This is a genomic window from Streptosporangium sp. OZ121 (assembly GCF_051918885.1).
In the GTDB taxonomy this organism is placed as follows: domain Bacteria; phylum Actinomycetota; class Actinomycetes; order Streptosporangiales; family Streptosporangiaceae; genus Streptosporangium.
Genome location: NZ_JBPXMC010000041.1, coordinates 1 through 57,671 on the forward strand (window position 1 = coordinate 1; position 57,671 = coordinate 57,671).

The following is a 57,671-nucleotide window of genomic DNA, read 5'->3' on the forward strand; positions in this document are numbered from 1 at the left end:
CCCGACTTCGAGACCAGGCCGATGCGGCCCGCGCTGGTGATGTCGGCCGGGATGATCCCCGCGTTGGAGGCGCCGGGCGAGGCGATGCCGGGGCAGTTGGGCCCGATGATCCGGGTCTTGCCGCCCTTGGCGACCGCGTACGCCCAGAACTCGGTGGTGTCGTGGATCGGGACGCCCTCGGTGATGACCACGCAGAGCGGGATCTCGGCGTCGATGGCCTCCTTGACGGCGTCCTTGGTGAACGCCGGGGGCACGAAGACGACCGACACGTCGGCGCCGGTCTCCTTGACGGCCTCGGCGACGGTGCCGAAGACGGGCAGGCCCTCGTGGACGGTGCCCGCCTTGCGGGCGTTGACGCCGCCGACGACGCGGGCGCCGGAGGCGAGCATCCGGCGGGTGTGCTTGGTGCCCTCACCGCCGGTCATGCCCTGGACGATGATCTTGCTGTTCTCGTTCAGCCAGATGGCCATTACGCACCTACCGCGGCGAGCTCGGCGGCGCGCTTGGCCGCATCGTCCATGGTGTCCACCAGTTCGACGCCGGAGAGCTTGGCGTCGGAGAGAATCTGACGCCCGAGTTCGGCGTTGTTGCCGTCCAGGCGGACGACCAGCGGGCGGCTCACGCTCTCACCGCGGGCGTCCAGCAGCTGGAAGGCCGAGACGATGCCGTTGGCGACCGCGTCGCAGGCGGTGATGCCGCCGAAGACGTTGACGAAGATCGACTTCACCGCGGGGTCGGAGATGATGATCTCCAGGCCTGCCGCCATCACCTCGGCCGAGGCGCCGCCGCCGATGTCGAGGAAGTTGGCGGGCTTGGGCTGACCGGGGAACGCCTCGCCCGCGTAGGCGACGACGTCCAGGGTCGACATGACCAGGCCGGCGCCGTTGCCGATGATGCCGACGGAACCGTCGAGCTTGACGTAGTTGAGGTCCTTGGCCTTGGCCGCGGCCTCCAGCGGGTCCTCGGCGGCCTTGTCCTCGAAGGCCGCGTGGTCCGCCTGGCGGAAGGACGCGTTGTCGTCGAGGGTGACCTTGCCGTCGAGGGCCTTCACCTGGCCGTCGGCGGACAGGATCATCGGGTTGACCTCGACGAGGGAGGCGTCCTCGTCGACGAAGGCGCACCAGAGCTTCTCGATGAGCTCGGCGGCGCCGTCGAGCGCGGCCTCCGGCAGCCCCCCGGCCTGGGCGATCTCGCGGGCCTTGGCCCGGTCGACGCCGTCCAGGGGAGAGACCGGGACCTTGGCGACCTTCTCGGGGGTGCTGTGCGCGACCTCTTCGATGTCCATGCCGCCCGCCGCGGAGCAGATGGCGAGGAACGTACGGTTGGCGCGGTCGAGCAGGAAGGAGAAGTAGTACTCCTCCGCGATCGCGCTGGCTTCCTCGATCAGGACCTTGTGGACCGTGTGGCCCTTGATGTCCATGCCGAGGATGTCGGTGGCCTTCCGCTCGGCGTCGGCGGCGTCGTCGGCGACCTTCACGCCTCCGGCCTTGCCTCGACCACCGGTCTTGACCTGGGCCTTGACAACGACACGGCCGGTCAGCTGCTCGGCTGCCGCCCGTGCCTCCTCCACGGTGTGCGCGACCACGCCGCGCGGCACCGGGATGCCGTACTCCGCGAAGAGCTCCTTCGCCTGATGTTCGAACAGGTCCACGAGGGTCCGTCCTTGCTTGTCCGGCTGGTGTACAGATGTGAGCGAGCCGACTCCATGATCCAAGGGGGAGCCCGGCGGTTTTGCGCCAATGAAGCCTAGCCCGCCTCATGGCATGACCAGGTAACCGGGTTCCAGATCGTACGCCCCGAACGCTGCCCGCGCCGAACCGGCCGGTCCGGCCGCCGGTCCCGCGAGCCGGTTCACCGGGCCTGCGGGCGATCTGTCAGAGGTTCGTCGGACAGGCGAGGGGCGACCGGAGCACCGGCGAGAGGTCCGTCGAACGGGTGGGGACCGCCAGACGGACGCGGCATCGTCAAACGGGCGTAAGGACCGTCAGACGGGCGAGGGGATCGCGCTCCGCACCCAGTCGACGATCTCCTGGGTGGTGGCGCCCGGGGTGAAGACGCGTGCGACGCCCATCTCCTGGAGGGCGGGCATGTCGGCCTCGGGGATGATCCCGCCACCGAACACCACGATGTCGCTCGCGTCGTTCTCCTTCAGCAGCTCCAGCACCTTGGCGAAGAGCGTCATGTGCGCGCCCGACAGGATGGACAGACCGACCGCGGCGGCGTCCTCCTGGATCGCGGTGCGCACGATCTGCTCGGGCGTCTGGTGCAGGCCGGTGTAGACGACCTCCATCCCGGCGTCCCGCAGCGCCCGCGCCACGATCTTCACGCCCCTGTCGTGACCGTCCAGCCCCGGCTTGGCGATGACGACGCGGATCCTCGACACGGCATCCATCCAGACCTCCTTGTCTGCGCTCCCCTCGCGACGTGGGAGCTGTCCGCAGCGTAACCGGCCGCGCCGCGCCGAGCTCGGCGGGCCACCGCGAACCACGGTACAGCGGTACGAATTTCACCGCCTTTCCGTACGGCGCAACGGCCCGTCTCCCCCGGCGGCCGCGCCCCGGTTGAACCGGCCGGAATGCGCGGCGGAACCGGGGCCGTACGGAAAAGGAAAACTGACCGTCCGTGATTGTTCGGAAACGAAGCCGGGTTCCCGGTATAGGGGATGACGGCGCGCCAAAGGTCGGCAGAACCTCTCTGCACCGAATGTGCACGGTTAATTCAAGGCAATCCGCCAAATGCGCTACCGTTCCGTGATCTTTCTCCACAAGAATGTGTCGTCCCTCCCCCAGCGGGGTGGAGGGATCAATCAGGAGGACATCCCTTTGAAGCGATACATCGCCGGGCTGGCGTGCGCCGCAACGGCCATGCTGGGCGTTCCGGCGCTGGCATCGACCGCGCACGCACAGGCCGCCGATCCGATCAGCGCACTGAAGAAGCAGTTCAAAAACGGCCGGGGCGTGACGTACGTCGACACCACGAAGGGGCGCGCCTCGTACGGCAGCGCGGTCGTGGCTCAGCGCAAGGGGGTGTTCCAGTTCGGCGCCTCCGGAATCAACGCGTCCGACCAGACCACCAAGCTGCGCATCAAGGCGAGCGACATCGCGGAGATTACCGAGAACCTGAGCGAGGAGGAGAGCAAGGTACTGGTCGGTCTGACCAAGCCCGAGCGGGTGATCCGCGTCAAGAACACCTCCTACGTCTCCGGCGGCATCTTCGGCCAATTCCTGCCCGAGGACAAAACGTGGCTTAAATTGCCGGGCGTTCTGGGCAACACCGGCCGGTTGAGCCAGCTCGTCAACCCCGCCGAGCCCGCGACGCTCAAGGCCCTGCTCGCGCGCGCCACGGTCAAGCGCCCGACCGCCTACTCGGGAAAGATCACTTTCGGCGAGCTCTACAAGGTCTCACCGTGGTTCCGGGCCGGCATCTTCGTTCCCCCGACGGCCAAGCAGTCGAAGACCGTGGTGCAGTGGAAGCTGGCTCTCGGCTCCGACCTGCTCCCGAGGAGCCTGACCACTTCCTATCCCGCGAGCGCCCTGGCCGCCCCGCCGGGAATGACCATCTCGGTCGAGACCCGCTACACCGGCTGGGGCTCCAGGGTGACGGTCAAGGCGCCGCCGGCCGATCAGGTCGCCAAGCCGGACGATCTGGACGAGGGCGTGGAGACCGACACCCCCATCCCCCTGCTGAGCGGCGGCAGCTGATCACCCGGGGCTGATCACACGGCACCGGTTCGTCCCGCGCTGATCACACCACACCGATCGCACGGCACCGATCGTCCCGCGCTGATCACATCTCGCACCACACGGGCCGCGCCCGGCGGGTTTCCTCCGCCGGGCGCGGCCTGCGGCGTCCGCCGACGGCGCGGAGCCCGGCACCTCTGTCGATTCTTGATCCAATATTTCGGGATATAGGGAAGAATCTTCTTCCACCCTCCGCGACGACGCGAGGACACCTACGGGAGGACCCCCTCGATGAGGCGAATCATCGCCGTCCTGACCGGCGCCACCATGGCAGCCCTGATCGTTCCCACGCTGGTGACCGTCGCCCCGGCGGGCGCCACGACCACCCGGACCGCCCAGGCCGGCGCGGCCGACCCGGTCTCGGCGCTGAAGCGCCAGTTCAGGACCCACCGGGGCGTGAAGCTCACCGAGAACACGAAGATCGTCGGTGAGGGCAAGAAGAGCCGGACGATCTTCACCCGGCGGAGCGGGGTGCTGGAGTTCGGCAGGACCGGCATGGTCGCCTCGGACCTGACCACCAAGTTCAACCTGCCTGTGCCGGACAGCGAGCTCAAGGGCCTGTTCACCCCGTCGCGGACGATCTCGCTGAAGGGCGTCAGCTACACCTCGGGCGGCATCTTCGCCGAGTCCATGCCCGAGGGCAAGAAGTGGCTGCGCACGCCAAGTGGCACGCTCTCCCTGGTCAGCGCCTTCCAGCAGATCATCAGCACCGTCGAGCCCGGCACGCTCAGGGCGACCCTCGCCCACACCCGCGCCAAGCGCCCCGGCGGGACGTGGGACGGCACCCGGACCACGGTCCACTCGGGCACGATCACGCTGGCCGAGCTCTTCAGGGTCTCTCCCGCGGTGCGCACGATGCTGGGCAGGAAGCCCACCGGCAGGTCCGCGACGCTCCCGGTGACCTGGAAGATCTATCTCGGCTCCGACCAGCTGGTCCGCCGGATCGTGTCGTCGTACACGGAGTTCACCCAGGGCCTCAACAGCACCGAGCTGACCTACGTCAACGACACCCGCTACACCGGCTGGGGCACCAAGGTCACGATCAAGGCACCGCCCGCCGGCCAGGTGGTCGAATTCGACGAGCTCCTCGGCGACGTCACCCAGCCCGAGGACCCCGTCCAGGAGCTCTTCAAGGGCTGAACCGGCCCGGGGGGACCGGGGACCGGACCGGACCGGACCGGACGATGGCGTGACGGACGCGATCCGACCGGCAGGCACATGGGGGCGCCACCGATCACATCGGCGGCGCCCCCAGCCATGCGTGGCCGCTACCCGAACGAGACCGAGCGGATCCACCTCGCCGATCGGGTGCGGGAGAAGGCATCGATCCGCGAGATCGCGCGCGAGCTCGGCCGCGCCACGCGCAGGCCCCGCCGCCTGGCGCACGCCGCGTCGGCTGATCCGCGGCTGAACGGCACGGCCTCGAGGACGCGGGTCATCTGGTTCCGGCGGCGCCCGCAGCGACGAGTCCCAGGAGGTTGTCGTGAATCTCGGTGAACCGGGTACGCACCGCTTCCGCGGCCTTGGCGACATCGCGCGCGGCGGGGTCGTGAGGCCGTTCGAGCAGCAGGTGGACGGTGTCGGCGAGGGCGGTTTCCGGATCGTCGATGCTGAGCGGGCCTGCGACATCGACGTTGTTCATGACGGTGCTGAACCCGACCAGCACGGCGTGCAGGGCGTACATCTGCTTGGGCAGCGGGAGGTCGTCGCGCACGATCCCGTGGTCGCGCAGGATCGTCACGACCGCGTTGCCCAGCGCGCTCGTGGTGGCCCCGGCGAAGCGCTCCTGGTCGGCGGGGCGGTGGAGCAGCTGCCGCAGGGCGCTGTCGTCGCTCATGAGCCACCGCAGCCACGGGTTGCCCAGTGTCGTGCGGATGAGCAGCGGAGCGAGACGGCGGGGCAGGATGGACTGCGGGTCCTGGGCGATCTGGGTGTTGATGGTGTCGATCCAGGCCAGCACCTCGCGCGCGGCCAGCCCCACGAGCAGGTCTTCCTTGGTCTCCCAGTACAGGTAGACCGTGCCCTTGCCCACACCCGCGGCCGCGGCGATCTCGGCGATGGTCACCTTGCGGACGCCGTGTGCGAGGACCAGCTCGCGCGCGCTGTCGAGGATTCTGGCCGCCTTGACGGAGTCGTGTTCGATCAGCCGTCTCACCGTCGGGGTTCCTCCCGTTCGCTCTTCGGCGGCATGATGTCACGTGGATTCACGGAGGTGAACCCTACCGTGCGGCGGACCCGGGTCCGGGTCACGTCCAGGCGATGTCGATCGTCTTCATCCGGGAAGCCTTGCTGCGGTGTTTGGCCTCCGAGAGGAGCGTTCTGCCGAGCGTGGTCCCCGCCACGTGGTCGAAGACGAACCGGAGCCCGTACTCGGTGCGGCCGGCCGGGACGAAGAGCTTGCGCATGGCCATGCCGGAGCCCTGGTGGAACTCGATGAAGGGGCGGAGTCTCTCCTCCCAGGCGCGCAGCGCCCGCGGCACGTCTCCGGGATACCGCTCCAGCATCGTGCCCAGCACGTCGGCCCCGGCCAGGCCGCTGGAGGCCCCCATCCCGGAGTAGAGGGTCAGGCACCACGCCGAGTCGCCGACGAGCACCACCCTGCCCTGGTGCCACGTGTCGAGCCGCACCTGCTCGGCGGTGTCGAACAGGCGGTCAGGCGCCTGCTCGAACCGGTCGAGCAGCCAGCCGAGCGTCGCACCCGTGGGCTCCGGTCCGAACACCGCCCGCAGCGAGTCGATGGCGGGCCGGGTGAACTCGCCGTCCACATCGTCGGTCCGGTAGTTGAACAGCACCGTCGGTGGCCGGTCGGCGAAGGCGAACACCCATGCCGACCGGCCCAGCTCGGACATGACGATTCCGTCCGTGCCCCGGAAACCGGGGACCGGGCCGGGCAGGGCACACGCCGCGAGCATGTAGCCGAGACGGTGAAGGCGGCCCTCATCGGGCCCGAACGCCAGCCGGCGCACGGTCGAGCGCAGGCCGTCGGCCCCGACCACGAGGTCGAACCGTTCGGTGGTCACCGTCCCCGCGGCCCGGTCCTCGATGTCGACCCGCACGCTTTCCGCGTCCTGGCGCAGCGCGACCGGAACGGACGAGTAGCGGATCTCCACGTCCTCGGGCAGGGCGTCGAACGCCGCCTGCTCGACGTCGCCGCGCACGACCGGGCGTGACTCGCCGGCCACGGCCTCGGTGAAGCCCATGCCGCGCCGCCGCCGGCCTGCGCGATCGACGTTGTAGTAGGCGATGTCCGTCGAGAAGCGGTTCGGCACCTCGATGCCCAGGCGCTCCGCCGCGGTGATCCCGGTGCCGAAGAGGGTGAGGAAGTACCCGCCGCGGCGGCGTTCGGCTGCTTTCTCCAGGACGACAACGTCCCAGCCCGCCTTGCGCAGCCGCAGCGCGGAGGCGGTTCCGCTGACGCCGAGCCCGACTACGAGAACCCGCTGTCGCGGGGTGGTGTTCGTCTTCATGCCCGCAGACTATAGTTTCTGACCAGATTGGTCATATGGTCAGTCTCGTTCGATGTGAACGGAGTTCCCGCCATGCCAACCGTTTTCGTCCACGGCTTCCCCGAGACGCCGGAGGTCCGGGAGCCGCCGCTCGTCGAGCTCGGCCACCGGTGGATGACCCGGGACCCCGGCCGTGGCGCCCGGGTACTCACCGGTTTCCGGGACTCGCCGGACCGCTGACGAGCCGAGCGGCTCGAACTGCCGAGCGGGTGCGATCGGCGGTCACATTCAGCCCCTCGTCCTTGTCTTGCTTGTCGAGTCGACGAGAAAGGACGGAACGCAATGATGAAGAAGGAAGGAAACGCGATGAGGATTGCGGTGGCCGGAGGAACCGGCTGGGTCGGCAGGCTGGTGGTCGAGCGGGCGCGCGAGCAGGGCCACGAGGTCGTGGTGATGTCCCGGTCGAGCGGCGTCGACCTGATAACGGGAGCCGGTCTCGACGACGCGCTGCGCGGTGTGGACGTCGTGATCGACGTGGCGAACGTGACGACGCTCAGCCGCAAGACGTCGGTGGCGTTCTTCGAGACCGAGACACGCAACCTGCTGGCGGCGGAGGAGCGGGCGGGCGTACGCCACCACGTGCTCCTGTCGATCGTCGGGGTCGACCGGGTCGACTCGGGCTACTACTTCGGCAAGCGCCGCCAGGAGGAGCTGGCGCTGGCCGGCCCGATCCCGGTGACGCTCCTGCGGGTGACGCAGTTCCACGAGTTCGCGGCGCAGATGCTCGACAAGGTGCCCGGTCCGGTGAAGGTGGCGCCGTTGATGCTGAGCCGGCCGGTCGCCGCCTCCGAGGTCGCCGTCGAGCTCGTGCGCCTGGCCGAAGGCCCCGCCCAGGGCCGGGCGACCGAACTGGCCGGCCCCGAGGTGCTGACGATGGCATCGATGATGCGCCGCCTGGCCAGAGGCAAACTGGTGCTGACGGTGCCCGCCGGCAAGGCGATGGCGAACGGTGGCGTGCTGCCGACCGGCGACTTCCGCAGCGGGAAGATCACCTTCGAGCAGTGGGCGGCGTCGCGATGACCGTGACGGCCAAGCGCTGGATGGCCGGGTTGCTGGCGGTGGTGGCGGCGTACCAGGGGGTGTGGGCGGCGGCGTTCCCGCGGTCGTTCTACGACGACTTCCCGGCGCCGGGGTTCCACTGGGTCGCGGCGCTCGGCCCGTACAACGAGCATCTGGTCGTCGACATGGGGGCGCTCAACCTGGCGCTGCTGGTGCTGAGCGTGTGGGCGCTGCGCCGGCCGACCCGGGAGTCCCTGGTGGTGACCGGGGGCGCGTGGTCGATCTACAACGCGATCCACTTCCTGTGGCACATGCTGCACCTGCACGTCTTCCCCGTCATCGACAAGGTCAGCGTGGCGGTGATATTGGGTGGCCTCCTGATCCTCTCGATCCTCATGATGCTGCCCGTCAAGGAGCCCGGACCCGGTCCTTCCTGACGCCTCGGCGAGGACGCCGGGCAAACGCGCCAACCGCTCCCGGGCCCCTCCGCCTTCCCCGGACGCTCATCCGGGGAAGGCTAGAGCTTCTCCAGGGGCGCGTACGCCAGCAGCAGGGTCTTCTCTCCCCCGCCACCGAAGTCGATCTTGACCTTGGTCTTCTCCGCGACGCCGTCCACGGACACGACCGTGCCCAGGCCGAACTGGTCGTGGGTGATCCGGTCGCCGGGGGTCAGGTTGGGGATCTGCCTGCCGCCGGGCTTCCTGGCCGGGGCGGGACGGGAGTCGCGGCGGGTGGCGGCGCTCCAGGCGCTCTTCTCCGGGTCGCTGCGCCAGTCGACCAGCTCGGACGGGATCTCGGCGACGAACCGGGAGGCCGGGTTGAACGCGGGCGAGCCCCAGGAGCTGCGGACGGCCGCCCTGGAGATGTAGAGGCGCTGCTCGGCCCGGGTGATGCCGACGTAGGCCAGGCGGCGCTCCTCCTCCAGCTCCTTGGGCTCGCCGAGCGAGCGCATGTGCGGGAAGACGCCGTCTTCCATGCCGGTGAGGAACACCACCGGGAACTCCAGCCCCTTCGCGGTGTGCAGCGTCATCAGCGTCACCACGCCCTGGCCGCCGTCGGCCGCCGGGATCTGGTCGGCGTCGGCGACCAGGGAGACCTGCTCCAGGAACTCCACCAGCGTGCCCTCGGGGTTGGCCTCCTCGAACTCGGAGGCGACCGAGATCATCTCGTCCAGGTTCTCCAGGCGGCTCTCGTCCTGCGGGTCGTTGGAGGCCGTGAGCTCCAGGCGGTAACCGGTGCTCGCCAGCACCTCCTGGGCCAGCTCCGAGGGCGTCATGTCGTCGGCCTTCACCATGAGCTCGTCCATCAGCGCGACGAACTCCTTGATGGCCTTGAGCGAGCGGGTGGCCATGCCCGGCGCGTCGTCCGCCCGGCGGAGCCCCTCCCAGTAGGGGATCCGCTCCCTGGTCGCGAACGCCTCGACCATCGCCTCGGCGCGCTCGCCGATGCCGCGCTTGGGCACGTTGAGGATGCGGCGCAGCGACACCACGTCGTTCGGGTTGGACAGGAAGCGCAGGTAGGCGAGCAGGTCGCGGACCTCCTTGCGCTCGTAGAAGCGCACCCCGCCCACCACCTTGTACGGCAGGCCGGTCCGGATGAAGATCTCCTCGAACACCCGGGAGGCGGCGTTGGTCCGGTAGAACACCGCGACCTGGCCGGGCACGACGTCCTCGTGGTCGGTGAGCCTGTCGACCTCCTGCGCGACGAACATGGCCTCGTCGTGCTCGTTGTCGGCGACATATCCGATGATCTTCGCCCCGGCGCCCTGGTCGGACCAGAGGTTCTTGGGCTTGCGGCTCGCGTTGCGCGAGATCACCGCGTTGGCGGCGGACAGGATCGTCTGGGTGGAGCGGTAGTTCTGCTCCAGCAGGATCGTCCTGGCCTCCGGGTAGTCGCGCTCGAACTCCAGGATGTTGCGGATCGTCGCGCCACGGAAGGCGTAGATCGACTGGTCGGCGTCACCGACCACGCACAGCTCGGCCGGGGCGACCCCGCCCTCCATGCCCTCCCTGACCGTGTCCCCGTCGGCGGTGCGCGGCTCGGGACGGCCGGCGATCTCGCGGATCAGGGTGTACTGGGCGTGGTTGGTGTCCTGGTACTCGTCCACCATGATGTGGCGCCAGCGGAGCCGGTAGTGCTCGGCCACGTCGGGGAAGATCTGGAACAGCGTCACCGTCAGCATGATGAGGTCGTCGAAGTCCATCGCTCCGGCCTCGGTGAGCTTCCGCTGGTAGTTGCGGTACGCCTCGGCGAGCTTGCGCTCCAGGTGGGTGGACGCCTGGGCCGACGCCGTCTCGTAGTCGATCAGCTCGTTCTTGAAGTTGCTGACCTGGGCGGAGAACGATCTCGGCGGGTAGCGCTTGGGGTCGAGGTCCATCTCGCGGCAGACCATCGCCATCAGCCGCTGGGAGTCGGCCTGGTCGTAGATGGAGAAGCTCGTCGGGAAGCCCAGGCGCCTGGCCTCGCGGCGCAGGATCCGCACGCACGCGCTGTGGAAGGTCATCACCCACATCGCCGCCGAGCGCGGGCCGATGAGCCGGTCGACCCGGTCCTTCATCTCCCTCGCGGCCTTGTTGGTGAAGGTGATCGCCAGGATCTCCTGCGGCTGCACGCCCCGCTCGCCCAGCAGGTAGGCGATGCGGTGGGTCAGCACCCGGGTCTTGCCGGAACCCGCGCCCGCGACGATGAGCAGGGGGCTGCCGTGGTGCACGACGGCCTCGCGCTGCTGGGGGTTGAGCCCGTCGAGCAACGGATGGGTCAGGGAAGAGGCTGGGATCGACACGTCCCCTAGGTTAGAGCGACCGACCGACAACCGGGTCCAGCCATCGCAAAGGAATGCGGGCGGACTCCCCCGCGGTTGTGATGACGGAGCGGTACGCGGAAAAACGGAAAGGTCTTCTCATGCTGCCCGAGAACGAGATCAACCGCGTATTGGCGGTCACCGCACACCCCGACGACGTCGACTTCGCCGCCGCGGGCACGATCGCGCTGTTCACCGACCGAGGCGTCGAGGTGACCTACTGCGTGGTCACCGACGGTGACGCGGGCGGCTTCGACCGCGAGCTGGACAACGGCGGCATGGCCGAGTTGCGCCGGACCGAGCAGTCCAACGCCGCCAAGGCCGTCGGCGTGACCGACGTGCGCTACCTCGGCCACCACGACGGGACCGTGGTGCAGAGCCTGGAGCTGCGGCGTGACATCACCCGGGTCATCCGGCAGGTCAGACCCGACCTGGTGATCACCCACAGCCCCGAGCGCAACCACCGGTTCATCGCCCCCAGCCACCCCGACCACCGCGCGGTCGGCGGCTGTGCCCTCGACGCCGTCTACCCCGACGCGCGCAACCCGTACACCTTCCCCTCGCTGCTGCTCGACGAGGGGCTGGAGGCCTGGACCGTCCGCGAGGTGTGGCTCAACGGCGGCCCGACGCCCGACCACCACGTGGACGTCACCGACACCTTCGACCGCAAGCTCGCCGCCCTGCGCGCCCACGCCAGCCAGATCGGCCACCTGGAGGACTTCGAGAGCTTCCTGCGGGGCCGCTTCTCGCAGATCGCCGTCGAGGCGGGCTTCGGCGAGGGCCGCTACGTCGAGGCCTTCCAGCGGGTCCCCACCGCCTGATCCTCCCGAGGGCCCGAAGAGCGCCGCAGGGGGGCGGACCGCGACCGGAGCACCGCTCCCGCCGGGAGTCCGAAGGGCGCCCGGCGGGAGGAGCCGGGCCCTCCTCGCGGTCGCCGCCGAGGACCTGGGAGCCTGGAAGGCACCCGACGGGAGGTCCGCGCCGTTGAACAGCATCGACCTGTCCCTCGCCACCGCCGTCGTCGTCCTCCTGCTGGCCGTCGGAGCCGCCGCCGTCGCCCGGCTCGGCCGCCTCGGGCACGCGCCCGCGGTGCTCGTGGCGTGCCTGCGCGCCGCCGCCCAGCTCGGCGCGGTCTCCCTGATCATCGTGTGGGCCGTCGAGCACGCGCTCGCGGTGGCGGTCTTCGTGCTGGTCATGTACGGGGTGGCGAGCGTGACCGCGGGACGCAGGATCACCTCGGGTTCCGCCGTCCGGTGGGCCGCGGTGCCCATCGCGGCCGGGACCCTGCCGGTCCTGGCCCTGCTGTTCGGCAGCGGCGTCGTCCCGCCGCTGGGCATCACGCTGATCCCGGTCGCGGGCATCCTGCTGGGCGGGTGCCTGACGGTCACGGCCCTCGCCGGACGGCGGGCCCTGGACGAGCTGGCCCGCCGGCGCGGCGAGGTGGAGGCGGCGCTCTCGCTGGGCTTCTCCGAGCGGGACGCGGCGCTGGAGATCTGCCGCCCGCCCGCGGCGCAGGCGCTGGTACCCGCGCTGGACCAGACGGGAACCGTGGGCCTGGTCACGCTGCCCGGCGCCTTCGTGGGGATGCTCCTGGGCGGAGCCGGCCCGCTCCAGGCCGGAGTGGTGCAGCTCGTCGTGCTGGTCGCGCTGCTGGCCGCGGAGGCGGTGGCCGTGGTCGTCACGATCGAGCTCGCCGCCCGCGGCCGCTTCGGCGGTCAGCGGCCGGGGGCGGGCCTGTCCGGCGGGGCCAGGCGGGCGAACAGGTAGCCCAGGGAGTTGGTCGCGACGTGGAACATCGCGGGAGCGGCCAGGCCTCCCCTCCTGCGCAGCTCGGTGAAGAGCACCCCGGCGAGGCCCGTCGTGATCACCGACCCGGCCACGACGCGCGCCACCTGCCACGCGGGCGCTCTCTCAGGCACCCCGGACACCCCGGGCCCGCCCGGTGTGCCCTGCGCGTCATGCGCGTCCCGCGCGTTCCGCGCGTTCCGCGCGTCCGTTCCGGTGGGCGTGTCCGGGGCGCCGGGAGTGTGCCCGCCCCCCGGCCCGCCCCCGGGCCCGCTCCCCGGACCCTCCGTACCGGGATGACGGGCGGCCGGGACGTCGAGGGCCTCCCCCCCGGCCAGGCGGCTCAGGGCGGGGTTGGCGGCCATCATGTCGACGGCGGGCAGGATGTGCCAGAGGCCGAAGAGAACCGAGGAGACCACGGTCGCCGTACCGTGGCCGTGGGAGCGCGCGACGAGGGCGTGCAGCACCCCGCGGAAACCGACCTCCTCGAGCAGGACCGTGCCGACCGGCACCTGGAGCAGTGCCTCCTCCAGCGCGCGGGCGCGGGACAGGGACAGGGCGCGCTCGTCGCGGAAGAACCGGCGGGTGGCCGGGACGGCGATGCCCACGGTGTAGGCCGCGGCCACGGCGGAGACGAGCGCGCCGCCGATCCGCAGGCCCCGCGCGCGCCGGTGGAATCCCAGCTCGGCCCAGGAGAGCCCGGACCGGCGGGCCATGACGACCAGCGCGCCGGTGGCCGCGGCCGAGGTCAGCGGCGCCAGCCTCGGCGCCACGCGGTTGTTGAGCACGTTGGCCGCCACCAGCACGGCCACCGCGCCCGCCCGCACGCCCGCACGCGTGCCCGCGGACACACCGGGCACCGCCTCGGGTCCGGCGCACGCGGCTCGCCCCGGCTCGCGCTCCATGCCCACGACTGCCCACGACTCCCTCGGACGCCGTCTCGCGCCCCGCGTGCCGGGCCGCGCCGGGGACCGTGATCTTCGGGATCCCCTCGAATCCGGTTCGAGGCTACGCGATCGGAGCTCAGCCCGCGGCGGCCTGGCGCCAGCCGGCGGGGAAGCGCAGAAGACGGCGTTCCCGCACCGTCAGGCCGCCCCAGATCCCCTCGGGCTCGGCCGCGCGGAGCGCGTAGGCCCGGCACTCCTTCAGCACCGGGCACCGCTCGCAGACCGCCTTCGCCCGCGCCTCGTGCTCGGCCGACTGCGTCAGCGGGAAGAACAGCTCGGGGTCGCTCGTACCGCAGGCACCCCGCGCGGCCCAGCCGATATCCCGCACCGTCGTCCGCATGACATCGCCCCCTGATCGCCCCCTGGTGGCCCGGCGTCCTCGGCCAGACTAGGCGGACCCCTGCGGCGGGACATCAGCCTCTCGACGGATTCACCCGTACTCATCGCGGCGTACCCCGGTGGCGCGCCACCCCCGTGACACCCCCTCGGCGCCCCGGCGCCACCCCGTGGCACCCTCGTGGCCCGCTCCGGCGCCCGCGTCGCGCGACGCGGCCTCAGCAGACGGTCGTCCCCTGGTTGTATCCCTTGGCGAACAGCTCCTGGCGCTGGCCCGCCGTGCCGTGGGCGTCCGGGCGCAGCCAGTCGTCGGTGGGGTCGCCCGCCGCGGCGAGGTTGATCAGGAGCTCGTCCTCGTCGCCGGGCTCGGTCTGCAGCGAGCCGCCCTTGACGAGCGCCCCCAGGGTTCCCCCGGCGTAGCAGTCGGCCTGGAGCTCCTGCTCGATGTTCAGGCGGAACGCGGTGTTCAGCTGCGCCTGCACCGCGTGCCCGAACTCGTGCGGGATGATCACGTAGACCGAGCCGTCGCCCATCCGCTCGTAGAGCTCGTTCATCCACGTCTCGTCGTAGGCGATGAAGTGTCCCGCCGAGCAGTAGAAGGCGTTGTTCGGCACCGAGGGCCGCCCGCCGCAGTCGGGCCCGTTCTCTCCCTGGTAGGCGACGAACGCGGTGACCGGGCGGTAGGTCAGCCCGGCCGCCGCGAAGGTCTGCTTCCAGTAGGCCTCGGTGAGCTCCCTGGCCAGCTCGACGTCCGACTCGAACGTCTGCCCCCGCGCGCTGGACGTGGCCTGCCCGCCGGTGGGGCCGGCCTCCGGTTCCGTGCCCTCCCCCACGCTCCCGCAGGCGGTGACGGCCGCCAGGACCAGGGCCAGGAAAAAGGAGAACGCTCTCATGGGCCCATCGTGACGGAGTCCGCGGCCCCGCGCGAGCGATCGGTGCGACCGGAGGCCGGCCGGCGCGGAGGCCGGGGAGGCACGGCGGGCCCCGTCAGCCCTCGCAGCGGCGACCCCACCGGCGTTGCGGGCGTTCCGGCGGCTCCGGCCGCGATCCCGGAAACGATCTCGGCCGCGGTCTCACGGGGACGGCCAGGTGTGAACGGGCTCGTTGGTGTGCATGTTCTCGATGTAGCGCAGGGTCATCCGGCGCAGTGCCTCGTGCCTGTCGAGGTCGCCGAGCGCGTTCACCGCGTCGATCTGCCAGCTCGCCCCGGTCGTGCCCGTCAGGCAGCGCTGCTCGACGATCCCCAGCAGCCGGTCCCTGGCCCCGGGGTCCACCCCCCACAGGTCGAGTCCCTCGTGGGCGAGCGGCAGCAGGCGGCGCAGGACCAGCTCCGACGCGACCACCTCGCCGAGCCCCGGCCAGAACAGCCGGGCGTCCAGTCCGTACCGGGCGGCGGCGTGCAGGTTGTCCTCGGCCGCGGCGAACGACATGCGCGTCCAGACCGGGCGTTCGGCGTACGGGAGGACGCGCATGAGCCCGTAGTAGAAGGCGGCGTTGGCGGCGACGTCCGCCACCGAGGGCCCGGCGGGCAGCACCCGGTTCTCCACCCGCAGGTGCGGGGTGCCGTCCACGACCGCGTAGACCGGCCGGTTCCACCGGTAGACGGTGCCGTTGTGCAGGGTCAGCTCGCCGAGCTGCGGGGTGATGCCGCGCGCCAGCTCCTCGCGCGGGTCCTCGTCGTCGCACAGGGGCAGCAGCGCGGGGAAGTAGCGGGCGTTCTCCTCGAAGAGATCGAAGACCGAGGTGATCCACCGCTCGCCGAACCACACCCTGGGCCGCACCCCCTGGGTCTTCAGCTCCACCGGGCGGGTGTCGGTGGCCTGCTCGAACAGCGGGATCCTGGTCTCCTGCCAGAGCCTGCGGCCGAACAGGAACGGGGAGTTGGCCGCCAGCGCCACTTGGGGGCCCGCGACGGCCTGGGCGGCGTTCCAGTTGGCGGCGAACGCCTCGGGGCTGACCTGGAGGTGGAGCTGGAGGCTCGTGCAGGCGGCCTCGGGGGTGATGCTGTCGGCGTAGGCCTCCAGGAACTCCTCGCCCTCGATCGACAGGTGCAGGTCCTCACCCCTGGCCGCGAAGATCTGCTCGTTGAGGAGCTTGTAGCGGGGGTTGGCCGACAGCGTGCCCTCGTGCACGTCGCTCTCTCGCAGCGTGGGCAGGATCCCGACCATCACCATGTGCCCGCCGACGGTACGCGCCCGTTCCTCGGCGTGGTTGAGCCGGTCCCTGATCACCTTCTCCAGCCGGGCAGCGCCGTCCCCCTCCAGGGATTCGGGCAGGACGTTGATCTCCACGTTGAACTGGCCCAGTTCGGTCGCCCAGTCGGGCTCGGCGATGGCCTCCAGCACCTCGACGTTCTTCATGGTGGCCTCGCCGCGCTCGTCCACGAGGTTGAGCTCGATCTCCAGCCCGGCCCTGGGCTCGTCGAACTCGAACCTGGACTCGCGCAGCATCTGCGCGAAGACGTCAAGGCACCGGCGGACCTTGTCCCGGTAGCGCCGCCGGTCCTCGCGGCTGAACACCATCGCAGGTACATCGCGTCCCATACTTCGCAGAGTCGCACAGAAGTAACTACTCGTACAGAAGTCCGCGAGGTGAGGATGCCGTGGACGCCGGGGATCCGTGGACGCCGGGGACTCAGACCAGGCGCCGCGCCGTGGCCCAGCGGGACAGCTCGTGACGGTTGGAGAGCTGCAGCTTGCGCAGCACGGACGAGACGTGGGTCTCCACGGTCTTCACCGAGATGAACAGCTCCTTGGCGATCTCCTTGTACGCGTAACCGCGGGCGATCAGCCGCAGCACCTCGCGCTCACGCTGGGTGAGCGAGTCGAGCTCGGGGTCGATCGGCGGAGCCTCGCTGGAGGCGAACGCGTCCAGCACGAACCCGGCCAGCCTCGGGGAGAAGACCGCGTCGCCCTCGGCCACCCGGCGGATGGCGTCGGTGAGCTCGCGCCCGCTGATGTTCTTGGTCACGTATCCCCTGGCACCGCCCCGGATCACGCCGATGACGTCCTCCGCCGCGTCGGAGACCGACAGGGCGAGGAAGCGGACCGTGGAACCGGAGCCGAGCACCCGGCGCAGCACCTCCTGGCCGCCGCCGCCGGGCATGTGCACGTCGAGCAGGACCACGTCGGGCCCCAGCGCGGCGATCGCCTTGACCGCGGACTCCACGTCCTCGGCCTCCCCGATCACCTCGATGGAGTCGCCCAGCTCGGCCCGCACGCCGGAGCGGAACAGACGGTGGTCGTCGACGATCAGGACCTTCACCACACTCATCGGACTTCTTCCCCTCGCGGTCCCGAGGGCCGCTCTCCTGCTCGTCGCGATCCCGGGGGTCGTCCTGAGATCCGCTCTCCGGCCCGCCGCGATCCCGGGGGCGGGGCCCCGGCTCGCCGCGTCGTGGCTCGCTCGCCGCTCACGTCTTCTCCAGCTTCATGGTCAGCATCACTTCCGTGCCCTCGCCGGGCTCGGTCCGCACACGGGCGCTGCCCCCGTGGCGCTCCATCCTGCCGATGATCGACTGGCGGATACCCATACGATCCTCGGGCACGTCGTCCATGTCGAACCCGATCCCCCGATCCCGGACGAAGATGGTGACCTCATCCGGTTCCGTCTCGGCGTACACGGAGACGACCTCGGACCCGGAGTATTTCGCGGCGTTGACCATCGCCTGCCTCGCGGCCTGCATCATCGCGGACAGCTCGGGGGTGAGCGGGCCGTCGCCGACGCAGACGACCTCGATCGGCACCCCGTGCGCGTCCTCCTCCTCGGCCGCCACCCGCCGCACGGCCGCGGCCACCGACGCGTCGGCGTCCTGCTGGGGCTGGTAGAGCCAGTTGCGCAGCTCCCGCTCCTGGGAGCGGGCCAGCCGCATCACCTCGCGCGGGTCCTGGGCGTTGCGCTGGATGAGCGTCAGGGTGTGCAGCACCGAGTCGTGCACGTGCGCGGCCACCTCGGCGCGTTCCTCCTGCCGGATGCGCTCGCGGCGTTCGCGCTGCAGCTCCTTCCACAGGGCGGCCAGCCAGGGCGCGGCGATCAGCGCGACACCGCCCACGACCACCAGGGTGAACACGATGCCCGGACGCGCGTTGCCCAGCTCGTCGTTGGCCACCAGGAAACCGATCGCGCCGACCACGACGAGCACGAGCCCGAGGAAGGTGCGGACCCGGTTCTGGCGGACCTGCCCGACGGTGTTGCTCATCCAGCGCTGCCGCCGGTCGGGGTCGGCCTGCTGCCACAGGATCAGCGAGCCGATGCCGCCCACGGCGATCGGCCAGGCCCCGATCCCGGCGCCCGAGGCGCCGGTGAGCCAGCCCAGTGCCATCAGCGCCAGCCCGATCGCGGCGTACGCGGTGAGCTGGCTCCAGTCCCTCCCCGGCTCCCTGCCCTCGTACGGCTCGCGCGGGGTGAACATCCACAGGGCGGCGTACGCCAGGGCGCCGAACCCGTCCAGGACGGTGAGCAGCACGAAGGCCAGCCGCAGCACGACCGGGTCGAGCCGGAGCTGGGCGGCGGCACCCTGGGCCACCCCGGCGACCAGCCGCCCCTCCACCGGTCTCACCAGGCGGGGGAAGGGGGCGTCGTCGGAGGTCACGGGCGCCGCGTCGCGAACTGTCTGTCGGTCAGCCATATCGTCAGCATCGTCACATGAACCAGCCTGCCAGTGCATCAGGCGTTCCCCTGAAGCGACCCTGAGAGAGACGTACCCTCTCCGGGACGACTCAGGGGTCTCCCGGATGCGTCATGGGCCGGGAAAGGCCACGATGAGGAACATGAACGACACCGGGCGGGCCCAGGATCCGGCGAGCTCGCCGTCCGCCTCCTCCCCCTTCGAGGAGCGCGACCTGAGGCGCAGCAACGAAGGGCGCATGCTCACGGGTGTCTGCGCCGGCCTGGGGAGATACGCCCGCATCGATCCCGTGGTGCTCCGGGTCGGTTTCGCGGTGCTGGTGCTCGGCTCCGGAATCGGCATCATGCTCTACATCGCGGCGTTCCTGCTGATGCGCGAGACCGACGGCGGCCCCGGCTACCTGGAGCAGTGGATCCGGCGCGACTTCGACGGCGAGACGGTCCTGACCCTGCTGACCGGCCTGTTCGCCCTCGGACTGATCGTCAACGTCTCCTCGGACGGCATCGGCACCGGCACGGTCGTGGTCGGCACGGTGTTCGCCATCGCCCTGCTCGCCGCCCATTCCCGCGGGGTCGACCTGCTGGCCGTGGCGAGGTCGCTGCCCGACCGGCTGCGCAGGCACCGCGCCCCGTCCCCGTCCCCGTCCCCGGCCGGCCGGTGGCCCGGCTCGCCCGGCTCGCCCGCTCAGGCGCCGGGCGCCGCCGGGCAGCGCCCCGTCGGCGAGCGGGATCCGGTCACCCACGCCGCCGCGTCTCCGGTCGCGTCTCCGGCCGCCGAGACGGTCGCGTCTCCGGCCGCCGAGACGGTCGCGTCTCCGGCCGCCGAGACGGTCGCGTCTCCGGCCGCCGAGACGGTCGCGTCTCCGGCCGCCGAGACGGTCGCGTCTCCGGCCGCCGAGACGGTCGCGTCTCCGGCCGCCGAGACGGTCGCGGACCCGTACGCGCCCTCGGCCGGCCCGGGATCGGCGACGGTCCCGCCGCCGCCCGCCTTCGAGAACCGTGCCGGGCAGGCGCCGGACATGCCCCCGGGCCCCGTCGGACCGCCGCGACACGGGCCGCGGGACACCCCGCCGAGCCCGTACGGCGCCGCGAGGCCGTTGTTCGACTCCTCCGGCGAGCCCTTCTCGCCCTACGGCCCCTACCAGCCTCTGGATCCCCGGAGACGGCAGCAGCCGTACCTCCCCTACGACCCGTCCGCGTACCTGGGGACGGTGGTGGCGCCGCCCCGGCCGCGGCGGCGCGGATCGCTCGTCGGGAGCATCACCATCTTCCTGGCCATCATCGTTGGAGGGATCATCGTGGCGATCCAGTCCGCCTCGGGATCGGTCAACATGACGGTCGCCGGCGGCGCGGTACTCGTCGTCATCGGCGCCGGCCTGCTGGTCGCCACCTGGTTCGGCCGGGGAGCGGGGCTGGTCGCGACCGGCACCGTCCTGTCGCTCGCCCTGATCGCGGGGTCCACGCTGGGCGGCGTGCCGAAGAAGTTCGGCGACTACACCTGGCGGCCCACCACCCTGTCCGAGGTGGCGCGCACCTACTCGGTGGACGTGGGAGAGGGCAGCCTCGACCTGGGCGACCTGGCCCTGCCCCCCGGCTCGCGGACCGTCGTGAACGCCTCGGTCTCGGTCGGCGAGATAAGGGTGATCCTGCCCCCGACGGCCAGGGTCGAGGTGAACGGCTCCACCAGGTTCGGTGACGTCAAGATCGACCATGCGGTGGAGGGCGGGGCCGACATCCAGCACAACAAGATCCTGGAGCCCGAGGTGCTCCCCAAAGGGGACGTGGCCACCATCGTGCTGAACATCAAGGCCGGCCTCGGGGACGTGGAGGTGCGCCGTGCGGCCTGACCTCGAAGGGACCGAGCGCCGCCGCCGCGTGCACCGCACCGACTGGATGGCCCTGCTCAGCGGGGTGGTGTTCATCGCGGCCGGCATCGTCTTCATCAGCGAGCCGTCCGTACAGCCGCTGGTCATGCTCATGGTCCTGGTGAGCGGCCTGGGCTTCGCGGGCCTGGTCGCCATCCTGGCCAAGGCCATCCGGCGCTAGGTGTTCCGTCCCGGCGGTCGCCGGCGACGGCAGGACCTCACGGCAAAAAACCACATCAGGCATTAGGGTCGGAGTATGTCGGCCCTGGAGTTCGTCAGCACCGTCCGCGCGACGCGGGCCGGTCTGACGGACACGCTCGCCGACGTCGAGGGCATGACCGCGTGGGGCCGGGCGCACGCCGCCGAGCTGGGGATCGACCCGGGCTTCCTCGCCTCGGAGGAGCTGCGGAGCGAGGTGGTGGAGCTGCGGCAGGCCGTGCGGGCGCTCTTCGCCAGGGCCGTGGAGCCGGGCCCCGCGAGCGGCGCGGACGCGCACCGGCTCCCGGGGTTCGCCGAGTCGCTCGACCTGGTCAACGCCGCGGCGCTGGCCGTGCCGCTGGCCGCGCGGCTGGAGTGGCCCGCCGGCGACGCTCCCCGCGCACGAACCGTCCCCGGCGACGGGGCCACGGAGTCGGCGCGGATCCGGGCGGCCCTGGCGACGTCGGCGATCGAACTCCTGGCCGGACCCCGGCGCGAGCGGCTCCGCACCTGCCCCGCGCCGCGCTGCGTGCTCTACTTCCTCAAGGAGCACGCCCGGCAGGAGTGGTGCTCGGTCGGCTGCGGCAACCGGGCCCGCGCGGCCCGCCACTACCACCAGCACCGCGACGGCTGACCCCGCCCGGCCGGTTCTCCCTTCTCACGCCCGACGGGTGGATCTCACGCCTGGATTCCCACAGGTGTGATTTACGTCATATATTTGTAATGGGAAAAATGATGATTATGCATTAGATTTACCCTGCAGCCAGACTAACGGAACGAGCCGTTAGAAATCCTGAAGGGAGAGACCAGATGACCTTCCAGACCGGCCACGTCGGCCTCAACGTCTCCGACCTCGACAGGTCCAGGGACTTCTACGTGAAGATCTTCGGCTTCGAGGTCCTCGGCGAGTCCGGCGAGGCGGGCCGCCGGTACGCCTTCCTCGGCCTCGACGGCACGCTGGTGCTCACCCTCTGGCAGCAGAGCGAGGGCCGCTTCGCCACCGGCCTGCCCGGCCTGCACCACCTGTCCTTCCAGGCTCCGGACATCGAGACGGTCCGCCGGGCCGAGACCGCGATCAGGGAGGCCGGTGCCACGCTCCACCACGACGGCGTGGTGGCGCACCGCGAGGGCGCGTCCTCGGGCGGCGTGTTCTTCGAGGACCCGGACGGGATCCGGCTGGAGATCTACGCGCCCACCGGCGCCGAAGGTTCCCCCGTACCGGTGGCCGCCGCTCCCACCTGCGGCTTCTTCTAAACGACCGTGGAGCACGCAGGAGAGCTCGCGGTTCAGCGAAGGGCCGGGGTGCGCGCGGTGGCGCTGGGTTCGGCCAGGACCCGGCCGGAGATCCCGGCGGTGGCGGCCGAGTTCCTGGGACGGCAGCGGATGCTGCTGATCGGGGCGAGGGGGCGGGACGGGCTCCTGTGGGCGTCCGCCCTGACCGGGCCCGAGGGCTTCGCCCAGGCGCCGGACGAGCGGACGGTCGTGATCGACGCGGTTCCCGGCGAGCACGACCCGCTGGCGGGGCTGGACGGGGGCGAGATCGGGATGCTCGCGATCGAGCCGCGGAGCAGGCGCAGGATGCGGGTCAACGGCACGGTCTCGCGGGAGGGCGGGCGGCTGATCGTCCGTACCGAGCAGGCGTACGCCAACTGTCCCAAGTACATCCAGGCGCGGGAGATCGTCGCGGAACCGGCGGAGCCCGCCACCCGCTCCCTCGGCTCCGCAGGCTTCTCCTCGGGGACGGTGTTCGGCGACGAGGACCGGGCGTGGATCGAGGGCGCCGACACGTTCTTCGTCGCCACCTCCGCGCCCGGTCTCGGCGCCGACCTGTCGCACCGGGGCGGCAACCCCGGGTTCGTCCGGGTGGTGGACGACCGGCGGCTGGTCTGGCCGGACTACGTCGGCAACTCCATGTACATGACGCTGGGAAACCTGGAGCTGGACGACGGCTGCGGCCTGCTCTTCCTCGACTGGGAGGGCGGCGGCGCCCTGCACCTGACCGGGCGTGCCCACGTCGACTGGGATCCGGGAGACGTCCCGGGCGCGCAGCGACTGGTCCGCTTCGAGGTGGACCGGATCGTCCGCGTACGGGGAGCCGTCCCGCTCCGCTGGAGGCTCGCGGAGTACTCCCGCCACAACCCGCCGGTCTGAGGGCGCGGCGCGATGGGCGCATCGTCCCCGCCAACGAGGGCAGTACCAGGGAGCGGGCACCGAACTGGAGTGCGGACACGGACCGTCGCAGGAGGTCCGGCCGGGCTTCAGGGCGGCATACTGGCAGTACGCCCCCGTGTAGTCGTAATGTCGCGACAGCGGCCGAGCGGTGAGGAGCGCAGCGATGGCGATGCGATTCGAGCACGAGTTCACGGTTCCCGTACCTGTCGACCAGGCGTGGCCGGTGCTGCTCGACGTCGAGCGGATCGCGCCCTGCCTGCCCGGAGCCGCCGTGGACAAGGTCGAGGATGACTCCTTCACCGGCCGGATGAAGATGAGGATCGGGCCGATCACGGTGACGTACCAGGGCCGGGTCGCCTTCGAGAAGGTGGACGAGGACACCCGCTCCATGACCCTCAGGGCCTCCGGCAAGGAGGCCAGGGGTCCGGGCACGGCGGGTGCCACGGTCGTCGCGCGCCTGCACCCCGAGGGCCGCAACACCCGGGTCACCGTCGACACCTCCTTCGACGTGACCGGCCGCCCGGCCCAGGCCGGCCGGGGCGTGATGACCGAGGTCGGCGGGAAGCTGATCGACAGGTTCGCGGCCAACCTCTCCCGTCTGCTGGGCCACGGCCCCGGCGTGGAGACGGCCGCCGAGACGGTCTCGGGGACGGCCGGCGTGGGCGGCTGGAGCGCGAGCGCGAAGCGGGAACAGGCGTCCACGGGGCCGGACGACGTTCCGGCGATCTCGGAGACCTGGGGTCCCGGCCCGGCGCGCCCCGCCGATTCGGACGATTCACGCGAGCCCGTCGACTCCACGACCGCACCCGCCGCGTCCGCCGGTCCTGCCGGTCCCGCGGGTTCGACGGCCTCCGGCCAGGAGAGCCCCGGCACGACCGGCTCGGCGTTCCCCGGCCCGGCGGGCTCGACGGGGCACGGCCCGGAAGGCCACGAGGGCACGACGGCCTCCGGCGGCACGGACCATGGTGCGGCGTCCGGACTGGGCGGCCCCGGCGGCCCGGAGGACCTGAACGGCCCCGGCGTCCCGAGCGGTCCGGAGCGTCACCTCAGCGCGGTGCCGACGCCGCCCGGCCTCGCCGTCGGCGAGAAGGAGGAGTCCCGCCAGAGCCACCCCGCGGGCACCTCGCGCACCTCGCTCAGTCCCGACGAGGAGGCCCTGAACCTCCTGGAGGTGGCGGGCCTGCCGCTGCTCAAGCGCGTCGCCCCCCTGGTCGCAGCCCTGGCGGGCCTCGTTCTGCTCGCCTGGCTGATCCGCCGCGCCCTGCGGCGCTAGCCGCCGGAGCGTGGCCCGCGATCGTCAGTAGACGCACCTCTCGGCGTCGTCCGACCGGTCGGACACCGAGGCCGCGTCAGAACAGTGATCATGCAAGGGGCCCCTTGCCGGAAGGACAAGACATCCCTTCTTGCCCGTCGGTCATGCCACCCTTCCCTGTTTTCTCCCCCGCCCGCGCTCCCCCGCCGCCCGCCCTTCCCGAGCGCCACGCCGACCTGTTTCCCGGACTTTCACACAACCCCAAAAACAGTGTCATCAGTGCACAAGCAGGACAACTGACTACTTTTTCTCGGGAATACCTCGGATCGTGATCAATATCCCGGAATGCAGCGTTGTGGTCATCACCTACAACGATGCCGCGCGGCTGGCCAGGGCCGTGCGGTCCGTGCTCCGGCAGTCCCTGCGCAACATCGAGGTGATCATCGCGGACGACGCGAGCACCGACGGCACGGGGAAGGTGGCCAGGGAGTTACAGCGCAGGGACGCGAGGGTCCGCTACCTGCGCGGGGAGGTCAACAGCGGCGGCTGCGGGGTGCCGCGCAACAGGGGGGTGGCGGCGGCGCGGGCGCCGTACGTGATGTTCCTGGACAGTGACGACGAGCTGACGAGACACGCCTGCAAGAGCATGCTGCTGGAGATCGAGCGGACCGGCGCGGACTTCGTCACCGGGCAGATCGCGCGGCTGTACGAGCAGACCGGGAAGACCGCGCGCTACTACCCCGCGCTGTTCGCCAGGCGCAGGACGGTGGAGGGCATCGCCAGGGAGCCGGAGATGTTCCTCGACTCCTTCAGCACCAACAAGCTCTACCGGGCCGAGTTGCTGCGCCGGGTGCCGTTCCGCGAGGACATGCACTACGAGGACCACGTCTTCAGCACCGCCCTGTACTGCGCGGCACGGCGGTTCGCCGTGGTCCCCTGGGTGGTCTACCTCTGGCACCGGGCCTCGGCGGAGAGCGACGAGCGGCCGTCGATCTCGCTGTGCCTGACGGAGATGGCCAACGTCCGCTCCAGGATCAGGGCGGCCCGGCTGAGCGACGACATCCTGCGGGACAACGGGCTCGGCGACCTGGTGCACGAGCGGCAGCGCCGCTTCGTCCGCCAGGACCTGCGGGTCTACCTCAACCCGCTGCCCTCGCGCGACCCGGCGTGGATCGAGGAGTTCGTCTCGGTGATCCGCCCCTACCTCGCGGAGCTCGACCCGGTGGTGTTCGAGACGGTCGACCCGCTCCTGCGGGTCTGCTGCAGCTTCATCCTCGACGGCAGGCCCGACGAGCTCCTGGTGGCCGCCCGTTCGCTGAACGGGCCGAAGGCTCCGCCGCGCGTCGCCGTACGGGAGGGCGGGCGCACCTACTGGGGCACCGTCGCCGACGAGAGACGGGAGATCACCTCGCTCCGGATGGCCGAGCTCCCCTACAGCGCCTCCCGGCTGCGCCACGAGGCGGTCGTCACCGGGGAGGGCTCGCTGATCAGGCTGGCGATCACGACGTACGACCCGTTCGGGGTGCTCGCCGCCACGCCCGGCTGGACCGCGTTCCTGCGGTTCAGGAACCATCGGGTACGGCTGGAACCGCGCGCGCCGGACGGCGACGGCGGTTACCTGAGTGAGGCGACGATCGACCTCGCCGCGATCCGCCACGGCCGCCTGGGCTTCGAGGGCCGCTACGACCCGGTGGTCGAGATCGTCAACCCCGACGGGCGGGTCACCTCCGACCGGCTGCTCGTCGACCCGCGCACCGCGCCGTTCGGCACGACCATCCTGTGGCACGAGGTCGTCGTCAAGGCGGAGGGGACCGCCGCGTTCCTGCGGGTGCTCTGGCGCCGCCAGGGGCTGCTGCGGCAGCTGCCCCGGCTCAAGCGGGCCGCCACCCGTCTGCTGCGGCAGGTGGGCGGGCCGGAGGTGAAACTCCGCGTCTACAAGGGGCTGATCTCCGTGATGCCGCCGCGCGGGGACCTGGCCCTGTTCGAGTCCGACGTCGGCACCGGGTACACCGGGAACCCGCGCTACATCTACGAGGAGCTCAGGCGGCGGAACACGCCGCTGAAGGTGGTGTGGTCGGCCGCCGGGACGCGCGGGAACTTTCCCGCCGGCGTCAGGCTGGTACGGCGGATGAGCTGGCGCCACGTCTGGACCATGGCCAGGGCGGGCTACTGGGTCGACAGCCACGGCATGCCGCTGGCCTATCCGAAACCGCCCGGTACCCGCTACCTGCAGACCTGGCACGGCCAGGGCATCAAGTCGGTCGGCTTCGACGCGCCCGACCTGCGCGCCGACTTCGACGGGCCGAGGGCGACCTGGCGGGCCGCGGTGGACCGCTGGGACGCGCTGGTCTCGCCCAGCGCCGAGTTCGAGCGGGTCTTCGTCCCCTCCAACGGCTACCGGGGGCGGCTGCTGCGGCACGGCTCGCCCCGCTGCGACGTGCTCGTGCACGGCGACCGGGAGGCGGTCAGGCGGGCGAGGGAGGCGCTGGAGATCCCGCACTGGTCCAGGGTGCTGCTGTACGCCCCCACCTACCGCGACCGGGCCAAGGGGTCCGGGCAGTCGGTCAGGGCCGACCTCGCCGCGATGGCCGAGGCCCTGGCGGGCGACTGGACGGTGGTCCTGCGGACCCACCCGGTCGAGCGGTTCGAGGTGCCCGAGCACCTGCGCCACTTCGTCCGGCAGGCGGGGCCCTACCCCGAGGTCAACGACCTGATGCTGCTCTCGGACGCGCTGCTGACCGACTACTCGTCGCTGATGTGCGACTACGCGGTCACCGGACGGCCGATGCTGTTCCTGATCGACGACTGGGACGAGTACCGCAGGGTGGAACGCGGGGTCTACCACGACCTGCCCGCGATCGCCCCCGGCCCCTGCCTGACCACGACCGAGGAGCTGATCGAGGCGCTGCGCGACCTCGAGGGACTGACGGCGTCGTTCGCCTCCAGGTACATCGCGTTCCGCAGGACGTGGTGCGCCGACGAGAAGGGCCACGCCGCGGCGAAGGTGGTGGACGCCTTCTTCGAACCCTCCCACGTCCAGACCCCCCGCCCCGCCGGCGTGCGGGAACGCGCCCCGGCCGGGACGCGGCAGCTGAGCCGCCTGCCGCTGCCGGGACGGCCGCGGTGAGCGGCGGGCACACCGGGGCGGTGGTGTTCGCGTGCGTGGACGCCGACACCCTCGGCGGCGTCCAGCGGGTCACCCACACCGTGGCGCAGGGCCTGGCCGAACGGGGCCGCGAGGTGCACGTGGTCGGGCTGCACCGGGCGGAGAAGCCGTTCCGTTACGTGGAAAGGCCGCGTTACACCAGCCATGTGATCCACCGCACTCCGGTGGGAAGGCTCTCGCGGCTGGGCAGGCGCCGCGAGCGGCGGGCGCTCGGCAGGCTGCTGCGGGAGGTGGGGCCGGGGTTCGCGGTGCTCGCCTCGCCCAGCGTGGTCGCCCGGATCGGGGGCCTGCTGCCCGAGGGACTGCTGCCGATCGGGCAGTACCACGGCTCGTACGAGCACGCGCGGGGATCCTGGCACCTCGGCTCGGTCCGCGGCCACTACGCCACCCTGGAGAAGGCGGTGTTCCTCAGCGAGGAGGACGCGTGGCTGTTCTCCGAGCACGCCCTGCTGCCCAACACCTGGTCCATCCCGAACCCGCTGCCCGCCTGGCCGTCGCGGACCGCGGACCTGACCGCCCGCCGGGTGCTCGGGGTCGGCAGGCTGGAGGGCGTGAAGCGGTTCGACCGGCTGATCTCGGCCTTCGCGGAGGCGTGCGGCCGGCCGGGCCCCGGAGGTGTCGGCGGTGTCGGCGGTGTCGGCGGCGACCCGGAGCTCGTGGAGGCCCGTCGCGCGGCGAGCGAGGACTGGGAGCTGCACCTGATCGGCGAGGGGGCCGAGCGGGGGCGGCTCCTGTCGCACGCGGCGGCGTGCGAGGTGAGCGACCGGGTGGTGTTCCGCGGCGCGGTGCCCGCGTCCCGGATGGCGGACGAGTACCTGGGCGGGTCGGTGCTGGCGCTGTCCAGCGAGCACGAGGGGCTGCCCCTGGTGGTCGGCGAGGCGGCGTCCTACGGGGTGCCCTCGGTGGCGTTCGACGTGTCGGGCGGGCTCAGGTCACTCGTCCTGGACGGGCGGACCGGGGTGCTGGTGCCCCCGGCCGACGTTACCGCGCTCGCCGCCGCGCTGGCCGGGCTGATGGCCTCGGCCGAGGAGCGGCGGCGGCTGGGAGCCGCCGCCCGCGCGCACGTCGAGGCGTTCCGCCCGGACCGCGTCCTGGACCGGTGGGAGGCATTGTTCGAGCAGGTCACCCGCTGAGCGGCACGGGCTCGTGCTCAGCGGGTCACCCGCCGGTCCTCACCGGCTCGCCGCGAGCCGGTCAGGCCGATCACCCGCCGATCCCCGCCGGCTCGCCGCGAGCAGATCGGACCGGTCGGACCGGTCACCCGCTGACCGCGACGGGCTCGTTGCGCGGCAGCGGCACTCCCGCCATCACGATCTGGGCGGAGGTGAGCCGCGCCCCCAGCGGGTTCGGCTCGCGGAGCCGGATCAGCCGGTCGAACGCGACCCGCTTGACGCGGGCCAGCTTCCGCTTGGCCGCGGTCCGCTCGTAGGAGACCATCCGCGAGGTCTCGACCTTCGGCGCGCCGGTGAGCTCGTACCCGTACGTCTCCAGCCGGTCTCCGAGCACGCTCTCGCACAGCGAGACCTCGCCGGGGTCGAGCCGGTCGCGCCACGAGCCGGTCCGCACGGTGGTCACCTCGCCGAAGGTGCGCGCGTGCCAGGTCTTGCGCGCGGGTACGGCGATGTCGGCCACCGCGCCCGGATCGCACATGGCGGGGTCGAAGTCCTCGCCGAGGAACTCGCACAGCCTGCGCAGGTGGGCCTCGGGCTCCGCGGTCAGGTCCTCGTAGCGCAGCTCGTGGTAGCTGCCCTCGGGGAGCTTCGGCGCGCCGTGCCGGGCGAAGTCGATCGCCTCGGCCCAGGCGGACACCGCGCTGTAGACGCTCCCGTTGTACCAGGGCATCTCCTTCAGCGACGCCACGCAGTCGCGGCCGTCCCTGATCAGGTGCACGAACTGGGCGTCGGGGAACAGCCGCAGCAGCACGTCGGTGTACTGGAAGTACGAGGGCCGCTTGTCGCCCCAGCGCGGCTTGCCGTGCCTGGCCGCGTACGCGCGCAGCACGATGCCCAGCGCGGAGCCGAGCGTCGGCGGCCCGTCGACGATCTGCTCCAGCACGTCGTCGCGGTCCAGCTCCAGCTCGTGGAAGCGCGTCTGGCGCCGGTCGACCACCCATTCGCCCAGCTCTCGCCGGCGTTCGGCGGCGTTGAGGTCGCCGAACTGGAGCCGCCGCTGGTAGGTGGAGACCATGAACCGGGTCTCCGGCGGGATGGCGACACGCGGGTGGGCGTGCAGCATCAGCTGCAGCATCGTCGTCCCCGAACGGGGACAGCCCAGGATGAAGATCGGGCGATCGGACGTCATGTCAGACCTTCGCAAGCTCGCCGAGCTGCCGGCTGGTGAGCCTCGCGGCCACCGGGCTGGGCTCGCGGAACCGGTTGAGGCGGTCGCGGATCTCCTTGCGCCTGCGCGCCCAGCGCCGCTTGGACGCCGCCTTCTCGCACGCCTGGACGTGGGCCTTGCTCGCCTTGGGGGCGCCGCTCAGCTCGTAGCCGTTGGCGACGAGCCGATCGGCCAGCACGGTCTCGCACACCGAGATCTCCCAGGGCTCCAGCCTGGCCTTCCACGAGCCCGCCCGCGCGGTCGTGACGTCGCCGTGGGTGTTGCTGTGCCAGACCTTGTGCTGCGGGATCGCCACCCTGGCGACGTGGTACGGCTCGGTCATCGCCGGGTCGTAGTCCTCGCCGAGGAAGTCGCAGAGCTTGCTCAGCTCGGTCTCCGGGTAGGCCGTCAGGTCCTCGTAGCGCAGCTCGTAGTAGCTGTCGGCGGGGAGCCTCTTGGCGTGCCGGCGACCGTAGTCGATCGCCTCGCTCCAGTTGACCGCGGCGTGGAAGACGTCCTTGGTGTACCAGGGCATCTCCTTCAGCGACGCCACGCAGTCGCGGCCGTCCCTGATCAGGTGCACGAACTGGGCGTCGGGGAACAATCGCGTCAGCAGGTCCACGTGGTGGTAGTAGCTGGGCCGCTTGTCACCCCAGCGGCTCTTGCCGTACTGCTCGGCGTACGAGCGGAAGGTGATGCCCATCGCCGACCCCAGCGTGGGCGGCCCCGCGACGATGTCGTCGATCAGCCTGTCCCCGTCGAGCTTGAGCTCCTTGAACTTGGTGTCCTTGTCGCTCACGATCCACCGGCCGACCCTGCGCCGGTTGCGCTCCTCGCGCAGGTCCCCGAAGGAGAACCTGCGGTAGTAGCCGGGCACCACGAACCGTGTCTCCGGAGGCACCGCGATGCGCGGGTGCGAGTGCAGCATCAGCTGCAACATCGTCGTGCCGGAACGCGGACAACCGATCACGAAGATCGGACGGTCGGACTGCATGACAACGAACCCCCGTAAAGCTTGGTCAAACAGATACGCGTGGCGCCTTCTGCACGAGCGGCATGACGGGCACCACCCGGGCGAAGAGCCACATTCGATAGATCAGGACGACCTCGTTCAGCAGAAGCAGCACACCCGCCGCGACCGAGAGGGGCACCAGGGCGACCGGCCCGATCAGCGGGGCGACCACGAACACCGCGGCGTGGAACTCGATGCCGCTGATCAGGTGGGTCCGCACCCGGTGGCGGGCCAGCAGGCGGCCGAACCTGCGGGGCAGCTTCGGGCGCCTGCCCCCCCGGGGGCCCCGCCCGGCCCGTTTCCCGTCCCGGCCCTCGCCCGGGTTCTCGTCCCGGTTCTCGAACCCGGCGACGCGCAGCGGCTCGCGGGGCGTGATGACCTCGACGTGCCTGACGTGCCCGGCGTGCCCGGCGTGCCCGGCGTGTCCCGCGTGGACGGTGTGCCCGGCGGCCACCGTCGCCTCCCCGGGCCTGGGGTGTCCCACGGTCACCACGGACTCGACGGGCGCCAGGCGTCCGAGCCGGTTCTCCTTGACCACCTCGCGCACGCGCTTCATCTGCGGCGCGTTCACGTAGCGGAACAGGTCGAGCACGGCCACCCCCGCGCCGAGCAGGACGTAGGAGACGTCCCCCGTCGCCACGTACTGCCCGGACGCCAGGCCGGCGGCACAGCACACCACCCTGATCCGGTCTCCCACGTAGTCGAGCCAGAGCCCGAACGCGGTCCCCGTCCCCTTGAGCCGGGCGATCTTCCCGTCCATGCAGTCGACCATGAAGCTCACGTAGAACAGCAGGGCCCCGGCGACCAGCCGTCCGGACGCGAAGCAGATCGCCGAGCACATCCCGAGGATCAGGGAGAAGCGGGTGAGCCCGTTGGGGGTGATGGACGTGTGGTTGGCGACGAGCAGGGTGAGCCTGCACGCCACCGGGTCGACCAGGAAAACGGTCCACCAGGAGTCTTTTCGTTTCCGGGTCGCGTGAACGTCGTCCAACGAATAGGCCCTCATGCGTTCCAGCATGGCCACGCCGCGTCTCCTCTCATCTACGCTCTGTAACTACTAGAAGATCTCCATGCCACTTCTTGACCGACCCGCGCCACAGAGATCGGGGGCTTTGAGGACGCGAAAGGCCGAGGAGGGCTTCCCCGGCCTTTCGCCCTCGCGGGGCGGGTGGTCACCGGAAGATCCGGTCCACCGCCCTGGCCGACGCGCCGCCGTCCTCCAGCGGGCAGAACCTGGCGGTGAAGGCGTCGTACAGCTTCCGGTACTTGGCGTGCACCTCGTCGGCGTCCCGTACGGCCGCCACGACCTCCTCGGTCGTGCGCAGCAGCGGCCCGGGGGCCTCGGCCTCGAAGTCGAAGTAGAAGCCGCGCACCTCGTCGCGGTAGCGCTCCAGGTCGTAGGTGTAGAACAGCATCGGCTTACCGGTCACCGCGAAGTCGAACATCGCCGACGAGTAGTCCGTGATCAGCATGTCCGCCACCAGGTACAGCTCCTGGATGTCCGGATACGCCGAGACGTCGAGGACGAAGTCCGTGCCGACCCTGGGCAGCCTGTCGGTGACGCTCGGATGCTTGCGGATCATGAGCACGTGGTCCCCGCCCAGCTCCTCGTCCATGTGCCGCAGGTCGAGCCGCAGGTCGAGCCGGTAGCGCCCCTTGCTGTAGAACTTGTCGTCGCGCCAGGTCGGGGCGTACAGGACGACCTTCCTGCCCTCGGGCAGGCCGAGCCGCTCCCGGATCTCCCGGGTCCGCGTGGCGGCTCCGGCGCGGCGCAGCAGGTCGTCGCGGGGAGAGCCGATCTCCAGGACCTCCCCCTCGAACCGCAGGGCGCTGTCCAGGACCGAGGTGCACCAGGGACTCGGCGAGATCAGGTGGCTCCACCTGGCGACGGCCCTGGCCAGCCGCTCGTGGTGGTCGGACCGGGTGAACGGCACCTTCTCGACGTCGAAGCCGATGCGCTTCAGCGGGGTGCCGCGCCAGGTCTGCAGCACCGTCTGGCCCTCCCTGCGCTCGAACCAGGAGGGCAGGTGGCTGTTGGTGACGATGTACCGGCAGCGGGCCAGGGCGTCGAAGAACTCCCGTCCGTACCGCCGGACCGGCGTCACCCCCTCGGGCAGCTCCACCTGCCCGTCCCTGACGATCCACATGAACTCCAGGTCGGCCCCCCGCCGCACGAGCTCCTCGTAGATCGCCTTCGGGCTGTCGGAGAACTGCCTGCCGCCGAAGCTGTCGAAGAGGACGGCGGGCCGCAGCGGCTCCCGGCACCTCGCGGGGTAGAAGTCCTCGCGCAGCAGCCGCTGCTGCTTGGGCCTGCCCGAGGCGCGCAGGTCGTCGCTCACGGTGAAGACGGCCTCGTCCATCAGGTCGGTGTCGAAGGTGAAGGTGCGGGTGGCGGAGATGTGCTCCAGCGGCGCGGACAGCCGGAACTCCACGCGCATGTCGCCGGTGCCGGTACGGATCGCGAAGCCGTGCGTGCCCGCCGGCAGCGGCAGCCGGCCGCCGAGCGTGTCGCTCCCCTCGGGCGTCACCGTGGCGCTGCCGCCGTCGAGCGGGAAGAGCCGTTCGCTGAGCCGGTTGCGCGAGGTGACGACCAGCCACGCCGGGCCGTCGATCGGGCGCATCGGGGCCCCGGTCACCTTGAGGTGGCCCAGGTCGGTCCACTCCACCCGCTCGACGTAGAACGTCGGCCGCTGCTCGCGCAGCACGAGCCCGCCCGCCTGCGACCGGTCCAGCACCACGTCGCGGCCGCGGAGCCGGTAGAGGCCGCGCTCCACGTCGCGTCCGACGAGCAGCGGCCTGGCCTGACCCCGCTCCTGGCCTTCCGGGTTTCCCGGGTTTCCCGGGAGGACCTCGAAGTGCCATTCGGCGCCGGGGTTGAGCGCGCTCATCTCCAGGCCGGCCGGGTCGAGGCCCGGCCAGCGCTCGGACAGCACCTCGTCGAGGTCGATCACCGTCTCGAAGGCACCGCCCGTCACGGTCATCGGGTAGCACCGGTCGCGGCCGCCCTGCGGCCGGGTCAGCCGCAGCGCCGGCGCGGCGCCGAGGTCGTCGTCACACCGGCCGCTGATCCGCAGCCTGCCCTCGGCCACCCGGTGGCCGGTGACCCGTCCGCCCGGCCGCTCCACCCGGAGCCTGAACTCCTCGGCGGGCGTCCACTCCGTCCACGCCACGGTCCCCGACTCGCGCTCGGTGAACTCCAGCCGCCGCGCGGCCGGGCTCGGCTGGGACAGCCTGCCCCTGCGCAGGAGGCCCCGGGACAGCACGCACAGGTCGATCCGCCAGGTCGAGCCGGCCGGAAGCGCGGCCGGGTCGACGGCCAGCCGGAACCCGCACCAGTCCTTGCGCCTGCGCGGGCCGGTGTCGACCAGCGACAGGCCGCGCCGGATCGTGACCGGGAGCCGGACCCTGCGGCTGCGACCCCCGGGGCCCTCGTTGCCCTCGGTGCCCTCGGAGACCAGCCAGGCGAGGACGTGCTGCTGGATCCGCCTGCGGGGGCGCAGGTAGCGCAGCGAGACCCGGCCCTCGACGACCAGCTTGTCGTCCTTCCAGTCCAGGCTGTCCACCCGCTGCCGCAGGTCCAGTTCCTCGCGCATCCGCGTGATCGGCCGCTCGACCTGCACGGGGCTGTTGAGGTGGTACCCGCGCAGGCCGCCGCCGACGACGCGGGCGGTCGGCTTGACCGTCCTGTCCCACTCCAGCAGCTGGAGGAGGTCGCCGATCCGGCGCTCCCGTACGAGAGCCCACTTCGCCCGGCGCTGCGCGGGGATGAGCGAGAGGACCTTCGGCCCCGCCTGGTCGAGGTAGGCGCACGCCAGGTCGAGGAAACGGTCGCGGAACTCCTCCCCCGCCTGGTCCAGCACCTGAAGGAAGTTCGGCAGGTCGCTGTCGAGGACCATCCGGTCCCACGCCTTCAGGTGCTGGGCCCGCCCGGTGTCGATGAGGAAGCTCCGCACGGAATTGACGGCGGCGAACCGGTCCTCGATCCCCTTGACGTGCCCCCGGTTCTGCGTGATCGAGACGCTCTCCCCCTCCCGCTCCCGCCACAGGTAGACCGGGGTGGACAGCACGTCCACCGCCCCGGCCATGAAGTGGGCGGGCAGGGAGACGGAGATGTCCTCCCACAGGACCCCCTCGGGAAAGCTCAGCCCCTGCTCGTCCCAGAAGGAGCGGCGCCACAGCTTGTTCGTGACCAGCCGGTCCTTGAGCAGGATCTCGTCGCCGGTCACGTGGGTCCGCCTGGCGGAGCCGGCGAAGATCACCTTGTGCATCGCCGACTGGCGCACCCCCTGCCCGCTGAAGCGCAGGACGTTGCCCGTGACGAAATCGGACCCGCTCTCCCGCAGACTGCACACCATCGTCTCGACGGCCGTCAGCGGGAGCATGTCATCGCTGTCCAAGAAGGCGAGGAAATCACCGGTGGCGTGCCTTATCCCGGTGTTGCGCGCGGTGCCAAGGCCCCCGTTCTCCTGCCGGATCAACCTGAACCGGTCATCACGCTCGGCGAAGGCCTCGGCGATCTCCGCGCTGGAGTCGGGAGAACCGTCGTCCACCATGACGACCTCGATGTCACTCCAGGTCTGCGCGACCAACGACTCCAGACACGCCTCAAGGTACGGTTCCACGTCGTAGATGGGCACGATGATGCTCACTGGGGCCACGATCGGTCCTCCGGTAGTCGAAAGCTCACAGTCCGGTCCATCGGCGTGAACGCCGGACACGGCACGCAGGTGAAGATCCACTCATCGTGGAAGACGTCACGGGCGCGCGGCGGGAGGCCCAGCGGTCGCCGGAAAGCGGCGGAAGGGGCCCGTGTGCCCGTCGACACAACCTGGCGGCCATGAGCGCGACGTAGACGTCACGTCAGCAGCATGGCTTCGCGACAGGCCGGGCGAACCCAAAACATGACCGCGATGGAGTGAGCTGACCGAGACTTGACCATCTCCCGTGCATCTCCCGCGGGCGGCCGGCCCACCTCGGGGCCGTGACGCGGCAACGCCTTCCCCAAGCCCAGGTCAAGGCTGGGAATGCACACGTCCTAGTAAGACGTGATGACCCCTCGGTCCCCCCTGGCCGTCCGACACGATCGGGTGACCGAGACGGGCGAGATCGCGGGAAACGGCATTCGCGGGGGGAAGCGCATGGATTCAACAGTGGTCGTGGGAGCGGGGCCCGCCGGGCTCACCGCGGCCTACGAGCTGGCCCGGCGAGGACACCCCTGCGAGGTCTTCGAGGCCGACCGCGTGGTCGGCGGGATCAGCCGGACGGAGGAACGCGACGGCTGGCGCTTCGACATCGGCGGGCACCGCTTCTTCACGAAGGTGTCGCGGGTGGAGGACTTCTGGAACGAGATCCTCGGCGAGGAGGACTTCCTGCTCCGCCCGAGAATGAGCCGCATCCACTACAAGGGCCGTTTCTACGACTACCCGCTCAAGGCGTCCAACGCCCTGCTCAACCTCGGTGTCCTCGAATCCCTGCGCTGCGTCGGCTCGTACGCCTGGGCCCGGGTCAGGCCGCCCGCCGACCAGTCGACCTTCGAGGGCTGGGTCGCGGCCAGGTTCGGCCGGCGACTCTACGGGATCTTCTTCAAGACCTACACCGAGAAGGTGTGGGGCGTTCCCGCCGCGAGCATCCAGGCCGACTGGGCCGCGCAGCGGATCAGGAACCTCTCCCTGGGAAAGGCCATCGCCGACGCGCTGACCCCCGGCAGGAACCGGAAGGAGGTCACCAGCCTCATCGAGGAGTTCCGCTACCCCAAGCTGGGACCGGGCATGATGTGGGAGGCCTGCGCCGACCGGGTCCGCGAGCGGGGCTCCGCCGTGCACCTCGGCACCCGGGTCGAGCGCATCCGCCGCCACCGGGGCCGCTTGGCCGTCACCGTCCGCCGGGACGACGGCGGCACGACCCGCCAGGGCGACGGCACCGGCGACGTCCGCTCCGCCGGTGACACCGGCACCGTTCAGCCGGACGGCGGGAGCGCCAACCGCGAGGTGCGCGAAAGCGCAACCCGCGAGGTACGTGGGAACGCCACCCGCGAGATGCGCGGAAGCGCCACCCGCGAGGTGTACTGCGACGACCTCATCTCCTCGATGCCGCTCAACGCCCTGATCCGCGCGTTCGGGCCGGACGTGCCCGACGCCGTCGCCGAGGCCGCCGCGGGGCTGAGATACCGCGACTTCCTCACCGTCGCGCTGGTCGTCCCCGAGCGGTTCTCCTTCCCCGACAACTGGGTCTACATCCACTCCCCCGAGGTCCGGCTCGGCCGGGTGCAGAACTACGGCTCCTGGTCGCCGTACCTGGTGCAGGCCGGGCGGACCTGTCTCGGCCTGGAGTACTTCGTCAACGAGGGCGACGACCTGTGGCGCGCCCCGGACGACGACCTCGTCGCGTTCGGCACCCGGGAGCTGGAGCACCTGGGCCTGGTGACCCCCGGCTCGGTCCAGCGGGGGTACGTGGTGCGGATGCCGAAGGCCTACCCGGTCTACGACGCCGGTTACGCCGACAACGTCGAGGTGCTCAGGAAGTATCTCGACGTGGAGTGGCCGGAGATCCACCCGGTCGGCCGCAACGGCATGCACCGGTACAACAACCAGGACCACTCCATGCTCACCGCGATGCTGACCGTGGAGAACATCGTCGACGGAGCCCGGCACGACGTCTGGGACGTCAACGTCGACGCGGAGTACCACGAGGAGCGCGCGGACCGGAAGCGGGCCGCGAGCGGCACCGGCCGTGACGCCCCCGTCCTCCTCTCGGACGCGCCCGCCTCGGCCTGACGCGCCTCTCCACCCGACCAACACCAGCGATCCCATGACGCCTTGCCTGGCTCGCGCCCACCGGGCCTGAGCCACCGCAGGTCAAGGCTCTCCTCCCAGCCGCCTTGGAGTTGCGCGCATGACAACACAGCGATACACGGCCCCGGACGTCAGCGTCATCGTCATCACCTACAACGACGCGGCCCGGTTACCCCGGGCCGTACGCTCCGTGCTCAGCCAGACGCTCAAGAACCTCGAAGTGATCATCGTGGACGACTGTTCCGGCGACGACACCCCCGCGGTGGCCAGGGCGCTCACCGAGGAGGACGGCCGGGTCCGCTACGTACGGCTGCCCGCCAACAGCGGCGGCTGCGGCGCGCCGCGCAACGCGGGCATGGACGCCTCGCGCTCGCCCTTCCTGATGTTCCTCGACAGCGACGACGAGCTGCCCAGGCACTCCTGCAAGAGCCTCCTGCTGGAGGCGGAGGCGACCGGCGCCGACTTCGTCATGGGCACCGTGGAGCGCGTCGACGAGGCGACCGGCGCCGTCACCCTCTGGTACCCCCAGCTGTTCGCGGAACGGCGGGTCGTGGACGGCATCCGCGCGGAGCCCGAGCTGCTCTTCAACTGCCTGGCGACCAACAAGCTGTACCGGCGGACCTTCCTCGACGTCACCGGCATCCGCTTCCCCGAGGACATCCACCACGAGGACATCGTCTGGTCGACGGAGCTGTTCTGCCGCAGCAAGCTGTTCGCCATCGTGCCGTGGCCGGTCTACCGCTGGCTGCTCGCCGCCACGCCCGCCACCAGGTCGATCTCGTCCCGGCGGCACGAGCTGGAGAACGTGCGCCAGCGCGTCGCCGCCGCCGTCCTGAGCGACCGCGTCCTCGCGAGCACCCACTCCCTCGACCTCAAGGAGGACAAGGACTTCCGCTTCCTCTCCCACGACCTCCGCCTCTACCTGGGCGACCTGCCCCAGCGCGACCCGGCGTGGATCTCCGAGTTCGCCGACATCGTCATCCCGTACGTGGACACGCTCGACCCCGCCGCGATCGAGCGGCTGACCCGGGCGGAGCGGGTGTGCGTCCAGCTCGTCCGCGAGCGGCGCGGAGCGGAGGCGGCGCTCGCCGCCGTCGAGCTGGGGGGCAGGCACTCGATCCCGCCCCGGGTGGTCACCGCGGACGGCGAGCGGGTGTTCTGGGGGGCGACGCTCCCCGGAGGCGAGCAGGGACGGAGCGAGCTGGACGTCACCGAGCTGCACCTGACGGAGCAGCCGCTGTCCGGCGCGCTGCTCAGGCACGAGCTCGTCGACCTGCAGGCGTCGAGGGACGAGATCCGGTTGCGCCTGCGGACCTACGACCCGGGCCGGGTGCTCGACGGCCGCACGCTGACCGCGTGGCTCCGTATCGGCGGCAGGAAGAGGGCGATCGCCTCGATCCCCGTCCAGATGGCACCCGTCGTGATCGAGGCGCCGGGCGAGCGGGAGGAACAGGCCCCGAGGGGGCTCGAAGGACAGTGGGACCCGGAGGAGCCGGAGAGACCGAGGATCCCGCGGATGCCGGGAGCTGCCCCCGAGGGGACGGGCATCCTGGAGGGAACGGTGTCGATCTCCCTGCCCGACCTGGACTGGCCGGACAACGCCGTCAGGCCGCAGGCGGTCACGATCTCGCTCCACGAGGGCGAGCGGCGGAGCATCAGGCCCCTCCTCGCGATCCCGGGGCTGTCGTTCACCTCCGTGGGCACTGTGGGTCCGGCGGGTCCGGCGGGCTCGGGCCGCCTGGTCCTCGAGGCGTCGGCCGACATCCCGTTCCGCCTCACGGCGCGCAGGCTCGGCCCCGCGGCCGGGCGGCGTTTCCCGAACGTGGCGGGCCTCTGGCGGGACCTGCTGTCCGACCTCGCCACCCCCCGCAACCTGGGCCGCTTCTACCGGCTGGTCAGCGCGACGGTGCCGGTGAACCGCCGCCTGGTGCTGTTCGAGTCGGCCGAGGGCACCGGCTACACCGGCAACCCGCGCTACGTCCACGAGGAGTTGCAGCGGCGCGCCACGGGCCTGCGGGCGGTCTGGTCCCACGCCGACGTCCCCGAACGCTTCCCCGAGGACGTCGACCTCGTCCGGCGCGACACCTTCCGCTACGCCTGGACCCTGGCGCGCGCCGGGCACTGGGTGGACAGCCACAACCTCCCCTACTGCTACCGCAAGCGCAAAAGCACCCGCTACCTGCAGACCTGGCACGGTCAGGTGCTCAAGAAGATGGGACTGGACGAGCCCCGGCACCGGGCGCAGCCGTCCCTGGCCAGGAAGTACGCCGAGGCGGTGGCGCGCTGGGACGTGCTGCTCACGCCGGGCCCCGACTTCCGCCGCGACTTCGCGGAGGCCAGCGGCTTCAGGGGCGAGCTGCTGCACGCCGGCTACCCGCGCACCGACGTGCTGGTACGGCACATGGAACCGGCGCAGCGCGAGCGGGCGCGGCGGGTCAGGGAGTTCTTCGAGATCCCCGCGGGAAAGCGCGTGATCCTCTACGCGCCCACCTACCGCGACAGCAGGCGCTTCAGCGGCGACTCGATCCGGCTCGACCTGCCCGCCCTCGCCGGCGTGCTGCCCCCGGACTGGGTGATCCTCGTCCGCGCCCACCAGTACGACCGCTTCGCGGTGCCCGACCCGCTCGGCTGGCTCGTCCGGGACGCCTCGGCGTTCCCCGAGGTCAACGACCTGATGCTCGCCTCGGACGTGCTGGTGACGGACTACTCCTCGATCATGTTCGACTACGCCTGCCTCGGCAGGCCGATCCTCTACTACGTCGACGACTACGAGCGCTACGCCTCCACCCAGCGGGGCGTCTGCTTCGACCTGGCCGAGGTCGCCCCCGGGCCGCTGCTGCGCGACCCCGAGGAGCTGGCCGGGGCACTGGACGGGCTCGCCGAGATCACCGAGCGGTACGGGCGGCGCTACGCGGAGTTCCGCGACCGCTGGTGCGGCCTCGACGACGGGCAGGCGAGCGGCAGGGTCGTGGACGCGTTCTTCCCGGAGGTCGTGCAGTGAGACCGCTTCGTCCCGAAGGTCGTGCAGTGAGACCGCTTCTTCCCCGAGATCACGCAGTAGGGCCACTCCTTCCCCGAGATCACGCGGTGGGATCGCTTCTTCCCGGAGGTCACGCGGTGAGATCGCGCAACGTCTTCTTCCTCAGCACCGACGGCGACTCGATGGGCGGGTCCCAGCGGGTCATCCACACCCTCGCCCAGGGCCTCGGCTCGCGCGGGCACGAGGTCACCCTGATCAGCATCAACCCCTCCCGGCAGCCGCAGACCTACGTCGCCGACCCCGTCTACCGGCACACCACGCTGTACGACACGCCCGCCCCCGAACCCGCCGCCCGCTCGCTGCCGTGGCGCAGGGGCAGGCAGCGCAGGACCCCGGAGGAGATCGACGCCGCCCGGCAGAAGCTGCTGCGGCTGACGGACCGGACCCGCGACGGCTACCTGGTCATCGCCTCGCCCTGGGCCGCCCACTGGATCGCCGACCTGCCCATGCCGCACATCGCCAAGATCGGCCAGTACCACCAGTCGTACGCAGAGGCGGTGGACTCCCCGAACCTCAGGCTGATCAAGAAGCACTACGCGCACCTCGACAAGGCGCTGTTCCTCTGCGACGACTACGCCGCGTCCTTCACCGGACACCGGCTCGCCAACTGCGGGACCATGCTGAACCCGGTCAGCGTCTTCCCCAGGGAGGCGGCCCCGCTGCGCACCCCGCGGATCGTCTCGGCGGGGCGGCTGGTCAGGGTGAAGCGGATCGACCTGCTGATCGACGCCTTCGCCGCCGCGGCCCCGGCCGTCGCCGAGCCGTGGGAGCTGCACATCATCGGCGACGGGCCGCTCCGGGCGGTCCTGGAGGCGCAGGCCGCGCGGACGGGGCTCGGCGACCGGATCGTCTTCCGCGGGCAGGTCGAGAACGTCGAGGCCGAGTACCTGGACGCCTCCATCGTCACCCTGAGCAGCGACTTCGAGGGGTGGGGGCTGGTCCTCGCCGAGGGCGCGGCCTGCGGCCTGCCCGCCGTGGCCTGCGACGCCTCGGCGGGGGTGAGGACCCTGGTCGGGGACGGGGACAACGGCATGCTCACCGAGCCCGGCAACACCGGGAGCTTCGCCGCCGCGCTGGAGCGCCTCATGTCCGACGCAGAGCTGCGCCGCAGGATGGGGGCCAGGGGCAGGGAACGGATGAGGGAGTACCGGCTGCCCCGCGTCCTGGACCGGTGGGAGGCGCTGTTCGACGAGCTCGACCGCTGACGGGCGGGCTCCGGGGCCCGCTCATCGACGGGGTGCCAGGGCCGCCGCCTCCCGCAGGAGCAGCGGAACGAACAGGACCCCGATGAAGATCGGCGACACCATGAACCGGAAGTCCGGCGCGGTGTTGGTGAGGATCACCCCGATCTGCTGCCCCGCGACCACGGCCGCCCCGGCGAGCGCCGCCCGGCTCCCCGTCCGCCACCACGCGAGCGCGGCGGCGGCGTAGGCGAGGTAACACCAGAAGGGCGCCCGCCACAGCAGCCATTCGAGCTGCCTGACCGTGCTCGCGTCCAGCGCGAACAGCCCCGCGGCCAGCAGCCCGGCAAAGATCGGCCGCTGCCGCATCACCGAGGCCGCCGGGGTGCCCTGCCAGCCTTCGGGGAGCCGGGGATCCCTCAGCGAGAAGCGGTAGAGCTCACCGCCGGGTTCGTCCGACGTCGAGGCGACCTGCCAGGCGAGCGCGGCGCGGCAGACCCGGGTGCTCAGCATCATGCCGGGGGCGCGGAGCAGCAGGTCCCGCCAGAGCTCCAGGACGTCGGAGATCCGCTGCTCGGCCCGCGCGTGGCCGAATCCGGGGTCGAAGAAGACGCCCGCCATGGTCTGGCAGGTCGCCCCCCGCCGCCAGGCGTCGAGCGGGGCGATCCCCGCCAGGAGCGCCCGCTGCTCGCGGTCGAAGAGCCGGGGTCTCCGGCCGTACGCCACGGCGAGGTCGCCGAACACCGTCTGGTAGGCGAACGAGCGGGACGGCGGCGCGATGCCCATCGCCGGGTAGCCGGCGCCCAGCAGGAGCAGGGGCGCCGCCACAGCTCCGGCCGCCAGCGTCGCGACCCACCGGCGGGCCCCCGGGTGGCCGTACAGGAGCGCGACCAGCAGCGTGGCGGCGATCGCCGCCACGAGGAAGCCGTTGTTGCGGAAGAGCCCCAGCCCGAGCAGCTCCGCCCCGAGGGCGGCGAAGCGCGGGTCCCAGGCCCACCCTCCGCCGCGCCCACCCCTGTGCCCGGCCACGCCACGCGCACGGGACCGGGCACCGGGTCGGGCACCGGACCGGGTTGCGAGCCGCACGGCGGTGCCCGCGGCCAGTACGGCGCACACGGTGAACGGCACGTCCTTCCACATGGACACCGTGAAGGCGCCGAGCGGCGGTGACAGCGCCGCGCACCCCACCGCCACGAGCAGCGGGCGCCCCCGTACCCCCAGCGACCGGATCGCGCCCGCGAGGTGGGCGAGCGCGGCGGCCATCGCCGCCGTCTGCAGGAGGGTGACCGGGGACAGGTCGCCGGTCACCCTCAGGGAGAGCCCGAGCAGGGCGTCGTAGGCGACCGACTGCCCGGCCACCCAGGGGCCCGTCGTGACGTGCGCGACGTAGGTGACGGAGTCGGGACTCATCAGTCCCGGGTGGAAGGCGAGCCACCAGCCGAGCAGCGCGAGCTGGGCGGTCGCGTAACAGGCGAGGGTGAACCACCGGTCGCGGGCCGGCGCCCCGCCGGTCTCCCCCCGCTCCTCCGTGACCGGTTTCGGGCTCACCGTACTGATCATCATGGTTTTCCCAGCGTGCTCCGGCAGGGGGCCGATGCCCATCATCGGGCACGCCAGAGGTCGGCCCGGCCCGTTATACACAGCCATGACCTGGGGAAACGTCAAGTTTGTGCGGAGCGCGGCAGCACGTGCGGCACCGTGGCCCGATCACGGGAGAGCGGGCCTTTCACAGGACATCGTGACGCTTCAGCCCCGGGAGGCATCAGGCACCTCGATAGGATGCCCACTCGACCGACGTCGATTTGACCCGGAGCTCCCCTCATGAAGCCTCCTGTCCGAATGTTGCTGGCCGCATCCTGTGCGCTGGCCATGTTTTCCATCCCGACCACCGCGTGGAGCGCGGAACAGCCCAGCACGACGGCCACGACGGCGGGCAAGGCCAAGCCCGCTCCCAAGGCCACGCCCACTCCCACGCCGAAGCCCGTGCCCGTGGACTGCGCGAAGGTCAAGTGCATCGCGCTCACCTTCGACGACGGCCCCGGCAAGTACGCGGACAAGCTGCTCGACACCTTCAAGAAGTACAAGTCCAAGGCGACGTTCTTCCTCGAGGGCCAGTACGTGAAGTCCCGCCCCGCCTTCGCCAAGCGGATGGTCACCGAGGGCCATGACATCGGCAACCACAGCTACAGTCACCCGCACCTGCGGGAGCTGTCGGAAGACAAGATCCGCGAGGAGCTGACCAAGACCCAGGACATCGTCAAGAAGTCCACCGGGAAGTACCCGACGACGATTCGCCCGCCCTACGGCGAGTTCGACGAGCGGGTCGCGGCGATCGCCACCCAGATGGGCATGCCGATCATCCTGTGGAACGGCGGTTCGCGGGACTGGGCGACCAAGAACGAGAAGGCCATCTACGACGAGGTGCTCAAGAACGCCAAGCGTGACGGGGTCATCCTCATGCACGACTGGGTGCCGCAGACCGTCACGGTGATGCCGAAGCTGCTGGCCGCCCTGCAGAAGCAGGGATACCACATGGTCGCGGTCTCCTCGCTGCGCGGCGCCAAGGCCACCAAGGCCGGGGACGTCTTCCCGGTCGGCTCCGAGAAGGACGACGGCCTGTCCTCCGATTCGCCCACCGACGACCCGGACGCCTACGCCCAGTCCCCCGAGGACGGCCTCTGAGCCGCCTCGCGGGAGGAAGCGGCTGGGGAGGCACCCGGCCCGCGGGCCAGCCGCCTGCCCAGCCGCTGCATGGGAAGCTCCACGTAGCGGTGGGTGAGCAGGCTCAGGCCGAGCACCACCAGCACGAACGCTGCCGACAGTGACAGCTGCACCACCTGCCCCGCGTCCCGCACGTCACCGACAACGGCGTGCGCGAGCCGCAGCAGCGGGTGGTGCAGCAGGTAGATCGAGTAGCTGACCAGGCCCAGCCAGACGAGGAACCTGGGCAGCCGGCGCTCGCGCAGGGCCATCGCGGCCGCGAACGTCACCCCGGCCAGCGCCATGGTCGCGAACCACGGCCCCGGCCGCACCCACCACCAGCCCGCCTGCTCCGACCAGACCGGGGCCAGTGCCACCAGCACGGTCGCCGCCGCCACCGGCCAGAGCCCGCCCGCGCCCTGCTCCCAGCGGCGGATCGCGGTCCCGGCGAACATCACCGCGAGGATCGCCGCCCCCAGCCAGGGCACGAAGCCCGAGAAGATCAGCAGCACCAGCGCCATCGCGCCGAGGACGTACGCGGCGGCCTTCCGGAACCGGCCGGTGATCAGGCACGCCAGGCCCGCGAAGAACACCACGCCGGACACGTACGCGGGCCAGGGCCCCTCCAGCAGCGGTCCCGTCAGCAGCAGTCCCGCCACGACCGCGACGGCACCGAAGCCCACCGCGTAGGTCCCGCTCGCGCGGTGCGCCCCGCCGACGAACAGCGCGGTGACGACCAGGTAGAAGACCATCTCGTAGGAGAGCGTCCACATGGTGTCGGCCAGGCCGCCCAGGTGCACCACGTCCAGCAGCATCGTGGCGTGCGCGGACACCGACGACAGATCCCTGGGCACCTGCTCGCGGACGGGCATCCAGATCGCCATGACCAGGACGGCCGCCGCGACCAGCAGGTAGATCGGGTAGAGCCGGAACACGCGGCTGATCCAGAAGGCCCTGACGTCGCCGCGCCTCTCCAGCGAGACCGGGATGATGTAGCCGCTGACCAGGAAGAACACCAGGACGCCGTACATCCCGAGGTTGAACCAGTACGGCCTCAGGGCGGGCATGAACCAGGGCAGCAGATGCTCCAGCAACACGGCGACCGCGCCGATGCCACGCAACGCGTCGAGCCACGCCAGGCGGGCGCCGGAGGTCGAGGGGGAGTCTGCGCCGCCGGGGGTGCCGATGGGGGTGGTGGAGGACACCCGCCCCAACTTACCGCCCGGCACCTCGCGAAACCGCGCCATCGACGCCAACGGGCCCGAGCGACCCACCCCCGCGGAGCACTTCGCGCGGCTCGCTTCCACGGTTCAGCCCTCGCGGCTCACCCCCAAGGCTCGGCCCTCGCGGCTCGCTTCCGCGGCTCACCCCCACGGCTCAGCCCTGGCGGCTCACCCCCCGGCCGCGACCTCCGGGGCGACTACTCCCACTCGATGGTGCCCGGGGGCTTGCTGGTCACGTCGAGCACCACCCTGTTGACCTCGCGGACCTCGTTGGTGATACGGGTGGAGATGCGGGCGAGCACGTCGTACGGGACGCGCGACCAGTCGGCGGTCATGGCGTCCTCGCTGGAGACCGGGCGCAGCACGACCGGGTGGCCGTAGGTGCGGCCGTCGCCCTGGACGCCCACCGAGCGGACGTCGGCGAGCAGGACGACCGGGCACTGCCAGATGTCCCGGTCGAGACCGGCGCGGGAGAGCTCCTCGCGGGCGATGGCGTCGGCCTCGCGGAGGATCTCCAGGCGCTCGCGGCTGACCGCGCCGACGATGCGGATGCCCAGCCCGGGGCCGGGGAACGGCTGGCGCCAGACCATGGCGGCGGGCAGGCCGAGCTCCTCCCCCGCCCGGCGCACCTCGTCCTTGAACAATGCGCGGAGCGGCTCCACCAGCGAGAACTGGAGATCGTCGGGGAGGCCGCCGACGTTGTGGTGGGACTTGATGTTGGCGGTACCGGTGCCGCCGCCGGACTCGACCACGTCCGGGTAAAGGGTGCCCTGGACGAGGAAGTCGACGGGGCCGTCGGCGATGATGGCGCGCTGCTCGTCCTCGAAGACCCTGATGAACTCACGGCCGATGATCTTGCGCTTCTCCTCGGGATCGGTGACCCCGTCGAGCGCCTTCAGGAAGCGCTCCTGGGCGTCGACCACGCGAAGCTTGACGCCGGTGACGGCCACGAAGTCGCGCTCGACCTGCTCGGCCTCGCCCTTGCGCAGCAGCCCGTGGTCGACGAAGACGCAGGTCAGCCGATCACCGATGGCCCGCTGGACCATGGCGGCGGCCACCGCGGAGTCGACTCCCCCGGACAGGCCGCAGATGGCGCGGCCCTCGGGGCCGATCTGGGCGCGGATCGCCTCGACCGCGTCCTCGACGATGTTGAGCATCGTCCAGGAGGGGCGGCAGCCCGCGGCGTCGAGGAAGTGCTTCATCACGGCCTGGCCGTGCTCGGAGTGCAGGACCTCGGGGTGGAACTGGACGCCGTACAGGCCCAGCTCGGGCTGCTCGAAGGCGGCGACGGGCGTCTCGGCGGTCGCGGCGGTGACGGTGAAGCCCTCGGGGGCGGCGGAGACGCTGTCGCCGTGGGACATCCAGACCGACTGCGTGGCGGGCAGCCCCGCGAAGAGCACGCCCTGCTGTCCGACGTCGAGGCGGGTGCCGCCGTACTCGGCGGTGCCGGTCCTGGCCACCTCCCCGCCGAGCTCCTGGGCCATGATCTGGAAGCCGTAGCAGATGCCGAAGGTCGGCACACCGGTCCGGAACAGGCCCGCGGGGGCGGCGGGGGCGCCCTCGGCGTACACCGACGAGGGGCCGCCGGACAGGATGATCGCCTTGGGCTTCTTGGCCATCATCTCCTCGACCGGCATCGTCGAGGGGACGATCTCGGAGTAGACGTGGCATTCACGCACCCTTCGCGCGATCAGCTGCGCGTACTGCGCGCCGAAGTCGACGACCAGGACCGTGTCGAAGTCAGACACCAAGACCCCCAAAAGGAACAGAGCGGTGGCCCCAGTCTATCGGCGCCTGTCAGCGCGCCTGGTCGTAGCCGGGAAACGAGGGCAGCGCTCCCGAGACCAGGGCCTCGGTCTGCTCGCGCAGGGCATCCGCGTGGCCGGGGTGGGTGAGGACCAGGAAGCGCTCCTCGCGGATGGCGGCCACCGCGGCGAGCGCCACCTCGGCCGGGTCGATGCCCCCCTCCACCAGGCCGTCGATGATCGCGGAGGAGGCCGCCTCGTCCTCGGTGCGCTCGGCGGCCACGAGGTTCTCCGGCCGGTGGCGGCCGGAGTGGTTGAGGCCGGTGCGCACCCCGCCGGGGCACAGCGCGGTCACCCGGAGCTTGGAACCGGCCGTCGCGAGATCCTGGGCGAGGGACTGCGAGGCGGCGAACGCGGCGTACTTCGAGACCGAGTAGGGGCCGAAGTAGGGGACGGCGAACAGTCCCGCGGCGGAGACGGTGTTGACGATGTGGCCCTCGGTGTCCTGGTCGATCATGCGGGGCACGAAGGCCCGGACCCCGTGGAGCACGCCCCACAGGTTCACCCCGAGCATCCAGGCGAAGTCCTCCGGCTCCCGCGTCCACATCCGGCCGCCCTGGAAGACCCCCGCGTTGTTGCACAGCACGTGGACCGCGCCCAGCTCGCCGAACGTACGGTCGGCGAGGTGATCCACGGCCACCGGGTCGGAGACGTCGGTGATCTCGGTGAGCACCTTGCCCCCGAGGATCCTGCCCTCCGCCGCGCTTCCCCTCGCCGCGCTCCCCTCCACCAGCGAGGCGGTCTCCGCGAGGTCTCCCGGATCGACGTCGGCGAGCATGAGGGACATCCCCTCCGCGGCCAGGCTCAGCGCGAGTGCCCTCCCGATCCCGCTGCCCGCCCCCGTGACGACCGCGACCTTGCCCGACAGTTCACGCATAGCGCTTCCTCCAGCATCATGGTTCACGCATCGTGTTACCTCAGGACCGGCGGTTCACACCTCGCGCCGTCTCCGGTTCACGTCGTACCCTGCGACCGCCCGGGCACAACAGCCGCCCCGCCCGACGACCGACCGGCCACGAAACCGCCGTACCCGACGGCCGATCGGCCACGAAACCGCCGTACCCGACGGCCGATCGGGCACAAACCTAACGGGAAGCCCCCGAACAATCGAGGAGGTCGCCGATGATCGGCACCGGAGTCGTCGTCACCGGCGGGGCGTCGGGGATCGGCCGGGCCTGCGCGCTGGCGCTCGCCGAGGCCGGGCGCCCGGTGGCGATCTGGGACCTGGACGAGGCGGGCGCCAAGGAGACCGCCTCGCTCGCCGCCGCGCACGGCGTCGCCGCGATCGCCGTCCCCGTCGACGTCACCGACTCCTCGGCCTTCTCCGCGGCGACCGCCACCAGCCGCGACGCCCTCACCTCGATCGGCGGCCTCGTGCACGCGGCCGGGATCGCGGCCCCCCTGGCCGTCGGTGACCTGACCGAGGCCTCGTGGGACGCGGTGCTCAACGTCAACCTGCGCGCCCACGCCCTGCTGGTCAAGGCACTGCTGGAGGACCTGCGCGGCCAGGAGGGTTCCGCGATCGTCGGCATCTCCTCGATCGAGGGCCTGGTCGGGCAGGCCTTCATCCCGGCCTACTGCTCGTCCAAGGCGGGCATGCTCGGCCTGACCCGCTCGATGGCCCACGAGCTGGCGCCGATCCGGGTCAACGCCGTCTGCCCCGGCTACGTCGACACCCCGCTGCTCACCACCGCCACGGGCGGCGACGCGGGCTATCTGGAGTCCTTCACCCGCAGGTCGCTCTTCGGCCGCCTGGGCCGGCCCGCCGAGATCGCGGCGGCCGTACGGTTCCTGCTGAGCGACGAGGCGTCGTTCATCACCGGCACCCACCTGGTCGTCGACGGCGGCGCCACGGCCGTCGACCGCTGACCACGCGTCCGCCGCGCCTCCGGATGGACATGCCGCGGGGACCGCCGGTCACGTACCGGCGAGGGCGTGGCCGAGCAGGCCGAGGGGCGGGGAGCCGAGGTCGAGCATGGCGGTGTGGAAGCGGTTGAGGCCGAAGCCGGGGCCCCATTCGGCCCTGGCGCGGTCGCGGAGGTCGAGGATCTCCAGCTTGCCCCAGGTGTAGCGGCCGTAGGTGGGGTCGAAGGTGGCCCGCGCGGCCTCCGAGAGCGCGGCGGGACCGGCGAGGTGGGTGTCGGCGGCGAAGCGGCGGGCGCCCTCCTCGACGGTCATCGCGCCGGAGTGCACGCCGATCGCGCAGGCCAGCCGGGTCACCCTGATGAGCGCCTCCAGCCACACGCCGATCTCGAAACGCGGGTCGTCGGGGGCGAAGCCCTCCTCGACGCAGAGCTCCTCCGCGTAGTGGGCCCAGCCCTCCGCGAAGGCCAGCGACATCAGCGTCCGCCGCACGTCGGAGCGGGCGTGGCGCAGGGCGCGGCCGTGGGAGAAGTGCCCGGGGGCGACCTCGTGCACGTTGATCGCGGGAAGCGTGGTCTCGCTGAAGACCTCCAGCCACTCCTCGGCGTCGCGCTCGGGCCAGGAGGGGTCGGGCGGGGTGACGTGGTACCACGAGGGGCCGTCGGGCTCGCCGGGCGCCGACCAGCTCATCATGGCCATCGCCCACCGGCGCGACTCGGGCGCGATGCCGACCCGGCACTCCCCGTCGTGGTAGGGCACCAGGTCCTTCTCTTTGGTGAAGGCGATCGCCCTCTCGGTGCCGATCCTGGCCGCCTCGATCACGCCGTCGGGGCCGGGGTGCTGCCTGACGAGCTCGCGCGCGACCTCCAGCGGCGGCCGTCCGGCGAACCCCAGCGCGGCGCAGGACTCCGCCAGCCGGGCCATCAGGCGGTCGCGCTCGGCGTCGGCGCGCTCGGCGAGCCGTCCCAGGTCGACCGGGAGGCCGTCGCCCGTGCCCATCAGCCTGGCGAGCCCCTCGGCACCGAGGGAGGCGTCCGGGTCGCCGGTGTGCGCGGCCTTCTCGACGTGCTCCACCAGCCGGGCGTGCGCCCTGAACGCCGCCTCGCGCACGCTCTCCTCGGCGTCATCGGGCACCCCGGAGGCGAGGCCGCGCACCGCGCCGAGCAGGGCGGTCGCGACGGGGGCGCTGAGCAGGTCGAGCGAGGCGACCGCGTTGTCCACCGCCTCGGGCCAGCGGGCCAGGTGCGCGAGCTTGGCGGCGTGCCGCTCGGCCTCGGGGGCGTACTCGCGGTCGTAGGTGGCCAGGTCGAGGTTGCCCAGGTGCTCCAGCGGGCTGCGGCGGTGCAGCTCCAGCTCGCCGAGCTGCACCCGGGCGGCCTCCTCGAAGATCTGCAGGTGCGCCGCGTCGTACGGGTCGGCGGGCAGCGGTCCCCGGCCCAGCGCGGCCAGCCCGGCGCGCACCCCCTCGGGCGACAGGTCCTGGATCAGGCCGTCGTACTCGTGCCGCCCGGCCATTTCCCGGACGCCGGAGACGGTGAGGTCGCACACCGCGCGCAGGCGGCCGTCGAGTTCGGTCATGGACGCGACGCTATATCAGGACGGGTCCGCCCAGCCCGGGAACGATACGCGCGCATTCGAGGGCCGGTCCGGGAACCGGCCGCTCGACTCCTGCCGGGCGTCCGGGTGAAGCACGCCACGGCGGACCGGAATTAATATATGGGAATATGAAATAAGCGCATTGAATACTCGGCGGATCACGCGTGGCGGACGAGAAGTGCGTACTTTTACATGGCACACCTCATATCCACCGTGTTTTCGTATTGCCAGCGCCGGCAGGCGGAAAAGAATGCGGCGGCTCCGCCGATCTCACATATGCGCGATCACCACGACGCGGTCCCTGTGACGGGAGCGGCGGTGGCCGCACCCCGGCGGGATCCACGCCATCGGCGCGGCTCCCGGGTGTGAACACCTCGCGCGTTTCCCGCTTCCCTCCCACCCGTTCGACGCGGATCTCCCGCGTGACGCATTTCCCGTTTGACGCATTTCCCGTTTGACATCGGACCGATTCCCGCATGACGTCGAACCGCGACAGCCGAAGGATGACCTCCCGTGAAAAGCCCGACGGGCGACAGCGCCCTCCTGCGTGACATCGCGATCGCCGAGATCGGACGGGTCCCGGCCCATGACTGGTCGGTCACCGACGGGGAATTCTGGTGCCTGGTCGTTCCCGGCGGATACGCGATGCCCGCGCAGGGCTGGAAACTTCACGTCTCCGCGACGATGCTCTCCGCTCCGATCGTGCTTTCCCGGGTCGTACGGGTGCTGGCCGCCGAGGGGTGCGCCTTCAAGTTTCCCGCGCGGCTGGGCGACTACTGGGAGCTGCTCACCCCCCACTGCGCCCGCGCCCAGGCGGGGAAGTTCGTCACCGCATACCCGGTGGGCGGCGCCGAGGCGGCCCGGCTGGCGCCGCTGCTCGACGAGGCCACCTGGGGGCTTCCCGGCCCGGCGATCCTGTCGGACCGCCCCTACCGGCCCGGCGGGATCGTGCACTACCGCTACGGGGCCTTCGGCGGGCACCGGGTGCTCGGCAACGACGGCTTCTACGAGGTCCGGCTCCGCACGCCGGAGGGGACGGCGATCCCTGACGAGCGGCTGCCACGGTTCTCCCCGCCCTCCTTCGCCGTCTCGCCCTTCACCGCCCCCGGCGCCTCCGGAACGGCGGACCGCGCCTTCGGGGCCTCCGGGCCGCCGCAGCGGCCCGCCGTGCTGCTGAACGGCCGTTTCGTGGTCCGCGAGGCGGTGCGACACGCCAACAGGGGCGGCGTGTACATCGCGGAGGACACCGAGAGCGGCGCCGAAGTCGTGATCAAGGAGGGCCGGCCGCACGCCTCGTCCGATCTCGGGGGCCGGGACGCGCGCGACCGGCTGGCGACGGAGAGGTCCCGGCTGGAGGCCCTGGCGTCCAGCGGGGTCGTCCCGGCCGTGGTCGACTTCTTCGAACAGGGCGGGCACGCGTTCCTCGTCGAGGAACGCGTGCCCGGGACGACGCTGCGGCGCTGGTCCGAGGGGAACGCCGGGCCCATCGGGCACGACGGCTTCGGGAACGGCGCCGCCGAGGTCCGGCCGATCCTGCGGCGCCTCGTCGACGCGCTGCGGGCCGTCCACGACCTCGGCCACGTCTTCCGCGACCTCTCGCCGGACAACGTGATGCTCCTGCCCGGCGGCGACCTCCGGCTCGTCGACCTGGAGTACGCGACGGTGCCGGGCGACATCGTCATGATCGGTGGAACCCCCGGCTACCTCGCTCCGGAACTGGTGCCGCACACCGGCGAGCTCCGGCCGGCGCCGGGAGAGACGGCCGACCTGTTCGGCCTCGGCGGGCTGGCGTACTTCCTCGCGACCGGCGCCGGGCTGGAACTCCCCGAGGACGGCACGACGGGCCCGGCCCGCGGCCGGCGCCTCCTCGACCACGTCGCCGCGGTGTCCGCGGCCAACCCCACCCTCGCCCTCCTCCGCCCCCTGGTGGAGGGACTGGTCACCGAGCCGGAGGAGCGCTGGTCGCTGAACCGCTGCGCGAGGTATCTGGACACGCTCGCCCCGGCGGCTCCCGCCGCCGGCCTCGCGGCGGCGCGGGAGACGCGGGAGACGCGGAAGGCCGGCCCCGTCCTCGCGGGGGCAGGGGCGGGCGGGGCACGACGGGCGGATCTCCTGGTGGCCGACGGGCTGGCGCGGCTGGTGGAGACCATGGACCCCCGGCGGGACAGCCCGTCGCCGTGGCCCAACGCGGTCGCCGGGGACGGCGGGGCCGAGGCGGACCCGTGCTCGGTGAACGGGGGCGTACCGGGCATCCTGGCAGTCCTGACGCTCGCCTCCCGCGCGGCCGTCACGGACAACGCCTTCACAGGCAACACCGTCACAGACAGCACCGTCACAGACAGCACCGTCACAGACAACACCGTTACGAACAACGCCTTCACCGACGACACGGCGGGCGCAAGAGGCGCGGCGTCCGCCGCGGCCGGGTGGCTCCGCCGCCGTCTCTCCGACGAGGACGTCTGGACCCCCGGCCTGTACTTCGGGCGCTCGGGAGCCGTCTGGGCCCTTCACGACGCGGCGGAGGCCGCGGGCGACGACGAGATGCGGGAGTTCGCGCTGCGGGCGGCGGCCCGGCTTCCGGTGGACCACCCGAGCCCCGACGTGACGCACGGGCTGGCCGGGGCCGGCATGACGGTGCTGCGCCTCGCCCTGCGCTCGGGCGACCCCGTGCTCCGCAGGCGGGCCGTGGAGACGTTCGAGAACCTGCACCACGCGCGGTCCTACCGGATGGGGCACCCGCGGTGGCCGACGCCGGAGTCGTTCGACTCCGGTCTCGCGGGCGCCGACCACCTCGGCTTCGCGCACGGGATCGCCGGGGTCGGCACCGCGCTGCTCTACGCCGCCGTCGCCCTCGGCCGCCCGGAGTGGATGGCGACCGTGCGCGAGGTCGCCCGCGCCCTGTACGAGCACGCCGACGTCGACGGCGACACCGCCTGGTGGCCGGCCCTCGCGGGGGATCCGCGGACGGTCCTGCCGCGCCGGCCGCACTGGTGCAGCGGCTCGTCGGGGGTCGGCTCCTTCCTCGTCCGGTACTGGCGCGCCACCGGCGACCCGGACGCCCTGCGGCTCGCCGGCCAGGCGGCGGTCGCGGTGCACAGGACCCGCTGGCAGTCGGGGGCGGTGCCGTGCCACGGCCTGCCCGGCGACGGCGAGTTCCTCCTCGACATGGCCGGGTTCACGGCCGACGACCGGTATCTGCGCTGGGCCGGGGACCTGGCCGGATGCCTGGAGGCCAGAGCCGTGACCCGCTCCGGCAGGCTGCTCGTGCCGGACCCCTTCTCGAAGGTCGTCCCGACGTTCCTCGGTGGCACGGCCGGGATCGTCGCCTTCCTCGTCCGGCTGCGCCACCGGCACGCGCGCCCGTGGATGCTCGACGACGTCGTGGGGGACGCCTGGCGTCCTCCCGTCCCAGGCTCGCCGCCCGCTCCGGGGCGGCGGAAGGAGAAGCGGTCCGCGCCAGGCGCGGCCACGAGACCGGCGAGGAGGTGAAATCGATGTCGTTCGACGTTCAGGACCTTCAGGGTCTTCAGGAGCGCGAGCCGGCCGCCGTCGAGGCGGGCCGCGTCACGAACTGCCGTATCCACATGTTCTGCACCGACAACTGATCACACGGGCCCCCTGCCCTCTCCGCGGCCGGGCAGGGGGCCCCTCGGCCGGCGCGGCCGCCGCGCGCCCTCCCCCTGTTCACCCCGGCTCGCGAAGTCCCGCGACGATGACCTCCAGGGCGGACCGGGGAGCCCTGCCGAGCAGGGCGCGCAGGTCGCCGCCCGTCGCGTCCATGAACCCGTTCGCGATCGAGGAGTAGGTGCTCACCAGCATCGGGACCTGGAAGGATGCCAGGCCGAGGGCGGTGAACGCCTCGCGGGCCCCGGCGAGGGTGCCGGGCTCGTACGCGACGGTGCCTCCCGTGGCCCCGGTGAGGGCCGCGGCCAGTTCCGCGCCGCCTATCGCCGCCTCCCCGACCAGCTCGTAGGTCCGGCCCGCGTGCGCGGAGGCATCGGTCACGACCAGGGCGGCCACGTCGGCCAGGTCCTCGCGGGCCACCGCGGCCAGCCGTCCCGCTCCCAGCGGCGCGGTGATCCTGCCGTCCACGGCGGGCGCGAGCGTCGCCAGCAGCTCGGCGTAGAGGCCGTTGCGCAGGATCGTCCAGTTCGCGGCCCCCTCGCGGAGCCTGCGCTCGGTCCAGCGGTGGGCGAGCGCGTAGGCCAGGTGGTCCCCGGCGGCGCTGAGGCCGGTGTAGACGATGTGCGAGACCCCGGCCTTCTCCGCCGCCTCGATCGCCGCGCCGTGCCTGGCGATCACCACGTCGTCCTCGCCGTAGCCCGCGGAGATCAGCAGCAGCGTGTCCACCCCGGCGAAGCCCTCCTCCAGCGAGGCGGGGTCCTCGAAGTCGACCAGGCGGGCCGGTGTCCCGGCGGGAACCGCCTCCGTGGTACGGCTGCCGATCACCACGTCGTCCCGCCCGGCCAGCCGCACGGCGACGAGCCGCCCCAGTGCGCCCGTCGCCCCCGTCATGAGAATCATGGAATCTCCCCCGTGTGAGTGGTTCTCTTCGGTAACCGGGTCCATCATCGACAACCAGGACACGTGGCATAAGGAGGCACTTCGATGTCAGTGGGGCACACCGCGGTAACCACGGAGCCGGTCGTCTCCTGCGGAGGCGAGGACTGCGGCATCCGTGAGGTCCTCGACCGGATCGGCGACAAGTGGTCGGTGCTGGTGGTCGTGGAGCTGGCCCAGGGGGTGCGCCGGTTCCGCGAGCTCCAGCGGGCCCTGCCCGGCATCTCGCAGCGGATGCTCACCCTGACCGTGCGCCGCCTGGAGCGCGACGGCCTGATCTCCAGGACCGTCCACCCCGTCGTCCCGCCGCAGGTCGACTACGAGCTGACCCCGTCCGGCCACAGCCTCACCCACCTGTTGCGGACCCTCGTCGACTGGTCGGCCGAGCACCGCGACGGCATCGCCGAGTCGCGCCGCCGCTGGGACGCCGCCCACCCGGACTCCGGGATCCGCTGAGGGCTCCTGGATCTACCCCGGGATTCCCCGGAGACCGGGATTCCCCGGAGACCGGCCTCGCGCACCGGCCACAGCGGGGCCGGCGAGGCACTCCGGCGAGGTCCCGACCGGTTCTCCGGGCGCGGGTTCGCCCCGCCGACGGCCCGCTGGACCGTGTCCGCGTCATGTGCAGGCCCGGTCCGGCCCTCCAGGCGGGGTTTCACCGGAAACCGGCCGTGGCCTCCTCCGGGCCGGCGATCCGGTCGAGCAGCGCCTCCAGCGTCTTGTCGTCCGTCGCGGGGGCCATCACGGTGACCCGCAGGTGGCGGACCCCGCCGACCTCGGCCGAGGTCAGCTGGAAGGCCCCGTCCTCCATCAGGCGCTCGCGGATGTCCGCCTGGTCGCCGGTGCCGTACCGGAAGCAGACGATGTTGCTCTCCGGCTCGTACGGGCACTCGAAGCCCGGCCGCTCGCGGGCCAGTTCCCAGAAGCGGTGCGCGGTGGCGTACCGGCGCGCGACGTACTCGCCCAGGCCACGCTCGCCCCGCCAGGCCAGGTTGAGAAAGATCTTCAGGCCCAGCTCGGCCTTGCTGCACTCCACGGTCCTGCCGATGAGGTCGAAACCCTGCTCCCCGTAGAACAGGTAGCTGGCCCGCTGCCGGAAGGCCGCGTCCAGGTCGCCCTCGCGCCGGGTCAGCACCGCCGCGGCCAGGCTGGAGGTACGCAGCATCTTGTGCGCGTCCCAGATCAGCGAGTCGGCGAGGTCGATCCCGTCGAGCAGGTGGCGGTGCTTCTCGGAGAGCAGCGCGGAGGCTCCGTGGGCGCCGTCCACGTGGAACCAGACGCCGTTGGCCGCGCAGAACTCCCCGATCCCGCGCAGGTCGTCGTGGAGGCCGGTCCCGGTCGCGCAGGCGTTCGCCACCAGGGCCATCGGCCGCCGCCCCGCCCGGCGCACCCGCTCCAGGGCCTCGGGCAGGCGGGCGACGTCGATCCTGCCGAGCCCGTCCACCTCCAGCGGCACCACGGCCCGCTCCCCCAGGCCGAGGATCGCGGCGGCGCGGGTGAGCGAGTAGTGCGACGACGCCGGGGCGAGCAGCGCGAGGTCGCCGGGGACGCCCTCGGTCCACGCCTGCGGGGCCACCGACGCCCGCGCGGCCAGCAGCGCGGTGAGGTTGGCCAGCGATCCCCCGTGGGTCAGCACCCCGCCGCCCGCCTCGCCGAAACCGACCTTGCCGAGCATCCAGCGCAGCACCTCGAACTCCACGGTCGCCGCCGAGGCGCCCATCTCGTAGATCGCCATCGGGTTGTTGCTCACGCCGTGGACGAGGTCGGCGAGGGCCGCGGGGAAGTCGGGAGCGGCGACCTGATGCCCGAGGTAGGCGGGATGGTGCAGCCGCGTGCCCTCGGCGAGGTAGGTGCGCAGGAACTCCGCGTGGTCGCCGGCGGTCATCCCGCCCTCGCGGATCCACCGGGCGAGCCCGAGCCGCTCGGCCAGCTCACCGGGGGGTCTGCGGCCGAGCACGGGTGGCACGCCCCGCTGGCTCTCGTCGACGTAGGCGGCCAGCTCGTCGACGGTCACGGTCGCCGCGTTCACGAATTCCTCAACATTCCATGTCACACGGGGATACTGGTCGAATTCACGACAGCTCGCCAGGCGAGCCGAATTGGGCGGAGGTGAACCCGGTGAGCGTCGAACTGGATTCGGTGGACCGGCGAATTCTGGCCGAGCTGCAGAAGGATGCGCGACTCCCCAA

The 57,671-nt window shown here is 71.7% G+C and carries 46 protein-coding genes (1 of these 46 running past the window's edge); 23 read left to right on the forward strand and 23 right to left on the reverse strand.

Annotated elements, in window-relative coordinates; all coding sequences use genetic code 11:
• The 3 genes from ACTOQ1_RS39355 to ACTOQ1_RS39365 all read right to left on the reverse strand — a co-directional run.
• Window positions 1-470 (reverse strand): CoA-binding protein (locus ACTOQ1_RS39355; RefSeq protein ID WP_440073304.1); only part of this gene is annotated, 470 nt, incomplete at its 3' end.
• Complete coding sequence (gene sucC / locus ACTOQ1_RS39360; RefSeq protein ID WP_440073305.1) at window positions 470-1,651, reverse strand: ADP-forming succinate--CoA ligase subunit beta; 1,182 nt, start codon at window positions 1,649-1,651, stop codon at window positions 470-472. The genes sucC and ACTOQ1_RS39355, both read right to left, overlap by 1 nt.
• 333 nt (window positions 1,652-1,984) lie before the next feature.
• Window positions 1,985-2,392 carry a cobalamin B12-binding domain-containing protein gene (locus ACTOQ1_RS39365; protein ID WP_440073307.1) on the reverse strand — a complete coding sequence of 136 codons (408 nt, stop codon included), beginning with the start codon at window positions 2,390-2,392 and terminating at the stop codon, window positions 1,985-1,987.
• A gap of 430 nt (window positions 2,393-2,822) precedes the next feature.
• On the opposite strand from ACTOQ1_RS39365, the gene ACTOQ1_RS39370 reads away from it, so the two are divergent.
• Window positions 2,823-3,701, forward strand: coding sequence for a hypothetical protein (locus ACTOQ1_RS39370; RefSeq protein WP_440073308.1), 879 nt, complete (start codon window positions 2,823-2,825; stop codon window positions 3,699-3,701).
• 270 nt (window positions 3,702-3,971) lie between these two features.
• Window positions 3,972-4,880 (forward strand): hypothetical protein, encoded by a 909-nt coding sequence (locus ACTOQ1_RS39375; protein ID WP_440073309.1) that lies wholly within the window; start codon window positions 3,972-3,974, stop codon window positions 4,878-4,880.
• A 295-nt stretch (window positions 4,881-5,175) separates the two neighbouring features.
• On the opposite strand, the gene ACTOQ1_RS39380 is transcribed toward ACTOQ1_RS39375, so the two are convergent.
• Both ACTOQ1_RS39380 and ACTOQ1_RS39385 read right to left on the reverse strand, forming a co-directional pair.
• Complete coding sequence (locus tag ACTOQ1_RS39380; protein ID WP_440073311.1) at window positions 5,176-5,895, reverse strand: TetR/AcrR family transcriptional regulator; 720 nt, start codon at window positions 5,893-5,895, stop codon at window positions 5,176-5,178.
• 91 nt (window positions 5,896-5,986) lie between these two features.
• Complete coding sequence (locus ACTOQ1_RS39385) at window positions 5,987-7,207, reverse strand: FAD-dependent monooxygenase (protein WP_440073312.1); 1,221 nt, start codon at window positions 7,205-7,207, stop codon at window positions 5,987-5,989.
• Between the two features lie 72 nt (window positions 7,208-7,279).
• On the opposite strand from ACTOQ1_RS39385, the gene ACTOQ1_RS39390 reads away from it, so the two are divergent.
• From ACTOQ1_RS39390 to ACTOQ1_RS39400, 3 genes are all read left to right on the forward strand, one after another.
• Entirely contained in the window at window positions 7,280-7,426 is a 147-nt protein-coding gene (locus ACTOQ1_RS39390) for a hypothetical protein (protein WP_440073313.1), read from the forward strand.
• Between the two features lie 126 nt (window positions 7,427-7,552).
• Window positions 7,553-8,266 carry an SDR family oxidoreductase gene (locus ACTOQ1_RS39395; protein WP_440073315.1) on the forward strand — a complete coding sequence of 238 codons (714 nt, stop codon included), beginning with the start codon at window positions 7,553-7,555 and terminating at the stop codon, window positions 8,264-8,266.
• Window positions 8,248-8,682 (forward strand): hypothetical protein, encoded by a 435-nt coding sequence (locus ACTOQ1_RS39400; RefSeq protein ID WP_440073316.1) that lies wholly within the window; start codon window positions 8,248-8,250, stop codon window positions 8,680-8,682. Before ACTOQ1_RS39395 ends, ACTOQ1_RS39400 begins: the two co-directional genes overlap by 19 nt.
• 80 nt (window positions 8,683-8,762) lie before the next feature.
• On the opposite strand, the gene pcrA is transcribed toward ACTOQ1_RS39400, so the two are convergent.
• Entirely contained in the window at window positions 8,763-11,027 is a 2,265-nt protein-coding gene (gene pcrA, locus ACTOQ1_RS39405; RefSeq protein WP_440073318.1) for a DNA helicase PcrA, read from the reverse strand.
• Between the two features lie 119 nt (window positions 11,028-11,146).
• Between pcrA and ACTOQ1_RS39410 the strand changes: the two genes are divergently transcribed.
• Window positions 11,147-11,866 carry a PIG-L deacetylase family protein gene (locus ACTOQ1_RS39410; RefSeq protein WP_440073319.1) on the forward strand — a complete coding sequence of 240 codons (720 nt, stop codon included), beginning with the start codon at window positions 11,147-11,149 and terminating at the stop codon, window positions 11,864-11,866.
• A gap of 163 nt (window positions 11,867-12,029) precedes the next feature.
• Window positions 12,030-12,812: an ABC transporter permease gene (locus ACTOQ1_RS39415; RefSeq protein ID WP_440073320.1), complete on the forward strand. Its 783-nt coding sequence runs from the start codon at window positions 12,030-12,032 to the stop codon at window positions 12,810-12,812.
• On the opposite strand, the gene ACTOQ1_RS39420 is transcribed toward ACTOQ1_RS39415, so the two are convergent.
• The 6 genes from ACTOQ1_RS39420 to ACTOQ1_RS39445 form a co-directional block, all read right to left on the reverse strand.
• Window positions 12,761-13,735 (reverse strand): CPBP family intramembrane glutamic endopeptidase, encoded by a 975-nt coding sequence (locus ACTOQ1_RS39420; RefSeq protein WP_440073321.1) that lies wholly within the window; start codon window positions 13,733-13,735, stop codon window positions 12,761-12,763. The two genes, ACTOQ1_RS39415 and ACTOQ1_RS39420, sit on opposite strands and share 52 nt — an antisense overlap.
• Window positions 13,736-13,853: 118 nt before the next feature.
• Entirely contained in the window at window positions 13,854-14,117 is a 264-nt protein-coding gene (locus ACTOQ1_RS39425) for a WhiB family transcriptional regulator (RefSeq protein ID WP_362678664.1), read from the reverse strand.
• A gap of 214 nt (window positions 14,118-14,331) precedes the next feature.
• Window positions 14,332-15,006: a neutral zinc metallopeptidase gene (locus ACTOQ1_RS39430; RefSeq protein ID WP_440073322.1), complete on the reverse strand. Its 675-nt coding sequence runs from the start codon at window positions 15,004-15,006 to the stop codon at window positions 14,332-14,334.
• A 180-nt stretch (window positions 15,007-15,186) separates the two neighbouring features.
• Entirely contained in the window at window positions 15,187-16,656 is a 1,470-nt protein-coding gene (locus ACTOQ1_RS39435; RefSeq protein ID WP_440073323.1) for a glutamate-cysteine ligase family protein, read from the reverse strand.
• A 91-nt stretch (window positions 16,657-16,747) separates the two neighbouring features.
• Entirely contained in the window at window positions 16,748-17,386 is a 639-nt protein-coding gene (locus ACTOQ1_RS39440; protein WP_350943408.1) for a response regulator transcription factor, read from the reverse strand.
• 139 nt (window positions 17,387-17,525) lie between these two features.
• A complete protein-coding gene (locus ACTOQ1_RS39445; protein ID WP_440073325.1) occupies window positions 17,526-18,740 on the reverse strand; it encodes a PspC domain-containing protein in 1,215 nt (404 codons plus the stop codon).
• Window positions 18,741-18,882: 142 nt separating this feature from the next.
• Here ACTOQ1_RS39445 and ACTOQ1_RS39450 point away from each other — a divergent pair, with 142 nt between their 5' ends.
• From ACTOQ1_RS39450 to ACTOQ1_RS39485, 8 genes are all read left to right on the forward strand, one after another.
• Entirely contained in the window at window positions 18,883-20,586 is a 1,704-nt protein-coding gene (locus tag ACTOQ1_RS39450) for a PspC domain-containing protein (RefSeq protein WP_440073327.1), read from the forward strand.
• Window positions 20,576-20,785 carry a hypothetical protein gene (locus tag ACTOQ1_RS39455; RefSeq protein ID WP_440073328.1) on the forward strand — a complete coding sequence of 70 codons (210 nt, stop codon included), beginning with the start codon at window positions 20,576-20,578 and terminating at the stop codon, window positions 20,783-20,785. The genes ACTOQ1_RS39450 and ACTOQ1_RS39455 overlap by 11 nt, the downstream gene beginning before the upstream one ends.
• Window positions 20,786-20,860: 75 nt before the next feature.
• Window positions 20,861-21,436, forward strand: coding sequence for a CGNR zinc finger domain-containing protein (locus ACTOQ1_RS39460; protein WP_440073330.1), 576 nt, complete (start codon window positions 20,861-20,863; stop codon window positions 21,434-21,436).
• Window positions 21,437-21,612: 176 nt separating this feature from the next.
• Entirely contained in the window at window positions 21,613-22,056 is a 444-nt protein-coding gene (locus ACTOQ1_RS39465; RefSeq protein WP_440073331.1) for a VOC family protein, read from the forward strand.
• A 6-nt stretch (window positions 22,057-22,062) separates the two neighbouring features.
• Window positions 22,063-22,953, forward strand: coding sequence for a pyridoxamine 5'-phosphate oxidase family protein (locus ACTOQ1_RS39470; protein ID WP_440073332.1), 891 nt, complete (start codon window positions 22,063-22,065; stop codon window positions 22,951-22,953).
• Window positions 22,954-23,137: 184 nt separating this feature from the next.
• The gene (locus ACTOQ1_RS39475; protein ID WP_440073334.1) at window positions 23,138-24,247 is read left to right on the forward strand and encodes an SRPBCC domain-containing protein; all 1,110 of its coding nucleotides are present in this window, start codon (window positions 23,138-23,140) and stop codon (window positions 24,245-24,247) included.
• Window positions 24,248-24,554: 307 nt separating this feature from the next.
• On the forward strand, window positions 24,555-27,353 hold the full coding sequence (locus ACTOQ1_RS39480) for a bifunctional glycosyltransferase/CDP-glycerol:glycerophosphate glycerophosphotransferase (RefSeq protein ID WP_440073335.1): 2,799 nt from the start codon (window positions 24,555-24,557) through the stop codon (window positions 27,351-27,353).
• Entirely contained in the window at window positions 27,350-28,525 is a 1,176-nt protein-coding gene (locus ACTOQ1_RS39485) for a glycosyltransferase (RefSeq protein ID WP_440073336.1), read from the forward strand. Before ACTOQ1_RS39480 ends, ACTOQ1_RS39485 begins: the two co-directional genes overlap by 4 nt.
• Window positions 28,526-28,649: 124 nt before the next feature.
• Here the strand turns inward: ACTOQ1_RS39485 and ACTOQ1_RS39490 are convergent, their stop codons facing one another.
• From ACTOQ1_RS39490 to ACTOQ1_RS39505, 4 genes are all read right to left on the reverse strand, one after another.
• Window positions 28,650-29,693 carry a sulfotransferase family protein gene (locus ACTOQ1_RS39490; RefSeq protein ID WP_440073338.1) on the reverse strand — a complete coding sequence of 348 codons (1,044 nt, stop codon included), beginning with the start codon at window positions 29,691-29,693 and terminating at the stop codon, window positions 28,650-28,652.
• 1 nt (window position 29,694) lies between these two features.
• Window positions 29,695-30,705 carry a sulfotransferase family protein gene (locus ACTOQ1_RS39495; RefSeq protein WP_440073340.1) on the reverse strand — a complete coding sequence of 337 codons (1,011 nt, stop codon included), beginning with the start codon at window positions 30,703-30,705 and terminating at the stop codon, window positions 29,695-29,697.
• A gap of 25 nt (window positions 30,706-30,730) precedes the next feature.
• Window positions 30,731-31,741 (reverse strand): CDP-alcohol phosphatidyltransferase family protein, encoded by a 1,011-nt coding sequence (locus tag ACTOQ1_RS39500; RefSeq protein ID WP_440073367.1) that lies wholly within the window; start codon window positions 31,739-31,741, stop codon window positions 30,731-30,733.
• A gap of 154 nt (window positions 31,742-31,895) precedes the next feature.
• Entirely contained in the window at window positions 31,896-35,372 is a 3,477-nt protein-coding gene (locus tag ACTOQ1_RS39505) for a bifunctional glycosyltransferase/CDP-glycerol:glycerophosphate glycerophosphotransferase (RefSeq protein ID WP_440073341.1), read from the reverse strand.
• A 489-nt stretch (window positions 35,373-35,861) separates the two neighbouring features.
• On the opposite strand from ACTOQ1_RS39505, the gene ACTOQ1_RS39510 reads away from it, so the two are divergent.
• The 3 genes from ACTOQ1_RS39510 (at window position 35,862) to ACTOQ1_RS39520 (ending at window position 41,759) form a co-directional block, all read left to right on the forward strand.
• A complete protein-coding gene (locus tag ACTOQ1_RS39510; protein WP_440073343.1) occupies window positions 35,862-37,496 on the forward strand; it encodes an NAD(P)/FAD-dependent oxidoreductase in 1,635 nt (544 codons plus the stop codon).
• Window positions 37,497-37,614: 118 nt separating this feature from the next.
• The gene (locus tag ACTOQ1_RS39515) at window positions 37,615-40,515 is read left to right on the forward strand and encodes a CDP-glycerol:glycerophosphate glycerophosphotransferase (RefSeq protein WP_440073345.1); all 2,901 of its coding nucleotides are present in this window, start codon (window positions 37,615-37,617) and stop codon (window positions 40,513-40,515) included.
• A 116-nt stretch (window positions 40,516-40,631) separates the two neighbouring features.
• A complete protein-coding gene (locus ACTOQ1_RS39520) occupies window positions 40,632-41,759 on the forward strand; it encodes a glycosyltransferase (RefSeq protein WP_440073347.1) in 1,128 nt (375 codons plus the stop codon).
• Between the two features lie 21 nt (window positions 41,760-41,780).
• On the opposite strand, the gene ACTOQ1_RS39525 is transcribed toward ACTOQ1_RS39520, so the two are convergent.
• Window positions 41,781-43,283 carry a hypothetical protein gene (locus tag ACTOQ1_RS39525; protein WP_440073348.1) on the reverse strand — a complete coding sequence of 501 codons (1,503 nt, stop codon included), beginning with the start codon at window positions 43,281-43,283 and terminating at the stop codon, window positions 41,781-41,783.
• A 321-nt stretch (window positions 43,284-43,604) separates the two neighbouring features.
• Between ACTOQ1_RS39525 and ACTOQ1_RS39530 the strand changes: the two genes are divergently transcribed.
• Window positions 43,605-44,417 (forward strand): polysaccharide deacetylase family protein, encoded by an 813-nt coding sequence (locus ACTOQ1_RS39530; protein WP_440073349.1) that lies wholly within the window; start codon window positions 43,605-43,607, stop codon window positions 44,415-44,417.
• On the opposite strand, the gene ACTOQ1_RS39535 is transcribed toward ACTOQ1_RS39530, so the two are convergent.
• From ACTOQ1_RS39535 to ACTOQ1_RS39545, 3 genes are all read right to left on the reverse strand, one after another.
• Window positions 44,387-45,640: an acyltransferase family protein gene (locus tag ACTOQ1_RS39535; RefSeq protein ID WP_440073350.1), complete on the reverse strand. Its 1,254-nt coding sequence runs from the start codon at window positions 45,638-45,640 to the stop codon at window positions 44,387-44,389. The two genes, ACTOQ1_RS39530 and ACTOQ1_RS39535, sit on opposite strands and share 31 nt — an antisense overlap.
• Window positions 45,641-45,855: 215 nt before the next feature.
• Entirely contained in the window at window positions 45,856-47,427 is a 1,572-nt protein-coding gene (gene guaA / locus ACTOQ1_RS39540; RefSeq protein WP_440073369.1) for a glutamine-hydrolyzing GMP synthase, read from the reverse strand.
• A 28-nt stretch (window positions 47,428-47,455) separates the two neighbouring features.
• Window positions 47,456-48,340: an SDR family NAD(P)-dependent oxidoreductase gene (locus ACTOQ1_RS39545; protein ID WP_440073351.1), complete on the reverse strand. Its 885-nt coding sequence runs from the start codon at window positions 48,338-48,340 to the stop codon at window positions 47,456-47,458.
• Window positions 48,341-48,585: 245 nt separating this feature from the next.
• On the opposite strand from ACTOQ1_RS39545, the gene ACTOQ1_RS39550 reads away from it, so the two are divergent.
• Window positions 48,586-49,332: an SDR family NAD(P)-dependent oxidoreductase gene (locus tag ACTOQ1_RS39550; RefSeq protein ID WP_440073352.1), complete on the forward strand. Its 747-nt coding sequence runs from the start codon at window positions 48,586-48,588 to the stop codon at window positions 49,330-49,332.
• Between the two features lie 48 nt (window positions 49,333-49,380).
• On the opposite strand, the gene ACTOQ1_RS39555 is transcribed toward ACTOQ1_RS39550, so the two are convergent.
• Window positions 49,381-50,904: a DUF885 family protein gene (locus ACTOQ1_RS39555; protein WP_440073354.1), complete on the reverse strand. Its 1,524-nt coding sequence runs from the start codon at window positions 50,902-50,904 to the stop codon at window positions 49,381-49,383.
• Window positions 50,905-51,435: 531 nt separating this feature from the next.
• Here ACTOQ1_RS39555 and lanL point away from each other — a divergent pair.
• Window positions 51,436-54,411 (forward strand): class IV lanthionine synthetase LanL, encoded by a 2,976-nt coding sequence (lanL, locus tag ACTOQ1_RS39560; RefSeq protein ID WP_440073356.1) that lies wholly within the window; start codon window positions 51,436-51,438, stop codon window positions 54,409-54,411.
• A gap of 195 nt (window positions 54,412-54,606) precedes the next feature.
• On the opposite strand, the gene ACTOQ1_RS39565 is transcribed toward lanL, so the two are convergent.
• The gene (locus tag ACTOQ1_RS39565; protein WP_440073358.1) at window positions 54,607-55,446 is read right to left on the reverse strand and encodes an NAD(P)H-binding protein; all 840 of its coding nucleotides are present in this window, start codon (window positions 55,444-55,446) and stop codon (window positions 54,607-54,609) included.
• Window positions 55,447-55,530: 84 nt separating this feature from the next.
• On the opposite strand from ACTOQ1_RS39565, the gene ACTOQ1_RS39570 reads away from it, so the two are divergent.
• Window positions 55,531-55,938, forward strand: coding sequence for a winged helix-turn-helix transcriptional regulator (locus tag ACTOQ1_RS39570; RefSeq protein WP_362678573.1), 408 nt, complete (start codon window positions 55,531-55,533; stop codon window positions 55,936-55,938).
• Between the two features lie 199 nt (window positions 55,939-56,137).
• Here ACTOQ1_RS39570 and ACTOQ1_RS39575 read toward each other — a convergent pair whose 3' ends face one another.
• The gene (locus ACTOQ1_RS39575) at window positions 56,138-57,535 is read right to left on the reverse strand and encodes a pyridoxal phosphate-dependent decarboxylase family protein (RefSeq protein WP_440073359.1); all 1,398 of its coding nucleotides are present in this window, start codon (window positions 57,533-57,535) and stop codon (window positions 56,138-56,140) included.
• A gap of 65 nt (window positions 57,536-57,600) precedes the next feature.
• Here ACTOQ1_RS39575 and ACTOQ1_RS39580 point away from each other — a divergent pair, with 65 nt between their 5' ends.
• Window positions 57,601-57,671 carry the start of an Lrp/AsnC family transcriptional regulator gene (locus tag ACTOQ1_RS39580; RefSeq protein ID WP_440073361.1) on the forward strand. 397 nt of this gene lie beyond the right edge of the window, so only the first 71 of its 468 coding nucleotides appear in the window; the start codon lies at window positions 57,601-57,603; its stop codon lies off the right edge, out of view.

What these genes read in the sequence shown, in the direction of transcription:
- ACTOQ1_RS39420 (WP_440073321.1), bottom strand. Translation starts at nt 13,735, where the DNA reads ATGGAGCGCGAGCCGGGGCGAGCCGCGTGCGCCGGACCCGAGGCGGTG.
- ACTOQ1_RS39565 (WP_440073358.1), bottom strand. Translation starts at nt 55,446, where the DNA reads ATGATTCTCATGACGGGGGCGACGGGCGCACTGGGGCGGCTCGTCGCC.
- ACTOQ1_RS39390 (WP_440073313.1), top strand. Translation starts at nt 7,280, where the DNA reads ATGCCAACCGTTTTCGTCCACGGCTTCCCCGAGACGCCGGAGGTCCGG.
- ACTOQ1_RS39515 (WP_440073345.1), top strand. Translation starts at nt 37,615, where the DNA reads ATGACAACACAGCGATACACGGCCCCGGACGTCAGCGTCATCGTCATC.
- ACTOQ1_RS39475 (WP_440073334.1), top strand. Translation starts at nt 23,138, where the DNA reads ATGGCGATGCGATTCGAGCACGAGTTCACGGTTCCCGTACCTGTCGAC.
- ACTOQ1_RS39490 (WP_440073338.1), bottom strand. Translation starts at nt 29,693, where the DNA reads ATGACGTCCGATCGCCCGATCTTCATCCTGGGCTGTCCCCGTTCGGGG.
- ACTOQ1_RS39500 (WP_440073367.1), bottom strand. Translation starts at nt 31,741, where the DNA reads ATGCTGGAACGCATGAGGGCCTATTCGTTGGACGACGTTCACGCGACC.
- ACTOQ1_RS39550 (WP_440073352.1), top strand. Translation starts at nt 48,586, where the DNA reads ATGATCGGCACCGGAGTCGTCGTCACCGGCGGGGCGTCGGGGATCGGC.
- ACTOQ1_RS39410 (WP_440073319.1), top strand. Translation starts at nt 11,147, where the DNA reads ATGCTGCCCGAGAACGAGATCAACCGCGTATTGGCGGTCACCGCACAC.
- ACTOQ1_RS39530 (WP_440073349.1), top strand. Translation starts at nt 43,605, where the DNA reads ATGTTTTCCATCCCGACCACCGCGTGGAGCGCGGAACAGCCCAGCACG.
- ACTOQ1_RS39395 (WP_440073315.1), top strand. Translation starts at nt 7,553, where the DNA reads ATGAGGATTGCGGTGGCCGGAGGAACCGGCTGGGTCGGCAGGCTGGTG.
- ACTOQ1_RS39375 (WP_440073309.1), top strand. Translation starts at nt 3,972, where the DNA reads ATGAGGCGAATCATCGCCGTCCTGACCGGCGCCACCATGGCAGCCCTG.
- ACTOQ1_RS39510 (WP_440073343.1), top strand. Translation starts at nt 35,862, where the DNA reads ATGGATTCAACAGTGGTCGTGGGAGCGGGGCCCGCCGGGCTCACCGCG.
- ACTOQ1_RS39385 (WP_440073312.1), bottom strand. Translation starts at nt 7,207, where the DNA reads ATGAAGACGAACACCACCCCGCGACAGCGGGTTCTCGTAGTCGGGCTC.
- ACTOQ1_RS39445 (WP_440073325.1), bottom strand. Translation starts at nt 18,740, where the DNA reads ATGGCTGACCGACAGACAGTTCGCGACGCGGCGCCCGTGACCTCCGAC.
- ACTOQ1_RS39555 (WP_440073354.1), bottom strand. Translation starts at nt 50,904, where the DNA reads ATGACCGAACTCGACGGCCGCCTGCGCGCGGTGTGCGACCTCACCGTC.
- ACTOQ1_RS39460 (WP_440073330.1), top strand. Translation starts at nt 20,861, where the DNA reads ATGTCGGCCCTGGAGTTCGTCAGCACCGTCCGCGCGACGCGGGCCGGT.
- ACTOQ1_RS39365 (WP_440073307.1), bottom strand. Translation starts at nt 2,392, where the DNA reads ATGGATGCCGTGTCGAGGATCCGCGTCGTCATCGCCAAGCCGGGGCTG.
- ACTOQ1_RS39495 (WP_440073340.1), bottom strand. Translation starts at nt 30,705, where the DNA reads ATGCAGTCCGACCGTCCGATCTTCGTGATCGGTTGTCCGCGTTCCGGC.
- ACTOQ1_RS39435 (WP_440073323.1), bottom strand. Translation starts at nt 16,656, where the DNA reads ATGGGACGCGATGTACCTGCGATGGTGTTCAGCCGCGAGGACCGGCGG.
- ACTOQ1_RS39430 (WP_440073322.1), bottom strand. Translation starts at nt 15,006, where the DNA reads ATGAGAGCGTTCTCCTTTTTCCTGGCCCTGGTCCTGGCGGCCGTCACC.
- ACTOQ1_RS39425 (WP_362678664.1), bottom strand. Translation starts at nt 14,117, where the DNA reads ATGCGGACGACGGTGCGGGATATCGGCTGGGCCGCGCGGGGTGCCTGC.
- ACTOQ1_RS39465 (WP_440073331.1), top strand. Translation starts at nt 21,613, where the DNA reads ATGACCTTCCAGACCGGCCACGTCGGCCTCAACGTCTCCGACCTCGAC.
- ACTOQ1_RS39440 (WP_350943408.1), bottom strand. Translation starts at nt 17,386, where the DNA reads ATGAGTGTGGTGAAGGTCCTGATCGTCGACGACCACCGTCTGTTCCGC.
- ACTOQ1_RS39570 (WP_362678573.1), top strand. Translation starts at nt 55,531, where the DNA reads ATGTCAGTGGGGCACACCGCGGTAACCACGGAGCCGGTCGTCTCCTGC.
- ACTOQ1_RS39450 (WP_440073327.1), top strand. Translation starts at nt 18,883, where the DNA reads ATGAACGACACCGGGCGGGCCCAGGATCCGGCGAGCTCGCCGTCCGCC.
- ACTOQ1_RS39545 (WP_440073351.1), bottom strand. Translation starts at nt 48,340, where the DNA reads ATGCGTGAACTGTCGGGCAAGGTCGCGGTCGTCACGGGGGCGGGCAGC.